Consider the following 51,615-nt stretch of genomic DNA (forward strand, 5'->3'; position numbering starts at 1 on the left):
CGGCAATGAAGCGTTCGATCAGGTGCAGCTGGATATTTATGGCGAGCTGATGGACGCCGTCTACCTCGTCAACAAATACGGCGAAGCCATTTCCCACGAAGGCTGGAAACACACCGTGGAAGTCGCCGATCAAGTCTGTGAAATCTGGAACACCAAAGACGTCGGCATCTGGGAAATGCGTGGCGAACAACATCACTTCCTGCACTCGCGCCTGATGTGCTGGGTGGCGCTGGACCGCGCGATCCGCCTGGCCTACAAGCGCTCGCTGCCCGCGCCATTTGCGCGCTGGGACCAGACGCGCCAGGCGATCTACGCCGACATCTGGAGCAACTTCTGGAACGAAGAGCGCGGGCACTTTGTGCAGCACATCGGCAGCACCGCACTGGATGGCTCGATGTTGCTGATGCCGCTGGTGCGCTTCGTCGCGGCCACCGACCCGCGCTGGTTGTCGACCCTTGAAGCAATCCAGAAAAGCCTGGTGCGCGACGGCATGGTCTACCGCTACCGCAACGACGACAGCCAGATCGACGGCCTGCAAGGCACCGAGGGTGCGTTTGCCGCCTGCTCGTTCTGGTACGTCGAATGCCTGGCCCGTGCCGGGCAAGTGGAAAAGGCCCACCTGGAATTCGAGCAACTGCTGCGCTACGCCAACCCGCTGGGCTTGTACGCCGAAGAGTTCGACAGCCAGGCCCGCCACTTGGGCAATACACCCCAGGCGTTGAGCCATCTGGCACTGATCAGCGCCGCGACGTTTCTGGACCGCAAACTCAGTGGGGAGAAGACCACCTGGCAACCCTGAGGCCGCCTGTGCACAATGGGCCGCCCCTCGACAGGAACGGCAAGCCCATGCGCCAGGTACTGCTGATCATCGACGTGCAACCCTGCTTCAACCCGCCCGCGTGGCTGGTCGACGGCATCAACGCCCTGCTCGGGCGCCTGCCGTCGGTGGCCACCGTGGAGCGTCACGACGAACACATCACCCCTTTCGCCCGTCAGCTCGGCTGGCAACCCGCACCGGATGACGACAGCCTGATCGAGGCGGATCGCATCTTTATCAAACACGGCTACGCACCCACGCCCGAGACGATCGAGTACCTCAAAAGCCTCGCACCCGAACGTGTGCTGGTGTGTGGAATTCAGACCGATACCTGCGTATTGGCGGCAGGCTTCGCCTTGTTTGATGCGGGGTTACAGCCGACGTTGATCAGCGATTTGACGCTGGGGTCGTCGCTGGACAGGACGGGGACGCTGGGAGTGGAGCTGTGGCGGCATCATTTTAGAAAGGTGATTGACCGGGAACAGGTAATCGCGACGACGGCTTCATGAATAGCTTCCCGATGCTGTACACCTCACGCTTGCGCCTGAGGGAATTACGCCCAGCTGACGCCCCCGCGGTGTTCGCCATCCACAGCGATAGCGCGAACATGCGCTGGTTTGGCGTCGACCCGATGGCCGACCTTGCCCAAGCACACGCGCTGATCGAAACCTTCGCCCAATGGCGCACCCAAGCCAATCCCGGCACTCGCTGGGGAATCGAACATAACGGCGAGTTGGTCGGCAGTTGTGGCCTGTTCAAGTGGAATCGCAGTTGGAACAGTTGTTCGCTGTCCTGTGAACTGGCGCCCGCCGCCCGAGGCCAAGGTTTAATGAGCGAAGCACTGCGGGCAATGCTCGACTGGGGTTTTGCGCACATGCAACTGCACCGAATCGAAGCCTTGGTGCATCCGAAAAACGCCGCGTCCCATGCGTTGCTAGAGCGCTTGAGTTTCAAAATCGAGGGTACATTGCGCGAGGCCGCTTTCTGGAATGGCGAGCGACATGACCTTAGGGTGTTGGGCTTGTTGGCGCGTGAGTGGCTGGACAAGAAATAAGAGCTGTTCATGGTCGATCGTTTATTGCGGGCCGATGGCGGTTGAGGGCGAGACCGGATTCGCCAGACGCAGGCCCCGTGGGAGATGGTATCGGGTGCGCCCGCCTTAAACCACTTCACTCCCCGTCATCGGTTTGAGCTAGAGTTCCAGCTTCTTCGGCTACCCCGTCAGAGCCATTCATGACCACAACCGCCCCGCTGCTGTATGCCCGCACGCCCATGCTGAATGTGGCGTATGAAACCCACGGCCCCGATGACGGTGAGCCGGTGATTCTGCTGCATGGTTTCCCCTATGACCCGCGCGGCTACGACGACATCGCCCCGGTGCTGGCCGAGCGTGGTTACCGGGTGCTGGTGCCGTATCTGCGCGGCTATGGCCCGACGCGGTTTATCAATGAGCAGGTGATGCGCTCCGGTCAACAGGCGGCGCTGGCCAAGGATTTGCTGGATTTCATGGATGCCTTGTCCATTTCCCGGGCCACGCTGGCGGGGTTCGACTGGGGCGGTCGGGCCGCGTGTATTGTTGCGGCATTGTGGCCGGAACGGGTACGGGGTTTGGTGACCGGGGATGGCTACAACATCCAGAACATTGCCAGGTCAGTCGAGCCCCAGGCGCCGGAAACGGAGCATCAGCTGTGGTATCAGTTTTACTTTCATTCCCAGCGTGGCGTGGACGGTTTGACCGCCAATCGCCGCGCGTTCTGTGAGCTGTTATGGCGGCAATGGTCGCCCACTTGGCCCGAAGGGCCGGGCCTGTACAGCAAGACTGCGCCGTCGTTTGATAACCCGGATTTCGTCGAGGTGGTGATTCACTCGTACCGCCATCGCTTCATGTACGCCCCCGGCGACCCGGCACTTGAATCGATCGAGCAGGCCCTGGCGCTGCAACCGCCGATTTCGGTGCCGAGCATTTCGTTGTGCGGTGCCGATGACGGCGTGGGCCCGGCACCAGTCGAAGATGACGATGTGGATTGCTTCAGCGGCGTGTATCGACGGCAGGTATTGGCTGGCGTCGGCCACAACGTTTTCCAGGAAGCGCCGCACATCGCCCTCGAGGCGCTATTTGAAGTGCTGGCCTACGACACCGGCGAAAAACGCTCGCGATAGGCTTGGGGCGTAACCGACAAGGCGCGCAAAAAACTGCGGCGCAGGGTTTCTTCACAGCCAAAACCGCATTGCACGGCAATGCGCTTGATCGACGCCGCGCTGTCCGCCAGTTGCCGGCGCGCGGTCTCGACGCGGATTAACTCCACGGCACGCGCAGGCGTCTGGCCGGTTTCGGCGCGATAGTGGCGCACGAAGCTGCGCTCGCTCATGCCGGCCTGGGCGGCGAGGGTTGGGATGTTCAGGTCCAGGGTGAGGTTTTCCGCCATCCATATGTGCAGGTCGGCAAAGCGGCTGTCGCCCTTTTGCAGGGACAACGCCACGCTGAATTGCGATTGCCCGCCCGGGCGCTTGAGAAACACCACCAGGTGCCGCGCCACTTCCAGGGCAACGGCGCGGCCCAAATCCTCCTCCACCAGCGCCAGGCACAGGTCAATGCCCGCCGTGACGCCAGCGGACGTCCACACCTTGCCTTGCTGAATGAAGATCGGGTTGGGTTCCACCGTCAGCGCAGGAAACTTGCGCGCCAGTTCTTCGCAGCGCGTCCAATGGGTAGCCACGCGGCAACCGTCGAGCAAACCGCTGGCGGCCAGCAGGAAAGCACCAGTGCAAACCGAGGTCATACGGCGGGTGTGCCTGGCTTTTTCGCGCACCCACTCCACCAGCGCCGGGTCTTCGGCGGCGCCGTACACGCCCCAACCGCCGGCGATCACCAGCGTGTCGCAGGCGCTATCGACAGCAGGCAGCGGCTCGGCCACCAGTGCCAGGCCGGCGGAGGTCATCACGGGCGCAGGCTGGGCCGCAATAACCGAGACGGCATAGGGCAGCGGCGCACCGCGCTGGCGATACAGGTCGTTGGTCGACGCAAAGACCTGCAATGGCCCGGTCACGTCGAGCACCTGAGCGTTTTCAAAAGCGAGTACGTGGATGATTCGCGGCATGATTGGCGTGATCTGTGGGCTCAATGGCGTATGCGCCAAAGCCTAGGCCTCTACAGTGAAGGCGTCCACCCCTTTATCGGAGCGCCATTCATGACTTTGCAGATCGGTTTTTTGTTGTTTCCCGGTATCCAGCAACTGGACCTCACCGGCCCTTATGACGTGCTGGGATCGCTACCGGATGTGAAGCTGCACCTGGTATGGAAGGACCTGGCGCCGGTCACATCCAGCACCGGGTTGGTGTTCACCCCCACCATGACCTACGCCGACTGCCCGACGCTGGATGTGATCTGCGTACCCGGCGGTTCGGGCGTCGGCGCGCTGATGGAAGACCCGCCTACCCTCGACTTTCTCAAGGCCCAGGCACATACCGCGCGTTACGTGACCTCGGTGTGCACCGGCTCGTTGGTACTCGGCGCGGCGGGTTTGCTGCAGGGGCGCAAAGCGACGACACACTGGGCCTACCACGACCTGCTCGCCCCACTCGGCGCGACTGCGGTGCAAGCGCGAGTGGTGCGTGACGGCAACCTGTTCACCGGTGGCGGCATCACTGCCGGGATCGATTTTGCCCTGACCCTGGCGGCCGAGTTGTACAGCGAAGCGGCGGCGCAGTTGGTGCAGTTGCAGATTGAGTACGCCCCGGCGCCGCCGTTCGATTCAGGCAGCCCGCAGACCGCGCCGAGCCACGTGCTGGAAGAAGCGCAAAAGCGCACAGCGGACTCACGTCGGGTACGCGGTGAGATCGTGGCACGCGCGGCTGCGCGGTTGGGCTGATGGCCATTCACTGCCCGTGATGCGTCGGGGTAGTTGTGGCGAGCAAGCTTGATGTGGCGAGCGAGCTCGCTCGCCACAACAGCTCTTTCATCACTTCAACCAGGCCGCGACATCAACGCCAACCGCCCAGCCAACACCATCAACACGCTCGCCAAGCCCCATTTCTGTAGCCTGGCACTGCGCGAGCGCCCGGCAAAGAACCGGCTGAGTGCGCCGCCAAATATTCCCAACACCGCGTGAAACACCCCGGCAATCAGGGTCAGGACGCCACCCAACACCAGCAGTTGCAGCGCAATCGATCCCGCTTGGGGCCTCACAAACTGTGGCAAAAACACCATGAAAAACAGCAACGCCTTGGGGTTGAGCAGGCTGTTGAACAGGGCCTGCACAAACACCTCGCTCACGCGCACCCGCTTGAACTGTGGGGGCTCAATGTGCGGGCTTTTCTGTAAGGTTTTGTACACCAGCCACAGCAGGTAAATCACGCCCGCGTAACGAATCACATCAAAGGACGGCGGCCAACTGGCGACCAATGCCGTGACACCGGTGGCCGTCAATACGGTCAGCATAATGTCCGCCGCACAAATCCCCAGGCTCGACGCGACGCCCCCGCGCCAGCCGTCACTTATGCCGTGGCTGATCACAAAAGCCATGTTCGGTCCGGGCGATAACAGCAACAACAGCACCGCACTGCAGAAAACTGCCAGGGTAGAGAAGTCGATCATGCTTAAGCATCCGTAGAATGATGCGTTTTACAATAATCGGCGGCCCTGGCACTGACAAAAAATTGTCCTGCATACATTTTCATTCAGAATTTAAAAATAACCTTCATCTGACGCAAAGCCCTATATATCGGGCACTTAACTGCGCTAACCACGCCCTATTTGTCCCCTATTCCTGCCTCGGTGTGAAAAAGGTTTTCCTATTGCACAGGAAAATTCTCACATTTGTTTCTACACTCAAAAACAAGCCCTAATGCCCAGTATATGAACAAGGAAAGTCAATAAAATGCCGAAGAAAAGACTGATTAACGTATCCAGCATGCCGCCTCCGCACCACCGTCAATTCATTGACTAAGCAACTAAGAAGGAACACTCCTTAAGTCACTACCCCCGCACATTTCATTCAGTTGGACCGCTGTTATTTGGATGAGTAGTTGCGTTTTACCCAGCGTAGCCGTTGTTCGGCGTGCCTTCTAACAAGCAGCGTATCTGCCGCTTGATTAAACAGCCGAACAGACAGCCTGGAGTGCAATGAGGGATGTTTGTATGCGAGAGAAGTCGTCAGTTGACAGCCTGTTTCTGACCCGCGCCGGTTTTGTTGAGTTCTTTGTTGTTTTCGTCAAGTTAATCCACGGCCTGACTGCCATCTTGCCGCCATTGGTGTTGGTGCTGTTTATCGACCCGATGGACCCTGAGCTGCGCTCGCACTTTCTCGGCCTGCTCCTGTTTTTTGGGGTATTGACCGTTATTTTGTTCCACGCCATGGGCATCTATTCCGAAGAGCTGTTCAGTAATCGCCTGCGCCTGCGCACTAAAACCGTGGCGTGGTCATCGGCGTTTTGCATCTTGCTGTTCATGTACCAGATCCTGCAGTTTTTCCCGCAACTGAACCCGCACAATCTGGTGGTGTGGTACATCGCCAGCCTCGGGCTGTTCTGCCTCGAACGCCTGTTGATGCTGCGCCTGTACCGCAACCTGATGCGCAAGGGCAAATACCTGCAACGCACGGTGATACTGGGCTTCACCGACACCGCTGTGCACGTCGCCGACCACCTGCAACGCAATGGCGATATCCGCTCCGGCCTGATCGGTTTTATCGATGACCGCACCGAGCGCATTCCCAAGGAACTGAGCCACCTGCCCTTGCTGGGCAATACCCGCGACCTGGAAAAACTGATCCGTGCCGAGCAGGTCAACCAAGTAATGATCTGCCTGCCCTGGGCGGCCGAACAACGCATTCACGGCTTGGTCAATCGCCTGCGCCAGCTGTCGGTAAACGTGATGCTGGTGCCCGACATGGCCGCCCTGCGTTACGGCCACAGCCGCATCACCGACGTGGGCGGAATTCTGATGTTCAACACGTCACAGCTGCCATTGCGCGGCTGGTCGCCGGTGATCAAGCGTTGTGAAGATGTGCTGCTCGCAAGCCTTGCGCTGGTATGCCTGTCCCCGCTGATGCTGGCGACGGCCATTGCGATCAAGCTCGACTCCAAGGGCCCGGTGCTGTTTCGCCAGAACCGTTACGGCTACAACGACAATGAAATTCGCGTGTTCAAGTTTCGTTCGATGTTCACTGACCAGAGTGACTTCACCGCCGAACAACAGACCACCCGCACAGACCCGCGCATCACCCGCGTGGGCCGGATCATTCGCAAGACCAGCATCGACGAGCTGCCGCAGTTGTTCAACGTGCTGCGGGGCAACATGTCGATGGTCGGGCCCCGTCCGCATGCCACGGCCACCAAGGCGGCGGGCATTCCCTTTGAAGTCGCGGTGAGCGAGTACAGCTCGCGCCACCGGGTCAAGCCGGGCATTACCGGTTGGGCGCAAATCAACGGTTACCGGGGTGAAACCGACACCCTGTTCAAAATCCAGAAACGTGTCGAGTACGACCTGGAATACATCTCCAAGTGGTCGGTGTGGTTTGACTTGTACATCGTCTTCATGACGGTCCCGGCCGTCCTTTCCACCAAGGAAGTCTATTGATGAATACCCTCAACGGATTAATTCCCTGCATCATTTCCGGTGGCTCGGGCACGCGGCTGTGGCCGGTGTCCCGGCAGAACATGCCCAAGCCCTTCATGCGCATGCGTGACGGCCAGAGCCTGCTGCAGAAAACCTTCCAGCGCGCCGCCAAACTGCCTGGCGTGGAAAGCGTGCTCACGGTGACCAACCGCGACCTGCTGTTTCGCACCCTCGATGACTATCGCGGGGTGAACAAGGCTCACCTGCCCCTGGACCTGTTGCTCGAGCCTTTCGGCCGCAACACCGCGGCGGCCATCGCCGTGGCGGCGCTGCACGTGCAAGAGCACTTCGGCGACGAGGCGCAGCTGCTGGTGATGCCTGCCGACCATTTGATCCTCAATGAAGTCGCGTTTGCCGAAGCCGTCACCCAGGCCCGCGACCTGGCCGAAGCCGGCTATCTGGTGACCTTCGGCATCCAGCCGGACCACCCGGAAACCGGCTTTGGCTACATCGAACAAGGTGAAAAACTCAGCCACGGCAACCGGGTCAAACGCTTTGTCGAGAAGCCCGACCTGGCCACCGCCCAGGGCTACCTCAACGGCGGCAAACACCTGTGGAACGCCGGCATGTTCTGCTTCAAGGCCAGCACGCTGGTGGACGAACTGGCCGCCCACGCGCCCGACGTGTTGACCGCCGCCAAAGCCGCGCTGGAGCACAGCCAAAGTCTGCAAAACAAAACATCGCGTCAGCGCGAACTGGACTCGGATGCCTTCGGCAGCGCGCCGGATATTTCCATCGACGTGGCCTTGATGGAAAAGTCCACCCAAGTCGCCGTGGTGCCTTGCGACATCGGCTGGAGCGACATCGGTTCCTGGGAAGCCCTGCGTCAACTGACGCCAAGCGACGCCCATGGCAACCAGGTCAACGGCGAAGCGATTTTGCATGACGTGCACAACTGCTACATCGACTCGCCCAAGCGCGTACTCGGCGCCGTGGGCGTGCGTGACCTGATCATTGTCGATACCCCCGACGCCCTGCTGATCGCCGACGCCCACCGCAGCCAGGATGTGCGCTACATCGTCGCCGAACTCAAGCGCCAGAACCATCCGGCGTTCAGCCTGCACCGTACCGTCACCCGGCCGTGGGGCACTTACACCGTGCTTGAGGAAAGCGCCCGGTTCAAGATCAAGCGCATCGTGGTCAAGCCACAAGCCTCGCTATCATTGCAGATGCACCACCACCGCAGCGAACACTGGGTGGTGGTCAGCGGCGCGGCGCAAATCACCAATGGCGAACGCGAATTCCTGATCAACGCCAACGAGTCCACCTACATCCCGGCCGGGCACAAACACCGGCTGACCAACCCCGGCATCATCGACCTGGTGATGATCGAGGTGCAGAGCGGCGAATACCTGGGCGAAGACGACATCGTGCGCTTCGACGACATCTACGGGCGTGCGCCCGCCGACGTGAAAAAATGATATGCGCACGTCGTTGATCATCCCGACCCGCAACGCGTCCAGTCACCTGGCGCGACTGCTGCCTGCGCTGAACATGCAGACTCTGCAACCGGACGAAACCCTGGTGGTTGACAGCGCCTCCAGCGATGACACGGTGGCGCGCTTTCGCGAATTCGGCGCCCGGGTCGAGGTGATCGACGCCCGCGATTTCAACCACGGCGGCACGCGGCGCTGGGCCAGCGAACAAGTGGGCGGTGATGCCCTGATCGTGATGACCCAGGACGCAATTCCGGCAGACCCCCAGACGTTCGCCAACCTGCTCAACGAATTGCAGCAAGACCCGCTGAACGGCGTGGCCTATGGTCGCCAACTGCCGCACCCCGGCGCCGGCGTGCTCGGCGCGCAGTCGCGGCACTTCAACTACCCGGAACAAAGCCGCAGCAAAAGCCTGGCGGATGCGCCGGAATTGGGGATCAAGACCTGCTTCAGCTCTGACTCCTTTTCCGTTTACCGACGCAGCGCGCTGCAAGCCGTCGGCGGTTTTCCCGCCGATGTGATCGGCAGCGAAGACGCCTACGTGGCCGCGCGCATGCTGATCGACGGCTACAAGGTGCGCTACGCCGCCTCTGCGCGGGTGTACCACTCCCACGATTACCGACTCATGGATGAATTTCACCGCTACTTCGACATTGGCGTGTTCTACGGTCGCGAGCCGTGGATTCGCCAAGCCTTTGGCGATGCCGGCGGTGAAGGTAAACGCTATGTACTGGCCGAGCTCGCAGCATTGCGCGCAGCCGGTGCATTGCACCGCGTACCCGAAGTACTGGTGCGAAGCGCGTTCAAATTGCTCGGCTATCGGCTGGGCCATCTGGAACGACGGCTCCCACTCGCCCTCAAGCGGCGCATCAGCATGTTCCCCGGTTATTGGAGGTGAGAGGCATGACCAAGAGGAAGTCGCCCTATATGAAAAAAACCATGCTCATCTTGGCCATGTTGGCCTTGGCCGCCTGCAATACGCCGGCACGCATCGTCCCGCCGGACGACAAGACGGTCGAGGAAGGCAAACGCGCCCTCGACCAGCTTGCGCAGTTGCCGCCAGCGGTAGAGCGTATCCGCGTCGGCGACCAGTTGCGTATCGTGCGCGATGCCGGCGAGATGCCAACGCTGTCGGCGTTCAACGTCAGCACCATCTACGAGCTGACGCTGTACACGGTGCAGACCGACGGCAAGATCAACTACCCGTTCCTGGGGCCGATCCAGGTTGCGGGGCGCCCGCCATCGGAGCTGGCGGCCGAGCTGAGCAACAAGCTCGCGCCGGTCTACCGCGAGCCGCGGGTGACGGTCAACATCAACCAGGCACCGGCCAATTCGGTGATCGTCGGCGGGGCCGTGAATAACCCGACGGCGGTGCAGATCGCCACGGCCAATACCCTGGAGCAAGCCATTGTCGGCGCCGGCGGGGTCAACCCTTCGGGCGATGCAAGCATGGTTGCGCTGCTGCGCGAAGATGCCCAGGGCACCTATCGCGCCTATTTTCTGGACTTCAGCCAATACCTCAAAACCGGTCCCAACGGGCGCAAAGCCGTGCGCCTGCAACGCGGCGACGTGGTGTTCGTGCCCAAATCCAATGTCGGAGAGCGCATCCAGGGAGTGGATACCTACTTGAACCAATTGATCCCGTTCACCAAGTCCATTGGCGTCGGCTACAACTACACCAGAACCAGCGGCGGCACTAACTAAAGGAGCGACATCCCATGATCGAGATCCGTTCTTTTCGTGATCTTCTGCGCCTGTTCTTCATCTTCCGGCACGAGTTCAAGCTGGCGGCCATTGCGGCGCTGGTGATCATTCTGCTGGGGGCCTTTTTATTGCCCGCCAAGTACGAGTCCACCGCGCGCCTGCTGGTAAAACCGGGGCGTGATTCGACGCTGCCGATCGAGATCAGCAACCGCCAGGCGCTGGTTATGCCCAGCACCCAGCGTGATCCGATTGTCGACGAGGAACGCCTGCTGACCGGTCGCCCGATCGTGCGCGCCGTAGCCGAGCATTACCTGGAAGTGATCGACAACGCGCCGCCGCCGGAAGGTTTCTTGAAGCGCACCAAGTACTACATCAAGGCAGGCATCGGGAGCGTGTTCGATGGCATTCGCGTGGTACTCGAAACCGTCGGCATCGTGGAAAAAACCACGCCGGTTGAGCGACTCGCCGCCAGCCTGGAAAAAAACTTTGAAGTGAGCCACGCCGTGGGTTCGACGGTCATGGATATCAGCTTCAAATGGGGCGACCCGGAAGTTGCCCAGGCGGTGGTCAAGCACTGGGTCGAAACCTACGTCGCCGAGCGCACCCAGGCCCTGGGCCGCAAAAGCCTGTATGCCTTTTATGAAGGCCAGGTGAGCAACAGCGCCACCGAAATCAAGAGCTATAAAGAACAGATCCTCACGCGCCTCAATGAGATCGGCGCGGCGAGCATCACCGACCGCCTGGAAGACTTGTCCGAGCGCATCAACGTACTGCGCGGCGAGACCTTCAATACCACCCGCTTGATCGCCTCTTCCGACAGCGCCATCGCGAGCACCCGCGCCCAGCTCAAGACCCAGCCCAAGGAAGTGACCACGGTGCGGCAGATCGCCTTGAACCCCCAGCAGCAGGATTTGCGTCGCCTGCTTAACCAGAAGCTGCTGGAAAAGGCCGACATGATGCGCACCTATACCGACAACGCGCCGCCAGTCAAAGCCCTGGATGCGTCGATTCGTGCGATGCAGGCCCATGTCGCCAGTGAAAGCAGTACGGTGCAAAGCTCGGAAAACCGCGCGCCCAACACCCTGGAAATTCACTTGCAGCGCGTGCTGCTGGATGAGTCGAGCAACAACCTGGCCCTGCGCACCCAGCTGGTTCAACAGGAAAAACAACTGGTCAACCTGGAAGCTCAACGCAAGCAAGCCCTGGAAGTCGAACCGGAGCTGGCCCGCCTCTCCCGCGAGCTGGGCACCACCGAGCGCAACTACGCGCTGTATGTGGACAACCTGGAAAAATCGCGCATCGACCGTGAGCTGGACAACAGCCAGATCAGCAACATCGCGGTGATCGAAGAAGCCACCCTGAACCCGGGCCGCATCTTCCCAAAAACCCTGGTGATGCTGGTGTTGGCGATCCCGTTTGCCATCGTCGTCGGCTTGCTGGTGATCTACCTGTGCTACCTGCTGGACCAGCGCATTCACGATGGCGGCCTGGTGGAACGCAAGTTTGGTCTGCCGCTGTGGACCACCCTTCCGGAACTGGACGCCAGCACCGCGCAAGGCACCAACGCGTTCAACGCAAGCATCTACCGGCTCTACAGCCTGCTGCAGCCGGACCGCATTGCCGAGCGGGGCCTGACGCTGGGGCTGACCTCGGCGCGCCACGGCGAAGGGGTCACCTTTGTGGTGGAGCAATTGCGCCTGTTGCTGCAAGAGAACGGCACCAATGTGCGCGTCGGCGGGCTGGCCACTGCCGAACCGGGCGAAGTGGTGCTGCTGGATGCCTCGGCGCTGCTGGACAACCGTGATGCATTCATCACCCTGCGCCGCGCCGACCTGATCGCGCTGGTGGTGGAAGCGCAGAAAAGCACGGTGCCGGTGGTGGAACACGCGCTGTCGATCCTCAACACGGCGTTTGGCAAAGTGGACGGCATCATCATCAACCGGCGCAAATTCGAAGTGCCGGCCAAGGTGCTTAGAAACATCGCCAAATACCGGGGGGCGTTCTGATGCACATCGCCCTGCTCGCCCCTTTGCCGCCGGAAAAAAACGGGATCGCCGATTACGCGAACCATTTCAAGTCGGCACTGGAGCAAGTGGGCGTGACGGTGGCGACACCGTTAACCGGCGTGGAAGGCACCAGCGTGGCGATCAAACAGGCCCTCAGCGGCTTCGACTGGCACAGCGTGGACCTGGTCCACGCCGAGCTGGGCGGCGGGCGCCTGGGGGAATTTTTGGCCCTGCGCGAATTGCGCAAGGCCTACCCCAACCTGCCGTTGACCGCCACCGTGCATGACCCGGAGCGCATCGTGTGGCGGCGCGAACACCTGCCGTTTCCGCTGAACCTGCTGGAGCGTCTGCCCAGCCCATTGCCCCAGGCGGCAGTGGTGCTGGCCGACCCGCTGACCTTGAGCGAAGAACGCCACCTCGCCAACCGCCTGACGCGGCTGATTACCCTCACCCGCCTGGGCGCTGATTGCCTCACCCAGCGTATGGATTTGCCAGCGGGCAAAGTGGCAGTGATCAACCACGCCAACCTGGCGATCGCACCGGCGCCGTTGCCGCCGCTGGACACCTTGCGCCTGCTGTATTTCGGTTTTATCTACCGTGGCAAAGGCATTGAAGACCTGTTGCAGGCCCTGGCCGCCGTCTTCAAGAATGCCCCCGAATTGCGTGACCGTGTGCGTCTGACCCTGGCCGGTGGCACGGCTGCCGAAATGGCGTTTGGCGCAGGCGGTAATTACCTGGAGCAGTTGAAAAGCCAGATCGCCGACCTTGGCCTGGAGGGCGCCATCGACTGGCGCCTGAACCTGCCCGCGGACGAGATCTCACAAACGATCCAGGCGCACCATGTGATGGTGTTGCCCTATCGCGAATCAAAAAAACTCGGCCTGCTGGGGCGCCAGCGTGGCACCAGTGGCGCACTGTCCTGGGCCACCGCCTGTGGCCGTGGCGCGATTACCTCCAATGCCCGAGCGTTTGCCGAAGAGGTCGCCAGCGGTAACGGCGCTATCTTTCCCGAAGGCGACGTGAACGCGCTCAGCGAGCAACTGTTGCGTCTGGCGCGCACGCCGTCACTGGCTCGCGACTGGGCCGAGCGCGCCGGGGAAATTGGCCGCGAACGCCTGTGGCCGCTGACCGCGCAGAAGTTCAAGCAGCTCTTTGAGCAGGCCATTGCAGGAGCCCCGTATGGCGCGTAAACGTACGTACTTCGCCACCCTCGCGGTGATCGCAGCGTTAGGCCTGAGCGCCTTTATGTGGGGCCGCCAGGCCGACGCCGAGAACCATGTGCTCAAGGGCAGCAAGGTGGTGGTGTGGAAAGACTTTCTCGGGGTGAATGCGCAGTTCCTGTGGTTCAGCCCCGAGCGCTATCAACTGCAGATCAACCGCCTCAAGGCGCTGGGCCTGGAGTGGGTGCGCCTGGATTTGCACTGGGACCAACTGGAGCCGGTGGAGAGTCAGTACCACATTGCGACCCTGGATCAGTTGGTCGGCAACCTGCAAACCAATCAACTCAAATCCGTGTTCTATCTGGTCGGTTCGGCGCCCTTCGCCACCACCGCGCCGGTGGGTGCGCCCTATCAGGACCAGTACCCGCCGAAAGACCCCAACGTGTTCGCCAACCGCATGGCGTTGCTGTCCCAACGCTACCCCAGCGTCGATGCGTGGCAAGTGTGGAACGAGCCCAACTTGCTTGGCTTCTGGCGCCCGGTGGCCGACCCCGCAGGTTACGCGGCCCTGTTGACCGCCACCGCCGGCGCCTTGCGCGCGGTGAACCCGAGCAAGCCAGTGGTGGCGGCCGGCATGGCGTTTTTCAGTGAAATGCCCAACGGCCAGTCCATGCTCGATGCGTTGGGCGCCCTCGGCGTGGCCAGCCTCAACACCACCATTTCCTACCACCCCTACACCCAATTGCCCGAAGGCAATGACCCGGCCAACCTCGACTTTATCGCCAAAACCACCGCGCTCAACCAGGCGTTGCGCCACGGCGGCGTGCACACCCTGTGGAGCACCGAGTGGGGCTGGTCAACCTACACCGGGCCCAAAGACGCCCAGGACATCATCACCCTGCAAGCCCAGGCCGATTACATCGTGCGTCGCGTAGCACTGATGAGCGCGATGGATTACGACAGGATTTTCCTCTTCACCCTGAGCGACCTCGACCAGCGCGCCAGCGTGCGTGACCAGTCTTACGGTTTGCTCGACATCGAGGCCAACCCCAAGCCGGCCTACACCGCGCTGAAGAACTTCCTCGACGTGAGTGGGCCGCAACTCACTCCGGGCGACCCGCCCGTCGCCGACCACTTGCCAGACGGCCTGTTCAGCATCGGCTGGACCCGCGCCGACGGCCACAAACTGTGGTTCTTCTGGTCGGCTCAGGGCGGCAACGCGCATTTGCCAAACCTGGCCAGTGCAACCCTGTACGACCCGCTGCGCGGCACCCAAACCCCGGTGAGCGGCACCGGCGGCCTGACCATACCGGTCAAGTCGAACCTGCAAATTCTGCTATGGGATTAGAGCCTGCCATGCGCATTTTATGGATCCTGCCCTACTCGCCCTGGCCCACCACCAGCGGTGGCAAGACGCGCCAGTTCCACTTGCTGCGCAGCCTGGCGGCGCGCGGGCATCGGATCACCTTGCTGCTGCATGACAAACACCCGGTGTCGCTGACCGATCGCCAGGTGCTGGAAAGCTTCCTCGAACACCTGATCATCCTGCCGCGCCGCCCGCTGCGCAGCCTGAAAACCCTGGTGGCCGGGCTGTTCGCGCCCTACCCGCTGCTGGCCAGCGTGAATGGCCTGTCGGGTGAGTTGCAGGACACTTTCAATACATTGCTCAACGAGCATTGGGACGTGGTGCAGATTGAGCACACCTACACCTTCCAGCCTTATGAAGATGCCCTGGCGCGTAACGCCCAGCCGTTCGTGCTGACCGAACACAACGTCGAATCGGCACTGGGCGCCGCCACGTACGACCGCCTGCCGGGTTGGGCGCTGCCGTTTATTCGCTACGATCAATGGCGCTACGCACGCTGGGAACGCCGCGTGATGCGCCAGGCTACACAGGTGGTGGCAGTCACCGACGGCGATGCGCAGGTGCTGGAAAATATCGCCGGCAAGCCGGTGCCGGTGGTGGTTAATGGGGTGGACTGCGATCATTTCGCTGCCGCTCGCCCCGATCCATCGACCCGCCGCGTGTTGTTTCTGGGTAACTATGAATACGCGCCCAACGTGGATGCCATCGAGTGGGCGCTGGATGAAATTCTGCCCAAAGTCTGGGAACGCTGCCCGGATGCCCGCATGAGCGTGTGCGGGTTCGGCATGCCCGGCAGTTGGCGTGAGCGCTGGAAGGACCCGCGCATAGAATGGCAAGGGTTCGTGCCAAACCTGCTGAATTTGCAATCGAGTTGTTCGGTGTTCCTGGCGCCCTTGCGCCATGGCGGTGGCTCCAAGCTCAAAGTGCTGGAAGCCCTGGCCGCCGGCCTGCCGCTGGCCAGTACCGAGCAAGGTGTGTCGGGGCTGGACCTGGTGGAAGGCCTGGACTATCTCGGAGGTCAAAGCGCCGCGGGCCTGGCGGATGCCGTGGTGCGCCTGCTGCAATTTCCCGAGGCGGCCGCGCCCATGGGCGAAGCCGGTCGCGCTTATGTGCGCCGCGCCCATGACTGGAGCGTCGCCGCCAGCCAGCTCGAGCAAGTGTATGCCACGCTCGCGCCGCTCAATCAAAAGGAGCCTGCATGCGTATAGGCCTGGATTACCGCACCGTCGGCACTTCGCCGCAATCGGGGATCAGCCGCCAGGTGTACGCGCTGGAACACGCCCTGCGCAGCCTGCCGGGCACCGAAATTGAGCGCTTTACCGTGGCGCCTCTGGGCGACGAAACCCGGTTTCAAGCGCATTGCCCGGCCTGGGGTTGCGCGAAGACGGCGATGCACCAGCCACACAATCGCCTGCGCTTTGAGGCCGGCTTTCTGCCCCGTGCCTTGCGCGAGGCCCATATCGACCTGTACATCAGCACGTTCAATATGGGCTTGCCGTTGCCGCCCAAACCCCAAGGCTTGCGCACGGTGGTGCTGCTGCATGACCTGTTCCAGATCACCTTGAATAACTACCACGCCAACCGCCTGAAAGCGCTGATCTACAAGACCAGCGATCGCCTGTCGATTGCTTGGGCGGTGCACAGCGCCGACCGGGTGTGGACGCCTTCGCAGTACAGCGCCGATGAAACCGCGCGGCTGTTTCCCAAGGCGGCGGGCAAGATTCGCGTGCTGCCCAATCAGGTCGACGGCTTTGTCGAGCTGGCGGCTGACCTCACGGCGCGGCAGTTGCCGGAGCGTTACTGGCTACTGGTAGGAACCCGCGAGTTACGCAAAAACGTGCCGTTCCTTGTGGATGCGTGGCAACAGGCGCGCCTGCAATCGCCCGATGTGCCGGCGCTGGTGCTGGTCGGCAGCCTTGAGCATTTGCCCGAGGCCCAGCGCAGCCTGCCGGGGATTCGCGCGTTGAGTGGTGTCTCGGACGCTGAACTGCACGCGCTCTACCGTCAGGCCTCGCGCCTGTGGCAGCCGTCGTATGCCGAAGGGTTTGGTTTGCCGGTCATCGAAGCGCTCAGTGTCGGCACGCCGGTCGCTGTGGCCAGCGGCTCCTCGCTGGATGAAATCACCCCGCCGTCGTCACCGCGCTTCTCGCCCACCGACGGCCCCGCGCTGGTGCAGTTGATGCTGAGCCTGGGCGAACGCTCGGAGTTGGAGTCCGCTGAACACTGCCGGCAGTGGGCGGAACGTTTTAACCGTCATGCCTATCGCCAACGCTTGGCTGAACTGATCGAGGAATTGACATGAGATTGTCCCTGACCAGCCTCGTCGCGATTCTCTTTGGCCTGCTGTTTGGTGCGCTGGCCTTGCTGCTGTCACCGACCAAGGCGTTCCTTGCCGTGATTGGCCTGGCGGCTGCGGTGACTATTCTGCGCTTCCCGCTGTGGGGCCTGCTGTTGTTCGCGTTGATTGCGACGTTCATGCCGTACTCAACCGTCAACCTGGGCATTCGCAGTACAGTCAGCGAAGCCATCCTGGCGCTGACTTGGGGCGCGGTGTTGTGGCACAACTTCCTGGCACGCCTGCCCGATGCACCGCGCCTGTCGCGCCGCCCAACCGACCAGATGCTGCTGTGGCTGATGATGTTCAGCGTGTTCCCGTTTATCGTCGGCCAGGTCATCATCCATGCCGAGACCAGTGGCGTGGCCAACTGGCTGCGCTGGTTGCTGAGCCTGTCGGCGGTGTTCCTCTGCGCCAAATTGCTGGCCGACTACAAGCACCGCGAATCCCTGGTGATTGCCCTGTTGCTCGGCACCCTGGCGATGCTGGTGCTGTCGATCGCGGTGTTTGTGCGCACGCGCTCAGGGGCGGGCATCGCGCCGATTCTGGCGGTGTTCAATTACGGCAACTTCGACACGCTGAAATTCGGCCTTGAGGCGATGTCTTCGCGCATGGGCTCGCCGTGGATGCACCCGAATGCCATCGGCGGGATCATGGCCCTGCTCCTGCCGTTGGCGTTCTGCTTCGGCATGACCGAACAAGGCTGGAAGCGCGGGCTGGGCCTGGGCGTGGCGTGCCTCGGCGCGGCGGCCTTGCTGTTGGCGAGTAGCCGGGGTGCGATGATCAGCCTGGCCCTGGTGCTGATGTGGATGGCCACGCGGCGCGTGCCGTACACCGGGCGTTTGTTGATGATCGGCGCGGCGCTGACCGTGGCCCTGGTGATGGCTTACCCACCGTTGCAGGACCGCCTGGCGACAATTTTCTCGACGAGTAACGCCAGTACCGAAGTGCGCTTTGACGAATACCGGATGTTCCCCCAAGCAATGGCGGCCTACCCCTTCGGCATCGGTTTCAAGGTCGACCCGCCGGTACCGGGCACCCAGTTCCTGGGGATTTCCAACCTGTGGCTGAACTTCATCTACAAAACCGGCCTAGTCGGCATGCTGCTGTTTGTGGCCGTGACCGTGCGCTGGTGGCGTGAAGCACGCCCGGAAAAAGGCCCGATCCGCCTGACAAAGGACAACGCCTTGTGGCTGGGCAGCACCGCCGGAATTCTCGCGGCGCTGGTGAGCGGTTTGTTCGACCACTACTTCAGCTTCGCGGTGGTGATGGTCGCGCTGTTCTGGCTGATGGTGGGCCTCAACGTGCTGGAGGCGCGGCGGCTGTTCCCGGCACGCTTGCCGCAGGTCAAGACGGTGGTTTTTAGCAAGCCGGTCCTTGACGGCGCGCGGCCTTAACCATGCTGGGCTCTGCCGTCTGGCTGACCCTGGCGACCCTGCTCGGCTTGTGCCTGGGGTTTGCCCGTGAGTGGTTGCTGGTGGCGGCGTGGGGCGCGGGAGAGCGCAGTGATGCCTTCCTGATTGCGCTGTTTTTGCCCGAAGCGTTGCGCATGTCTCTGGCCGGTGGCGTGCTGAGTGCCGCCGCGTTGCCGCTGTACCTGCAACGCCAGGGCGGCGAGCGCCAGGAATGGCTGGCGGTGCTGTTTCCGGCCTTGATGCTGATCGCTTTGGTGACGGGGCTGCTGCTGACCGTGTTGGCGCCGTGGCTGGTGCAGTTGCTCGGCCCGGGCCTGGCGGCAAGCGCCACGGCCCTGGCCGCGAGCAACCTGCAGATTGTGGCCTGGTGCGTACCGGGCTTGATGCTGCACGCGCTGTTCAGCATTCCGTTGCAGGCCAGCGAGCGCTTCGTGCTGGCGGGCCTGGGTTCGTTGTTGTTCAACCTGCCGCCGGTGACCTACCTCGCGCTGGCCGGCACCGCGACTCAGCCGCATTCGCTGGCACTGGCCTGCGTCGCGGGCAGCCTGTTGATGCCGTTGGCGCTGCTGCCGTCGATCTGGCGACAGGGCTGGCGGCCGTGGCGCTGGCAACTGAGCGTTGCGCCGCTGCGCGAACTCGGCCAGCGCATCGGCCCGCTGTTGCTCAGTAATGGCGCCAGCCAGGGGTTGGCCCTGATTGAGCGGCTGGTGGCCTCGCTGCTGGGTGAAGGCGCGGTGACGTGGGTCAACCTCGCCCGCAAGTTGATGAACCTGCCGCTGATTGCGCTGATGAGCCTTAATCAGGTGCTGCTGGGCATGATGAGCCGACGCCAGGGCGATGAGCGCCTGGCCCTGCTCAAGCGCGGCCTGGAAACCGCCAGCATGCTGACCCTGCCTGCCGGTGTCGGCCTGGTGGCGGCAGCGCCAAGCCTGGTGGCGTTGCTGCTGCCCAAACAATCGGCGGACTCGCCATTGCCGTTGCTGTTGGCGTGGTTTGCCGTGCCGCTGGTGTTTGGCGCCTGGAACGCGTTGCTCGCGCGTTATGCCTACGCCGCTGGCGACACGCGCCAGCCATTGCGCTGCGAGCTGCTGGGCAGCGCGGTCAACGTGGTGTTGCTTGGCGCCCTGCCCTTCATGTTCGGCCTGGCGGGCATCCCGCTGGCGGCACTGGCGGGAGTGATCTGCACCGCACTGCTGTTGATGCAACGCCAGTCGTTGCTCGGCGCTTTGCCCTGGGCGCGGCACTGGCTGCTCAGTGCGGGGGTGATGGGGTTTGCAGCGCTGGTGCTGTTTCACATTGACGGCGTGTGGCTGCAACTGGGGCTGAGTACCCTGGCAGGCGCTGTGGTGTTGCTGGGCATGGGGCTGTGGCTGAAGCCATGGCGCAAGGCATGAATAGGCAAGTGAGGGTGATCAGGTGAAACATCGCTGGATTCAAATGGACATCGCCAAAGGCATCGGCATCCTCGTGATCGTGTATGCACACAGCTGGTTTGTCGCCACGTCCCCGGACCTGATGTACCCGATTCTGGCGTCGTTCATCCTGCCGCTGTTCTTCTTTTTGTCCGGGGTATTTTTCAAACCCGAGCAGCCGTTTGTGGAGATGGCCATACGCAAGGCCGACGGCCTGCTCAAGCCGTTTTTCTTCACCATGCTGCTGTATGTGATCGTGCGCGCCGTGCTGCGTGGGCAACCGCTGCTGCCGGATATCGGCGGCGTGTTGTACGCCTCCGTGGACACCATTCCGTGGCAGGCCATGTGGTTTCTGCCGCACTTCTGGGTGGCGATTCTGTTCGGTTGGGTGATGCTGCGGTTGATCCAGCGCCTGAAGCTGGGGCTGTGGGCAAGTGGCGTGCTGATGACGGTGCAACTGTTGATCGGCATTTGGGTATTGCCGCTGTTCTGGCAATTGCCGGTGACGCTCGGCGAGCATACCTGGGTGCTGCCGGGGCTGCCCTTCAGCCTCGATATCACGTTGATCAGCAGCATGTATTTCGTGGTCGGTTACCTGCTGCGCGACTGGCTGCGCACGCACGCCGGCTCCTGGCTGACCCTGGTGATCTCGATCCTGTTGTTTGCCGCCCTGTTCATCGCGACCTGGGACACCATGGACCTGGCGCAACGGCGCTACGACCACTGGTTGTGGACCAGCTTGCTGGCGGTGATTGGTGTGTACGCCTGCTGGGCGCTGGCGAAAGTGCTGATGGCCTCGGCCATCCTGACGCGGGCGATGACGTATATCGGCCAGTCAACCCTGATTCTGTTGATCTTCCATGGCGAAATTCAGCACAAGACCTTCGACCTGATGGCGCGCCTGGGGCTGCACCCCTTCCTCGCAGCGTGTGTGGGCCTGGTAGCGGCAGTGGGTGTGCCGTTGCTGATCGGGGAAGTGATCAAGCGCGTGGCATTTCTGCGGTTTTTCTACTTTCCGTTTCCAGTGCGCAAAGCAACCGAACCGAAGGTCGCAGAGCACCGCTGACGCAATAGGGGCCGGTTCTGAAAAAGTGCAACCAGAGCCGGCCCTGCACCTACACACTTCATGAACAACCCCTCCACGCTTTCCCCCTTGCCCCAAACGCTGCGTGATTCCACGATGTAAACATTCATCACAAGGAGTCACTCCATGTTCGCCGGATTCCAAAAAGCCAGCTGCCACGTCAACGGCGTGGACATCAGCTACCGCAAAGGCGGTACAGGTCCCGGTCTGCTCCTGCTGCACGGGCACCCGCAAACCCACGTCATCTGGCACAAGGTTGCCGAACAACTGGCCGAACATTTCACCGTGGTTGCCGCCGACCTGCGCGGTTATGGCGACAGCAGCAAGCCACCTGCGAATGCCGAACACCTTAACTATTCAAAACGCGAGATGGCCCGCGACGGCGTCGAATTGATGAAAGCGTTGGGTTTGGACACGTTCTCGGTCCTCGCCCACGACCGTGGCGCCCGCGTCGCCCATCGCCTGGCGCTCGACCACCCCGACGCGGTGAAGCGCATGGTGCTGCTGGACATCGCACCAACGCTTGCGATGTACGCCCAGACCGACGAAGCCTTTGCCCGCGCCTACTGGCACTGGTTCTTCCTGATTCGCCCGGCGCCGTTGCCGGAAGCCCTGATCGAAAGCAACCCCGAGCTGTACCTGCGCAGCGTCATGGGCAGCCGCAGCGCCGGGCTCAAGCCGTTCACCGATGAAGCCTTCGCCGAATACCTGCGTTGCCTGTCATTGCCGGGCACCGCCACCGGCATCTGCGAGGATTACCGTGCTGCCGCCGGTATCGACCTTGAGCATGACAAAGCCGATATCGACGCGGGCCACCACCTGAGCCTGCCATTGCTGGTGATGTGGGGCGCAGAAGGCACCGTCGGCCGTTGTTTCGAACCCCTCAAGGAGTGGCAGAAAGTCGCCACCGACGTGCGTGGCCACGCCCTTCCAGCGGGCCACTACATTGCCGAAGAAGCCCCCGAGTTGTTGCTGGGCGAAGTCCTGAGCTTTCTGCGCTGAGCCGTATCACCCCGTGACCTGACGGACCCGCCTCGCAGGCTGCAAACGCCTGCGCCGGGTTCTCTATGCCTGAAAAAACGCACCGAGATAATAACAATGACAATCAGAAAACTGCTGGGAACCCTGTACGTGCAGGTGCTCATCGCGATCGCGCTGGGTGTGTTGATCGGCCATCAATGGCCGCAAGTCGGCATCGACCTCAAGCCCCTGGGCGACGGATTTATCAAGCTGATCAAGATGATCATCGGCCCGATCATCTTCTGCACGGTGGTCTCCGGCATCACCAGCATGCACGATGTAAAGCAGGTCGGCCGGGTGGGCGGCAAGGCGTTGCTGTACTTCGAAATCGTCTCCAGCGTTGCGCTGTTGATCGGCATCCTGGCCGCGCACCTGCTGCACCCGGGCGTGGGCTTCAATATCGACGTGAAGACCCTCGACAGTACGGCCATCGCCGGGTTTATCGGGCAGGCGCAGCACAGTGAAGGCGTGACCGGTTTCCTGCTGAATGTCATCCCGAGTACTTTTTTTGACGCGTTTGCCAAGGGTGAAATCCTGCCGGTGCTGTTTATCTCCGTGCTGTTCGGCCTTGGCCTGGTAATGGTCGGCGAAAAGGCGCGGCCGCTGGTGGGCGTGATCAACCAGGCCAGCGAGGTGTTCTTCCGTATCGTCGGCATGATCAGCCGCGTGGCGCCGATCGGGGCGTTCGGTGCGATTGCCTTCACCATAGGCAAGTATGGCGTGGGTTCGTTGTTGCCGCTGCTGAAACTGGTAGGCACCTTTTATATCACCGCGTTTTTCTTTGTGTCTGTGGTGCTGGGCAGCATCGCCCGCTATGCAGGCTTCAGCATTTTCAGATTGATGGGCTACATCAAGTCGGAACTGCTGATCGTGCTGGGCACCAGCTCGTCGGAATCGGCGCTGCCGCAACTGATCCAGAAACTTGAAAGCCTCGGCGCCTCCAAAGGCGTGGTGGGCATCGTGGTGCCGACCGGCTACACCTTCAACCTCGACGGCACCAACATTTATATGACTCTGGCGGTGCTGTTCCTGGCCCAGGCGACCAATACCCATTTGCCGCTGGAACAACAACTGACGCTGCTGGCGGTGGCTATGCTCACCTCCAAAGGCGCGGGTGCGGTGGTGGGCGCAGGGTTTGTGGCACTGGCCGCAAGCCTGGCGGTGGTGCCGACCGTGCCGGTGGCGGCAATGGTGTTGATCCTCGGCGTCGACCGTTTCATGGCGGAATGCCGTTCGCTGACCAACATCATCGGCAACGCGGTGGCGGCGCTGGTGGTGGCGGCCTGGGAAGGTGAACTGGACCGCGAAAAGATGGCGCCGATTGCGCTCAAGCATGGCCGTCATGCACGGGCCGCCGCCAGGGCAAAAATCGCCGCTGAATAAGTATGAACCTCCGTTGGAACGGGCTGCGCTGGGGTGCGGGGTGCTTGCGCGGTGTTGGGGCTGCTGCGCAGCCCGCCGCGAGCAAGCTCCCTCGGCACACGGGTGCTATTCTGGAGGCTCATGCCGCCACGTCTGTGTCTGATGACTAACAAGAAAGATAACGTGCCCCTACCCGAAGACCTGCGGGTGTTCCTGACCGTGATCCGCAAGGCCGGCTTCGCTGCCGCCGCCGATGAGCTGGGGTTGTCGCCGGCGTATGTCAGCAAGCGTATCCAGATCCTTGAAACCACCCTGGCCACCCGCTTGCTGCACCGCACCAGCCGCCGCATCGCCCTGACCGAAGACGGTGAACGCGTGCAGCGCTGGGCGGTGCGTATTCTGGAAGACTTCCAGCAACTCTGCGACGAACTCTCCGACGCCCACGACAGCCCGCGCGGCCACCTGCATTTGTGCAGCAGCTTCGGTTTTGGCCGCAACCATGTGGCGCCTGCCCTGTCGCTGCTGGCGGAACACTATCCGGACCTGGAAATCCGCCTGGACCTGTTCGACCGCGTGGTGGACATCGTCAGCGAAGGCTTCGACCTGGAGATTCGCGTGGGCGACGACATCCCCGGCCAGCACATCGGCCGACGGCTGGTGAGCAACCGCCGCGTGCTCTGCGCCGCGCCGGCGTATCTCGCGCGACGGGGCACGCCGCAACACTTGAGTGAGCTGGAACAGCACGACTGCCTGGTGCTCAAGGAACGCGACAACGCCTTTGGCATCTGGAACCTGGAACGCGACGGCGCCCCTGAAAGCGTGCGGGTACGCGGCCCGTTGTCCTCGAACAATGGCGAAATCGTGTTGCAGTGGGCACTCGATGGGCGCGGTGTGTTGCTGCGCTCGATGTGGGACGTGAAGCCCTTGCTGGAGCAAGGCAAGCTGGTACAGGTGCTGCATGACTACACCCAGAGCGCCAATGTGTGGGCGGTGTACCCCACACGGTTGGCGTACTCCGGGAAATTAAGGGCGTGTGTGGAGTTTTTGCAGGAGCACTTCAAGGGGTTGTCGATCTGACTTCCCGGTTGGCGCTGTAACCCATCCATGCCCCCATGATCAGCAACGCCGTCAAGGGCAGCCCATGGAACAACACAATCACCTGGGCCGGCGTCCATGTCAGGTAGAACGGCCCCACCACGAGCATGCCCACGCCAAAGCCAGCCATTTGAATCAGGGTCAATAGGCTGAAAAGCGGCAGGCGCAAACTGTCGGGCTCGCTTTGTGCCCGGGAGACCAGAGCCACCTCGGACACGCCGTCGCCCAGCCCCGCCCACACCACCAATAGCAGCGCCAGCCAGAGTTCGGTTTGCTGGAAGGTCAGGATAAAGCCGCTGGACATCAGCGCTACACCCGCCATAAACAGGCGCTCCATCGCGTGAGTGCCGCGGCCTTTCAACAACGCACTGGCCAGGCGCGCACCGACGAACTTGCCGCACGCCCACACCGCGAGCAGGTAACCCATGACGGTCTTGGCGGTGTCCGGCGAGATGTACTGCGACAGTACCGGCCAACCGACGTTATGCGCGGCGCTGCCGAGGGTGTCGAGCATGCTGATCAGCAACATGGCCGCCAGTATCGGCGCGCCTTTCAAGCCTTTTGTCAGTTCCCGCCACTCCGCCGCCAACCCGCGATGCACCGCAACGCTGGCTGCATACAGCGCACGCAACGGCAGGATCAGGCACGCAGCCACCACGTAGGTGCCGATATTGACGGCGAACACCGCCTCGAATCCGCCGGTGGCAATCAATAACCCGGAGAGCAAACTGCCGAAGACCGCACCGGTGGCGGCTGCGGACGTGATCCACGCATTGGTGCTCACCCGCTGTTCCAGCGCCACCCAGGTGGGTAACTGGCTGTTCAGGCCAATCGCAAACAACGAATTGCACAGGCCAATGCCAAACGCGATAAAGGGCAGGACACTCAACTGATGCGCCGGTATCAGCACCAGCAACGGCGTCAGCAACAGCGCCCGCGCCAGGTCCAGCCCGGCCAGGGTACTGCGGCCTGCAAAACGCCGAAAAAACGGGATACCGAACAGGCTGGCAGCAATGCCGCCGGTGACGCGGCACGCCAGGAAAATACTGACAAACACCACGCTTTGGCTGAGCCAATAAACATAAGTGGACAGCGCCACCATGTTGAGAAAGGCGCCGAAGTCCGACACACCCCGGGCGAATATGATCAGGCGCGCGTTGCGGGTCGACAGGGTCAATGACTGAGCGAGACTCATGCCGGCTGCGCCTGCGACTCGGCTGGCACGCTGCGCAGGCTCACCAGCAGCACGTCGCGCCACGCGGGGGCCGAATCGACCTGAGGCCGCACATCGCCGGCGCGGTGGTAGAGCCTGCGGTCGTTGATCACGATCGTTTCGAGAAACTGCTCCATTGGCAGCTTGAATACACGGCTGTCTTCGGCTTCATCGGCAAATACTTCCGACACCACCGGCACCGTGTTGCTCTGCCCGATAAAATGCATGAACACCCAGTCCAGGCCATCCTGGTGAATACCCGATGTCGTCGGGCTACTGGATTGCGCATCCGCCCTGACGCGAAACTGGTGGATATCAATGGTGTACGTCTGCTCAGTCAGGTGCGGGCCGATCACGGCAAGGTCCGTGGCCAGCAGCTTCTGCATGAGCGGATGCTCGACAAAGCCATCCTCGCAATAGCTCAAGTGATTCACTCCCTGTCGATACGTGACGGCATAGGTGACCGGCGACTTGAACGCGGCATTGCGGTCGATCTGCAACTGCCGCGAAGGCAATAAACGATAGCGCAGGATCCGGCGTTCGCGGTGGGTGTACGTCTGGAAGGCCTCATCGCGCACCAGGTTTGCCCAATACGCTCGAAAGCTTTGCTCTTCACCCGGCCCGACCGTGACCAACCGGCGAAAATCCCGCTGGTGACAATAGTGATGTTCGCGCAAATGCGACGACACTTGAGAGATGTCCATAGGGTTACCCTGCTTCCTGGTGATCGATGATGACCCGCAGGTGTTGCCTGATCGCATCATGCACTGCGTGAGCGTGGTCGGCACCGTCAACCCTGGCCCAGCATTTGAGCAAGTAATGCTCCTCGATGTCGGCATCGATGAAATGCCCGCCATCCTGTTGCGCATATTCCAGCACTGACGGGCTGTCATCCAGAAATGCCAGGCCTTCAATACCTTTGAAGTACCCGCTGTGCTCCGGATAAATCGCCAACATCGCATAGTGTTGCGCGGCGGCTTCAACCCGGCGCGCGCCGGCCTCCAAATGAGTATTGAGCCCCGGCTCGCCCAGCAACAACGCGAGGTACACCTGATAAGGGTCAATGGCGGCCAGATCGCGAAACGCTGCATTGACATACAGCCCGCCCACGCGCGGGTTGATTTCGATCACCACCGGGCCTTCATCCGTCATGCGAAACTCGAAATGCACCACGGCATTGGTCAGGCCGACCGCGCGCAGGCAATCTGCGGCATAGCGGCGAATCTGCTCGCACTGGGCGGGGGTAAAGGAGGTCGGCGGCGAAATCAGCAGGTTCTCGAGGACCGTGCCACTGCGCTCGGTCAGCAGCAGTTTTTCGTTGATCAGCAACGCATGAATGCGCTCGCCGGCAATCACACACTCCACACTGCCCTCAACCCCCGGGATATACCCTTCCAGCAGCAGGCTGCGCCCGGGAATGTAGTCGCGGCAGTGCCCGTCCTCTTCCGGCAGGGTATGCGCGCAGCCGTAAAAATCCGCGTAGGCGGCAGCGCCGTGGTCACTCAGAAAATGCGCATAGTGGCTGCGCAGCTGCGCCCAGTTGGAGCACTTCTTGATAAACGCCGACGCCCCGCCAAACGGCGGTTTGGCGATGAGCGGATAACCCACTCGCTCGGCGCCCGCTTGAAGTTCCTGCTCGTTATTGCACAACGCGAAGGGCACGGAACGCAGGCCATGCTGTTTGAGCGCCTTGCGCATCAAAAACTTGTTATTGCACGCGGCAATGGCATCGGGGCTGCTGTACACCAAACCCAGCCGCTGACAGGCCCGCGCAACGATACAGCCCACCTCCCCCAGCGCGGACGAATGCCCGGCCTGGCAGAAAATCCCGCGAATGTGATAGCGCCCATCCAGTTCGCCCACCAGCTCCACAATAGACTGCTCGCTTAGTGCATCGAGCAGGAACAGTTCATCACTGCTGTCCTGCAGCCGCTGCAGGTGCTTGCGCCCCCGAATACCCGCCGTCAAACAGGCCAGGCCTTGCGCGCGCGCTGCCGCAAAGTGCGGCTCGCGGTAGAGATAACGAACCGAACGGCTGTCATCCACATCAATAAAAAGAATCGCATCGTGTGTCATACGCCGTACCGCCTCATTCCGTGAGTTGATTCAGACATCCTGCCAACTGCACCATTGACCTTCCCAGTTGCGGAAACGGTAATGGCGTTGCCCCTCGCGAACTTCAAAGTGCGGCAAGTTTTCAGGCTGTTCGAAGTCCAGCAATGGCACCGTAAACTTACCCTGTGCGTGAGGTAATACATATTCGGGCATGGCAATATTGGAAACACGCCGTTTGAGGCGATCCATAATGGCAATGGCGTGACTGATCGATGCCTTGTATTGCGATGCGCCCGGTGAAAATGGCATGAAGTGATATAAGTAATACGGCTTTACACCGAGGCGATAAAGATCAATAAACAACTTATGCAGGGTGGCTTCATCATCATTCACGCCACGCAACAGGGGCATGTTGGAAAATACAATCGGCACCACACGTTGAATGCGTTTAACTGCCGCTGCAAAATCCGCGGTGAGTTCAAGTGGGTGGCATACATGCACACCAAATGCATTGACCTTGTACTTTTCCAGCATCGCCAGTAATTCGTCGGTGACGCGAAACGGGTTGAAACTTAACGCCCTTGAATGAATACGAATCAGCAAGTCGTCGCTGATTGAACGCAACGCCGCCAGATTTTCTTCCAACTTGCGATCCGCCAGCATCAGAGGGTCGCCACCGCTGAGGATCACCTCTTCAATGGCAGGGTTGTTGCGAATGTAATCCACCGAGTCCTTGAAGGAATCCGTGCTGGCGTTGGCTTTCTCGGTGCCGACTTGCAACGTGCGCAGCGCCTCGAAGCAAAACTGGCAATACGCATTGCAGGTGTTGGTCATGCGCAGGATCACGCGATTGTCGTACTTGTGCTGGCAGATCGGCGTCTTCATCTCATGGCTGAGCTCCCAGTTTTCGGACGCTCCGTCATAGTCACCCTGTACCTGCTCGCTCCAGTACGGCACCACCTGGCGCCACAGCGGATGGTCCTCTATGGAGCCGGAGGTGAGCGAGCGCTTGATCAGATCAATGTAATAAGGCGTGATCTGCATCTTGCGGTCTTTAAGGTTGTACTCAATGTGCGCCGTTGTTTCCTCGCTCCAGCCACCGCAGGCGGCGCGCAATGCGGGCTCATCACGAATGGCATTCTTCTGCTGCCAGCGCCAGTCTTGCCACTGTACCGAACGGTGTGTTGCTTGATCAAAAATCGACATGAGTATGCACTCTCTGTTTTTTCAACCTGTGTTCAGGCCTATACATGCGTGCTTTGCCACGACCGGGCAGGCACGGGTATGGGCAATGATGAAAACACTGACGGGCGCTGAGCCTTGATTAAGTAACCCACTTAACCACTGGCGCGAGAGAGGAATAACAAGTTGCTGATTGATCGACAGACACGGTCATTTTATTAACATCCCTTTATATAATCGGCTGACTTTCCAAGTCAGCCCCACTTAAGCCGATGCTTCACAATGTGTCAACACGTTGCCCCTGCATTCTTTCCGGGTTTGCCCCACTGCCGTGTCAATGCCCCCGTGTTCACTGATGGCCCGCCCCTTAAATTCAGTTATTTGAAAAGTAAATAACACAAACAACAGCCCCCTTGAGTTAATCGAGGGCGCTGTTTATCTACTTATATAACTGTGTCGTTTATGGGGCTCAGTTGAGCCAGGGGTTGGCGGCCACGTGGCGCTGCTCGAAGGCCTTGATTTCCAGACTGCGCTGCAAGGTACTGCCGATTGCATCAAGCCCCAGCAATAACGCGGTCTTGCGCAACGTGTCGATCTGGAACGGGATCACCTGCCCGTCCGCCAAACGGATCTCTTGCGCCTCCAGGTCCACCGTTATCTGCGCCTGCGCAGGCCTGCTGACGGTCTGCCCCAGTGCCTGCAGCACCGCCTCGTCCAAGGTGATCAGCAATACCCCATTGCGCTGGCAGTTGTCATAGAAAATCCCGGCAAAGCTGCTGCCGATCAGTGCGCGAATGCCGGTCTGTTTCAACCCCCACACGGCGTGTTCACGGCTGGAGCCACAGCCGAAGTTCGGGCCTACCACCATAAAACTCGCGCCCTGCCAGGCGGGTTGGTTCAGTACAAACTCAGGGTTGGGCGCGCCGGACGCCAAAAAGCGCAGGTCGAAGAACAACCCTCGGTCCAACCCGCTGCGGTCGATGCCCTTGAGAAATTGCTTGGGCATGATCACGTCGGTATCGATATTTGCCGCCAACATCGGCGCGGCCTTGCCGGTGACGCACGTGAAAGGTTGCAGGCTCATACGCGGTCTCCAAAGTGGCGAACATCGGTAAGTCGGCCGGTAATGGCGGCGGCGGCGACCATCGCCGGGCTCATCAGGTGGGTGCGTGCGCCGGCGCCCTGACGGCCTTCGAAGTTGCGGTTGGTGCTGGAGGCGCAGCGGTCACCGGGGGCCAGCACGTCGTCGTTCATCGCCAGGCACATCGAGCAGCCCGACTGACGCCATTCAAAACCGGCGTCGATAAAGATCGCCGCCAGCCCTTCAGCTTCGGCCCTATCGCGCACTTCGGTAGACCCCGGCACGATCATCGCCCGCACATGCTTGGCCACGTGTTTGCCGCGTACCACGCTGGCGGCGTCGCGCAAGTCTTCGATGCGCGCATTGGTGCAGGAACCGATAAACGCATGGCTGATGACGATGTCGCTCAGCGGCATGCCGGCTTCCAGCCCCATGTACTTGAGGGCGCGGTGCATGTCCTGGCGCAGAATCAGGTCGCTGACGGCTTGCGGGTCAGGCACGCAGGCGCCGATGGGCGCGGCCTGGTCCGGGCTGGTGCCCCAAGTCACCATGGGTTCCAGGCCGTTGGCATCCAGGTGCACTTCCTGGTCGAACACGGCGTCGACGTCGGAATGGAGTTGGCGCCAGCCCACCAGCGCCTGCTCCCACAGCTCGCCACTGGGCGCGCGCGGTTTGCCTTTGAGGTAGGTGAAAACTTTCTCGTCCGGCGCCATGAACGCGCCGCGTGCGCCGGCTTCCACCGCCATGTTGCAGATGGTCATGCGCGCTTCGACACTCAGCGCATCAATGGTCGACCCACGGAATTCGATGGCGTAACCGGTGGCACCGGACGCGCCGATCTTGCCGATCAACGCCATGATCACGTCCTTGGACGTCAGGCCCGGCGCCAACGCGCCCTCGACGGTCACGCGCATGCTTTTCAAGCGTTTGTAGACCAGCGTCTGCGAGGCCAGCAAATGCTCGATTTCCGAGGTGCCAATGCCGAACCCGAATGCACCGAGGGCGCCATAGGTGGTGGTGTGGCTGTCGCCGGCAGCAATCACCATGCCCGGCAGAATAAAGCCCTGCTCGGGGGCGATCACGTGTTCGATGCCCTGGCGCTTGTCGAGGATGTCCAGCAGCTCGATGCCGAAGTCCTGGCAGTTTTCCGCCAGGTACGACACCTGCCGCGCGCCGCCCGCATCCGGCATGGTCGCGGTACGCTTTGGCGTGGTCGGGTTAACGTGGTCGACCACCGCCAGCGCCGTGCCGGGGCGCCATACCGCGCGCCCGGCCTCACGCAGGCCACTGAACGCCTGGGGGCTGGTGTATTCATTGATCACTTGACGGTCGATATACAGCAGCACATGCCCCTGATCATCCAGTGCGCACACGGTGTGGGAATCGATGTGTTTGTCGTAGAGGGTTCTGGCAGTCATTTTTTCGGGCTCACTTTATTGGCGCTCACTCAACGGCATCAGCCCATCCTACGCAGCCGCCTGGCCCCATCAATGGCGCCTGGGTGATGGCTTGGAACATGTTTCGTGTTTGATCCGGGGCTTGAAGCCGCCCAAATGCGAAGCTGAAACATTTGCTTTCATATCCGGCTTAGGGATCTGTCGATCTCATCCGTCTTAACTTAGATACAGCCCGTCGCGTCAGCAAAAGCTACGACTGGCCTTTTCGGGCTTCCATCGCCCTCCTCCGATCAAGACCTGCATTCACATGTCGAAGAAGTCACGCTCCAAACTCTGGTTTCTCGTCCACAGCTGGCTGGCATTGCCCATCTGGTTTTTTGTACTGATCGTCTGCGTCACCGGCACCCTGGCAGTGGTCAGCCAGGAAATCGTCTGGCTGGCCAACCCGGATATCCGCGCAAGCAAACCCTCGGATGACGCCGAACCCCTGAGCTATGACCAGGTCATCAGCGCCATCAAGCGCGCCGAACCCCAGGTGATCGTGCAATCCTTCAGCCGACCGGACGAATCGCACTTTGCCCTGAGTGTCGACCTCAGCTACCCCGACGGCCGTTCGGTGGAGGTCTACGTCAACCCTTACACCGGCGCGATCCAGGGCATCAGCCCGGCGTTCGACTTTCGCCAGTTCACCCGCGCGCTGCACGGCTGGTGGCTGGTGCCGTTCACCAACGGTTTCAGCTGGGGCTGGTACCTGGTGTCGCTGCTTGGCTTGCCGCTGCTGGCCTCCCTGGTCACGGGGCTGGTGGTGTACAAGCGTTTCTGGAAAGGCTTTTTCAAGCCAACCCTGCGCATACGCCACGGCGCGCGGATCTTCTGGGGAGACTTCCACCGGTTGAGCGGTATCTGGTCGATCTGGTTTATCGCGGTAATTTCCATCACCGGCACCTGGTTCCTGATCCAGGCAATCCTGAGCGACAACCAGATTTCCATATCCAGCGCGCCTGTGGTCCCGGTGATTGCGCGGGAGAAAGTCCCCACGTCGGCGCCCGGCGTGCCGGCGCCGATGATTCCCGTGGACGAGGCCATCAAGATCGCCACCCAGCGCATCCCGGGGCTGGAAGCGAGTTTTGTGAGCCTGCCGTTCAATGCCTACAGCCACCTGCAAGTGGGCGGCCGGGGCTGGTACCCGCTGATGTTCCAGACCGCACAAATCAACCCGTACAACGGTGAAATCGCCTCCTCGCACCTGCTCTCCGACCGTTCCAGCCTGGAGTTCGTCACCGAATCCATGCGCCCCCTGCACACCGGCGATTTTGGCGGGATCTGGATCAAGCTGATCTGGGCCTTCTTCGGCCTGGTGCTGAGCATGATGGTGCTGAGCGGCCTGCTGATCTGGACCAAACGCACGGCACTGGCCACCCTCAATGCGCTCAAGCGCGAGGCCAAGGCACAGCGCCCACCGGTTTCCATCCAGGCGTTGCAGGCTGAAACCTCGGAGGGCAGCCGATGAATAAGGTCGCGGCTGTACCGCCTTCACCGCTGCGCGCCTTTTGGCTGAAATGGCGTTTCCATATCAATGTGCTGCTGTTGTTGATACCGCTGGGGTTCATGCCCAAATACTTTGCCGACGCCGCACTGTTTCGCGGCGACACCGGCCTCGGTGAGCGAATAGTCGGCGACGTGCAGGTCGGGCCCTGGAGCCTGACACTCGCCGAGTTCCGCAACGAAGGGCCGCTCCCGGACCCGGCCGGCCCGATGAAATTCTTCAACGCAGCCCTGTGCGATACCTGCGCCAAACAGGTCAAGGCGACCTACCTGCGCATCGGCAAGCCGCGCAGCCTGCGGGCTGCCGGGGTGATCTTCTTTGGTACGCCGTACCGCATGGGCGCTGCGCTACCCGTCCCGGAACGCACGCCTGCCGACGCCGAACTGTGGGTCACCATGGAAGGCTGGGACGGCAGCATGCATCAGGGTTCCATTGCGCTGAGCAAGGCCTCACCCGCCACCCTTGCCTGGCTGAAAGAGAGAGGTGCCAAACCATGACGTTGACCCAACTGACCCGCGCCAGTGTTGCGCTGTTGCTGGGTGCCGGTTTCAGTACCGTTGCCCTGGCCCATAACCCGATGTGCGAATGCAAGGAAATCCCCGGTGAGCAAATCCAGTGCACCGGCGGTTTCTCCGACGGCAGCGGCGCGCCGGGCGTAACCCTGGACGTGATCGGCTACGACGAAAGCATCATCCTGCCCGGCAAGCTCGGCGCGGATTCGACCCTGACCTTCAAGAAGCCGTCGGCTGAGTTCTACGTGCTGTTTGACGCAGGCCCGGGCCACGTGGTGGAAATCGACCAAGCGGATATCCAGCCTCAATGAGCACGACACAGGTTGTACGCCCCGCCGGTGCCGGGCACGAAACGCTCTACGTTCTGCTGCTGTGCCTGATCATTCTCGCGGTCGCGGGCACGGTGGTGGCCTTGCACGGTGAAACCCAGGAAGTGGTCGCCGTGCCCAGCCATCAACTGGATGCGCGCCGCGACTTGAGCGCCGCCGAGCAAGGCATCTATGCCGACCTGCGGGTGACCCTGGACGAAATACACCTGTTGCAGCAGGAGCAGAACGCCCTGCCGACGCCTGAACAACTGGCCGAAGAAGGCTTCGCGCCGTTTGCCCAGGACGCCAGTTCGGTCAGCCGTGGCGACCATCGCTGGCAAGTGCTGGCACCTTCGGCCTACCTGGGCGTGAGCCAGACGCCCGCCACCAGCGGCTCGCTGCTGATGCGCGTGCATGGCGCCGAGCCGGATATCTGGCTCAACCGTCAGGCCAACCTCGCCCCTCCTTCCGACCTGACTGACCCGGCGCTGATTGACGCCGGTTGGCAGCAGGTGGTCACGCAATTCGATGCCGGCGTGACCCGCCAGCACCGTCACTGAACGAGAAGACCGATTGCCCATGTTTACTTCATCTCCCCTGTTGCGCCTGTTGATGGTCAGCCTGCTCAGCGTGATGCTGGCTCCGTTGGCGAACGCCGAGGCGGCTAAACGCCTGAAGATCGGTATCACCCTGCATCCTTATTACAGCTACGTCGCCAATATCGTCGGCGACAAGGCCGATGTAGTGCCGCTGATACCCGCAGGCTTCAACCCCCACGCCTACGAGCCGCGGGCCGAAGACATCAAGCGCATCGGCACCCTGGATGTGATCGTGCTCAACGGCGTTGGCCATGACGACTTTGCCGACCGCATGATCGCCACCAGCGAGCGCCCGGACATTCCAGTGATCGAGGCCAACGCCAACGTGCCGCTGCTGGCCGCCACCGGCAATGCCGCGCGCGGTGCGGGCAAGGTGGTCAACCCGCACACGTTCCTGTCGATCAGTGCGTCGATTGCCCAGGTCAACAACATCGCCCGCGAGCTGGGCAAACTCGACCCGGACAACGCCAAGACCTACACCCAGAACGCCCGCGCCTACGGCAAACGCCTGCGTCAGATGCGCGCCGACGCCCTGGCCAAGCTGACAAGCGCGCCCAACCCGGACCTGCGCGTGGCCACAGTGCACGCCGCCTACGACTACCTGCTGCGCGAATTTGGCCTGGAAGTGACGGCCGTGGTCGAGCCCGCGCACGGCATCGAGCCCAGCCCGAGCCAGCTGAAAAAAACCATCGACGAACTGCGCGCCCTGGACGTGAAGGTGATCTTCTCGGAAATGGACTTCCCGTCCACTTATGTCGACACCATTCAGCGTGAGTCAGGGGTCAAGTTGTACCCGCTGTCGCATATTTCCTACGGCGCATACTCCCCTGAAAAATACGAAGTGGAAATGACCGGCAACCTCAACACCGTGGTACGGGCGATTCAGGAGTCTGGAGCATGACAGCGGCGGAACACTTGAAAGTGGCCAGCGTTGGCCCGACGCTCGATTTCGACAGGGTATCGCTGACCCTCGGCCGCACGCTGATCCTGGATAACGTGAGCTTCAACGTGCAACCGGGCAGCATCCATGCGCTGGTCGGCCCTAACGGCGGCGGCAAAAGCTCGTTGATCAAAACCCTGCTGGGGCAAACACCGCATCAAGGGCAATTGCGTTTGCACTGGCCGGCCGCCGTGGGCACCGTTGGTTATGTGCCCCAGGCTCTGGAGTTCGACCGGGGTTTGCCGATGACCGTCGACGATTTCATGGCCGCCATGTGTCAGCGGCGTCCGGCGTTTCTTGGCGTGTCCAGACATTACGCTACCGCGATTGGCGAGGCCCTTGAGCGGGTCGGCATGCAGGACAAACGCAAACGCCGCATGGGCGCGCTGTCTGGCGGCGAACGTCAGCGCGTGCTGCTCGCCCAAGGCCTGATCCCGACACCGCAATTGCTGGTGCTGGACGAACCCATGTCGGCCCTTGATGAAGCCGGTATCCAGGTCTTCGAGCGCTTGTTGAATGACTGGCGCCTGGCCGGGATCACCGTGCTGTGGATCGAGCACGACCTGGAAGCCGTCCGCCGTCTGGCAGATCGCGTCACCGGCCTGAACCGCCGCGTGTTATTCGACGCCACGCCTGAAGTGGCGCTGACGCCGGACCGCCTGCTGACCCTGTTCTCCACTCACCCACGGAGCCCGGCGCAATGAGTTATGAAGCGTTTCGCTTGATGGTCCAGGGCTGGGCCTCTTCGGGGTACCTGCCGCAAGCACTGGCCTATGGCTTTGTGGTCAACGCGCTGCTCGCCGGGCTGCTGATCGGCCCGGTACTGGGCGGCCTGGGCACGCTGGTGGTGGTCAAACGCTTCGCGTTTTTCTCCGAAGCCGTTGGCCATGCTGCGCTGACCGGCGTGGCCGTGGGCATTTTGCTCGGTGAACCCTACACCGGGCCTTACGGCGCACTGTTTGGTTACTGCCTGCTGTTCGGCATCCTGCTCAATTACCTGCGCAACCGCACCGGGTTGGCGCCGGATACCTTGATCGGCGTGTTCCTCTCGGTGTCGCTGGCATTGGGCGCGAGTTTGCTGCTGATTCTGGCGGGCAAGATCAACGTGCACATTCTGGAGAACGTGCTGTTCGGCTCGGTGCTGACGGTGAACGGCAACGACCTGCTGGTGCTGGCGATTGTCGGCTCGCTGGTGATGGCCCTGGCGCTGCCGCTGTACAACCGCATCATGCTCGCCAGCTTCAACCCGCAACTGGCGGCGGTGCGCGGGGTGGCGGTGAAGACTCTGGACTACTTGTTTGTGATCCTGGTGACGCTGATCACCGTGGCGGCGGTCAAGGTGATCGGCGCGATTCTGGTGGGTGCGTTGCTGGTAATTCCAGCCGCGGCGGCACGCCTGCTCAGCCAGTCGCTCAAAGGCTTCTTCTGGGTCTCGGTGGTGATCGCCACGGTCAGCACCCTGTGCGGCATTCTGCTGCCGATCATCTTCGACCTGCCCATCCCGTCCGGCGCCGCGATCATTCTGGTGGCCGGTATCGCCTTCGCCTTCGCCGCCATCGCGCGCGGCACTGTGCCCAGCCTCAAAGGGAATCTTGGATAATGCGCCCTGCCTTTCACCCACTGGCCATCATCATTGCGTGTTTGATCAGCACTTCGGCGCTGGCCACCGATGGTTTTGATCCCAAGGACTTCAAAGTCAATCAAGGCCTCGGCCATGCGGCCCTGACCAAGGCCAAAAAGCCGGTCACGGTCCTGGCCTCGCTGCCCATTACTTACGGGCTCGCCGAGGTGCTGCTCAAAGGCACCGATGTGCACCTTGAGCGCGCCGCGCCGGCCAACCTGCCCGGCTCGCGTCAGGTAGCCTACTTCACCGGCCGAGGTGCTCCGGCGCTGAATACACTCGCCCGGGAAGCCGACGCGGCCATCGGCTTGCGCTCGTTGTGGGCGGACGACCCGCTTTACCCGGTGGCGCGCCGCGCGAATATCCGCATTGTCGAGGTGGACGCCGCACGCCCGGTGGACGGCGGCTTGCCGGGTATCGCCGTGCAACCCGGCACTGTCGACGGCCTGAACAGCCAGCCCTGGCAGTCAAGCAACAACATGGGGCGTATGGCCGATGTGATGGCCGCCGACCTGAGCCGGTTGGCGCCCGCCGCCAAGCCGAAGATAGACGCCAACCTCACCGCCCTCAAACAGCGCCTGCTCAAGCTCAATGCCGACAGCGAAGCGCGGCTGGCCAAGGCGGACAACCTGAGTGTGGTCAGCTTGAGCGATCACTTCGCCTACCTGGTGAGCAGCTTGAACCTGGAAGTGGTCAGCACCGACGCGCGGCCAGATACCGACTGGACGCCCGAGGCCTTGCAGACGCTGAGTCGCGAGTTGAAAGACAGCGACGTGGCGCTGGTGCTGCATCATCGCCAGCCCAGTGAGGCCGTGAAAGCCGCAGTTGCGGCAGGCGGCGCAGAGCTGTTGGTGCTCAATGTCGACGGCGCCGACCCGGTAACAGAGCTGGAAACCAATGTGGGTCAGGTGATCAAGATACTCAGCCTGTAGGCAGCGTCGAACGCTGTTCACATGTGGGAGCTGGCTTGCCTGCGATAGCATCACCTCGAGGTCTCTGATAAACCGAGGTGACCGCATCGCAGGCAAGCCAGCTCCCACATTTGGATTGAGTTGCATCAGTTGAATATCAGCGAGCAGTCAGCTCAATCAGTACACACCCGCCTGTCAAATCACATCCACGCCCACATGAATCGCATCATGGCGCCAGAACTCCAGGTCGCAGTCGATCAGCCGTTGGTTCTGGTCATAGTTGACCCGAGCGATGCGCAGGCCCGGGCTGCCCACCGACACGCGCAACGCGGCGGCGGCTTCCACCGGCAATGACGTGGGCACAATTTCAAAACGCACTCGCCCGTAATGCAGGTCGTACTTGCGGGCATACAGTTCGGTCATCGACTGGTTCAAATCACACTCCAGAATCCCCGGAAAGTACTGCGGGTTCAGGTAGTGCTCCACATACAGCACCAGTCGCCCATCAATGCGCCGGCCCCGGCAGATCTGGATCACGCTCGACAATGCCGGCAACTGCAACCACGCACACACCGCCGCCGACGCCGGTTGCAGCCGCGCCGAAATCACCTCGGTCACCGCCACCCGCCCCTGCTCGCTGACCATTGCGTGAAAGTGGCTGCGTTGCATCAGGTTGTAGGCCAGCCGTGGCGGCGAGACAAACCAGCCACGACGCTCCTCGCGGTAAATCTGCCCTTGGGCCTCCAGTTGTAACAAGGCTTCCCGCACCGTAATGCGAGTGGTACCAAACAACTCGCTGAGCTTGCGCTCGGCGGGCAATTTACTCCCAGGCGGCAACAGGCCGTGGTCGATCTGCTCTTGCAGCGCCAGACCGATAGAGGTCACCGCCTTGATTGCCTCATCACGCATCAACGTTACCTATCTGGACTAGACCAGCACCGTTCAGGTGCACAAACCGCGCGCTCTTTGGGCGTCTGCTGCTACATGCCAGCCTAGGCATTACAGATGACCGACAGATGACAGTCCGTGTCCACCTCCCGCACCACACCCTGCAATACATCGGCCAAGTCCAGGGCCTGCGGGCACTTGGGCATGGTCTACGCTGAGTCTGAACTGAGCGACAAAAGCGCTTTAAAAACGACATCGACATGAAACTGTCATCCATCGAGCCTAAATTGGCTCAGGTATTGCTGACCTAGACCAACACCACCGCAATCGTTAATAAAAGCGCAGCGTTGAAAACGCCCAAAGGAGCTTCGGATGAAACAGCTTTTCCTGGCATCACTGTTAGGCTCGACCATTGCCATGTGCACCGCCGCCATGGCCGCTGATACCGATTTGAAAACCCTGGAAGCCGCCGCGAAAGCGGAAGGCGCCGTGAACAGCGTCGGCATGCCCGATGACTGGGCCAACTGGAAAGGCACTTGGGATGACCTGGCCAAAATCTACGGCCTCAAGCACATCGACACCGACATGAGCTCGGCCCAGGAAATCGCCAAGTTTGCCGCCGAGAAAGACAACGCCAGCGCCGACATCGGTGACGTCGGCGCTGCCTTCGGCCCGATTGCGGTGAAACAAGGTGTTGCCCAACCGTACAAACCGACCACTTGGGCACAAGTGCCGGATTGGGCGAAAGACAAGGACGGCAACTGGGCACTGGCCTACACCGGCACCATCGCCTTTATCGTGAACAAAAAGCTGCTGCACGGCTCCGAAGCGCCAAAAAGCTGGGCTGACCTGAAAACCGGTAAATACAAAGTCTCGATTGGTGACGTCAGCACCGCCGCCCAAGCCGCCAACGGCGTGCTGGCTGCTGCACTGGCCAATGGTGGTGACGAGAAAAACATCCAGCCTGCGCTGCTGATGTTTGCCGAGATCGCCAAGCAAGGTCGCCTGTCGCTGGCCAACCCGACCATCGCCACCATGGAAAAAGGCGAAGTCGAAGTGGGCGTGGTCTGGGACTTCAACGGCCTGAGCTACAAGGCCAAGATGGCCAACCCGGATGACTACGTGGTGCTGATCCCATCGGACGGTTCGGTGATTTCCGGCTACACCACCATCATCAACAAATACGCCAAGCACCCGAACGCCGCCAAGCTGACCCGTGAATACATCTTCAGCGACGCCGGCCAAACCAACCTGGCGCGCGGTAACGCACGTCCGATTCGTGCCGAGCACCTGACCCTGCCGGCGGATGTGCAGGCCAAGCTGCTGCCGAACGAGCAGTACAAAAAAGTAACGCCGATCAAAGATGCCGACGCATGGGAGAAAACCTCCAAGGCCCTGCCGCAGAAGTGGCAGGAAGAAGTCATCATCAATATGCAGTAATAGGTCAATGTGGGAGCTGGCTTGCCTGCGATAGCGGTCTGACATTCAACAGATATGTCGCCTGAAACACCGCTATCGCAGGCAAGCCAGCTCCCACATTTGATTCGTCTCACAGTTGATAGCGAGCCAAGATTAATCTGTCGCGGAGCCCCAGCCCCTATGAAGCACAACGTCATCCTTGTGGTGCTCGACGGCCTGAACTACGAGGTTGCCCGACATGCCATGGGCCATCTGCAGGCTTACATCGGCGCAGGACGCGCGGCGCTTTACAAACTGGACTGTGAACTGCCGTCTCTGTCGCGGCCGTTGTATGAATGCATCCTCACCGGCGTGCCACCGATCGACAGCGGCATCGTCCACAACAATGTCTCGCGCATGTCCAACGGGCGCAGCATTTTCCATTACGCCACCGACGCCGGTCTCACCACAGCGGCGGCGGCTTATCACTGGGTCAGCGAGTTATACAACCGCACGCCCTTTATGGCCGCGCGGGATCGTCATACCGACGACAAGGCGCTGCCGATCCAGCACGGGCATTTCTACTGGAATGACCATTACCCCGATTCCCACCTGTTCGCCGACGCCGAAAGCCTGCGCCGCAAACACGCGCCGAATTTTCTGGTGGTGCACCCGATGAACATTGATGACGCCGGCCACAAACATGGCCTCGACACGCCGCAATACCGCAACAGCGCGCGTTCGGCCGACATCATCCTCGCCGACTACCTGCAAGGCTGGCTCGACGCCGGCTACCAGGTGCTGGTGACCGCCGACCACGGCATGAACAACGACCGTTCGCACAACGGCGTACTGCCCGAAGAACGCGAAGTGCCGCTGTTCGTGCTCGGCTCGGCCTTCAGCTTCGACCCTTCTGCCAGACCTGAGCAAACCGAGCTATGCGGCACTGTCTGCGAACTGCTCGGCGTGCCCCACGACAAACCTGTATGCCGGGAGCTGTTGAAGTGAATTCCCTAACCCGTGGCAAATGGCTGGCGATCCTGTGCCTGGTGCCGTTTGCGCTGTTCTTTATCGTGTTCGAAATCGCCCCGCTGGTGTGGGTGTTGATCAACAGCCTGCAATCGGAAGAATTCGGCTGGGGCCTGGCCAACTTCAGCAAAATCTTCAGCTCGAAGTTCTACTTGCAGGCCATCCAGTACAGCCTGGAGATCAGCTTCTACTCCAGCGTGTTCGGCATCATCATCTCGGTGCTCGGCAGCTATTCGTTACGCCGCGTCGATGGGCGACTGCGCAACTTCGTGACCGCGTTTGCCAACATGACCAGCAACTTTGCAGGTGTGCCATTGGCCTTCGCCTTCATCATTTTGCTCGGCTTCAACGGCAGCATCACGATCATGCTCAAGCAGGCCGGGATCATTCAGGACTTCAACCTGTATTCCAAGACCGGCCTGATCATCCTCTACACCTACTTCCAGATTCCGTTGGGCGTGCTGTTGCTGTACCCGGCCTTCGACGCACTGCGTGAAGACTGGCGCGAATCGGCCTCGTTGCTCGGTGCCAACGGCTGGCAGTTCTGGCGGCACATCGGCCTGCCGGTACTGACCCCTGCCCTGCTCGGCACCTTTGTGATTCTGCTGGCCAACGCCCTCGGCGCCTATGCCACGGTGTACGCGCTGACCACCGGCAACTTTAACGTGCTGCCCATTCGTATCGCGGCGATGGTCTCCGGCGACATTTCCCTGGACCCGAACATGGCCAGCGCCCTGGCCGTGGTGCTGGTGGCACTGATGACCGTGGTCACCGTGGTCCATCAACTGCTGCTCAAGAGGAGCTACCATGTCTCGCGCTGAAGCCGGCTCGGCCTCCCTCTACCATCGGGTAGTGGTGTATGTGTTGTTTGCGATTTTGGTGCTGCCGCTGGTAGGCACTTTTGTCTACTCCATTGCGAGCAGTTGGTCGGCCACCGTGCTGCCGGCCGGTTTTACCGTGAAGTGGTATGTGCAGCTGTGGAGCGACCCGCGCTTCCTCGCGGCTTTCGGCCAATCGCTGCTGGTGTGCGTGGGTGCGCTGATCCTGTCGGTGGTGCTGATCTTGCCGCTGCTGTTCGTGGTGCATTACCACTTTCCACGGCTCGACGCGCTGATGAACATCCTGATTCTGCTGCCCTTTGCGGTGCCGCCCGTGGTGTCGTCGGTAGGTTTGCTGCAACTCTACGGCTCCGGGCCACTGGCGATGGTGGGCACGCCGTGGATTCTGATCGGCTGCTATTTCACCGTGGCGCTGCCGTTCATGTACCGCGCGATCACCAACAACCTGCAAGCCATCAACCTGCGTGACCTGATGGACGCCTCGCAACTGCTTGGCGCCAGCACCTGGCAGGCGGCAATCTTCGTGGTGCTGCCCAACCTGCGCAAAGGCCTGATGGTCGCATTGCTGCTGTCGTTCTCGTTCCTGTTCGGGGAGTTTGTGTTCGCCAACATCCTGGTGGGCACCCGCTACGAAACCCTGCAGGTGTACTTGAACAATATGCGCAACACGAGTGGCCACTTCACCAGTGCCATCGTGATTTCCTATTTCTTCTTCGTGCTGGTGCTGACCTGGGCCGCCAATATCTTGAACAAGGACAAAAGCCAATGAGCTTCGTCAGCGTCCAACACTTGCAAAAAGGCTACGCCGGCACCCCGGTGTTCAGTGACATCAACTGCGAGATCGCCAAGGGCGAATTCGTCACCCTGCTTGGCCCGTCGGGGTGTGGCAAGTCCACACTGCTGCGCTGCATCGCCGGCCTGACGCCGGTAGACAGTGGGCAAATTCTGCTGGATGGGCAGGACATCGTTCCGCTGAGCCCGCAGAAACGCCACATCGGCATGGTGTTCCAGAGCTACGCGCTGTTCCCCAACATGACCGTTGAACAAAACGTCGCCTTCGGCTTGCGCATGCAAAAGGTCAACGCCGACGACAGCCACAAGCGCGTTCAGGAAGTGCTGCAACTGGTGGAACTCAAGGACCTGGCCGGGCGCTACCCGCACCAGATGTCCGGTGGCCAGTGCCAACGCGTGGCCCTCGCCCGCTCGCTGGTGACCCGCCCGCGCCTGTTGCTGCTGGATGAGCCGCTGTCGGCGCTGGATGCACGGATTCGCAAGCACCTGCGCGAACAGATTCGCCAGATCCAGCGAGAGCTGGGGCTGACCACGATTTTCGTGACCCATGATCAGGAGGAAGCCCTGACCATGTCAGACCGCATCTTCCTGATGAACCAGGGCAAGATCGTGCAGAGCGGTGATGCCGAAACCCTCTACACCGCGCCGGTGGACGTGTTCGCCGCAGGCTTCATCGGCAACTACAACCTGCTCGATGCCGACAAGGCCAGCCAACTGCTGCAACGCCCAATCAGCGGGCGCATCGCGATTCGCCCGGAAGCCATCGAGCTGAGCCGCAGCGGCGAACTCGACGCGCTGGTGCGCAGCCACAGCTTGCTGGGCAACGTGATTCGTTACCGCATCGAAGCGCGCGGCGTGGAATTGGTGGTCGATGTGCTCAACCGCTCTGCCGACGATTTGCACCCCGACGGTCAGCGCCTGGCACTTTCCATCGATCCAAGCGCCTTGTGTGAGGTAGCCTGAGGCCGCTGTGTATATAGAGGACATATGACTGATGGCACTGGTAATTTTTGATCTGGACGAAACGCTCATTCATGGCGACTGCGCCACCCTGTGGAGCGAGCAAATGGGCCGCCTGGGCTGGGTCGACACTGAGTCGTTCATGCGCAAGAACGACGAACTGATGGCCGCCTACAGCCAGGGCAAGCTGGCCATGGAAGACTTCATGGACTTCAGCCTGGAGCCGATGATCGGCCGCACACCGGAAGAAATCGAGCATTTGGTAGAACCGTGGGTCGAGGACGTGATTGAGCCGCTGATCTACAGCGACGCCACCAAGACCATTGCCCGCCACCGTGCGAATGGCGACCGGATTCTGGTGATTTCTGCGTCGGGCACGCACCTGGTCGAACCGATTGCGGCGCGCATCGGTATCGATGAGGTGCTGGGGATTGATCTGGAGGTCAGCCATGGCGTGTACAGCGGCCATACCGTGGGTGTATTGACGTATCGCGAAGGCAAGATCACCCGCTTGCTGGCGTGGCTGGAGCAGGAAGGTGAGACGCTGGAAGGCGCCTATTTCTATTCGGATTCGCGCAATGACTTGCCGCTGCTGTTGAAGGTGGATCACCCGCAGGTGGTGAACCCGGATCCGGTGTTGCGTGAGCATGCGGAACAAGCTGGCTGGCCAATCCACCACTGGACCTGATTGCACGCTCTTGAATTGAAAACCCAATCAACTGTGGGAGCTGGCTTGCCTGCGATAGCGGCGTTTCAGATGAAACATTCTTCACTGATACACCGCTATCGCAGGCAAGCCAGCTCCCACAGTGACTGCATTTCAAGCTGAAATCAGCTCACGCTCTCGTCAATCACCAAAACAAGCTTCCCGGAAATCTGATTGGTCGCCAGCTCGGCAAATGCCGCTTCGGCATCCTTGATCGGGAACGTCTTGGCCAGTTGCGGGCTCAGTCGGCCCTCGGCAAACAGCGGCCACACCTGCTGACTCAAGTCACTGAACAGGTCTGCCTTGAACTGATCGCTGCGGCTACGCAAGGTCGAGCCGAGTAACTGGATGCGCTTGCCCAGCACCTGCGCCAGGTCCAGTTGCGCATCGCGCCCGCCCATCAAACCGATCAACACCCATCGACCATCCAGCGCCAACAGCTTGAGGTCCAGCGCCGCGTAGCTGCCACCCACCGGGTCGAGGATCACGTCGAACGGCCCAAAGTCGCGCAGCCCCTCAATGCCGTCAGTACGCACCACGCCGCCCTGTGCGCCCAGCGCCTCGCAGTACGCCAGACGTTCCGCCGAGCCGACGCTGACCCAGCACGGGCTGCCAAACGCCTTGCACAACTGGATCGCCGCTGAACCCACGCCGCTGGCGCCGGCATGCAGCAACACTTTTTCGCCGGGTTTGAGGCCCGCCAGTTGGAACAGGTTGAGCCATGCGGTGCTGTACACCTCAGGCAATGCTGCGGCTTCGATCAGCGACACACCGTCCGGCACTGGCAGCACATGGCGCGCGTCCACCACCACTTCTTCGGCCATGCCGCCACCGGCCAGCAGCGCGCAAACGCGATCGCCGACCTGCCAGGACGACCCCGCGCCGACCTCGCTGATCACTCCGGAGCACTCAAGCCCCAGCACATGGCTGGCGCCCGGCGGGGGCGGATAGAGCCCCGAACGTTGCAATAAATCGGCGCGATTGAGGCCCGCTGCCGCCACTCGAATGCGAACTTGGCCTACATCACAGGTAGGACGGGCTTCATCCAACCACTCCACGTGACCGTCAACGCCTTGCAATGCTTTCACAGTGCCTCCATAGTGACTCTGGACTGAGCCCGTAGCTGTAGCGCCGGGCTTTTTGCATTATGCGACCGGACCATATGGAACCGGCTCCCTCAAAGACGGCCTAATATGCGTTATCAATTGCCCCCGCGTCGAATCAGCATGAAGCATTTGTTCCCAAGCACCGCCCTCGCTCTTTTCATTGGTCTCGGCTTCGCGTCGACCTCGACCAATACGTTCGCAGCCAACAGCTGGGACAACCTTCAGCCTGATCGCGATGAGGTGATTGCCAGCCTTAACGTCGTCGAGTTGCTCAAGCGCCATCACTACAGCAAGCCGCCGCTGGACGACGCTCGCTCGGTGATCATCTATGACAGCTACCTCAAGCTGCTGGATCCGTCGCGCAGCTACTTTCTGGCCAGCGATATCGCTGAGTTCGACAAGTGGAAGACCCAGTTCGACGACTTCCTCAAAAGCGGCGACCTGCAGCCCGGCTTCACCATCTACAAGCGTTACCTGGACCGCGTGAAAGCGCGACTGGACTTCGCCTTGGCAGAGCTGGACAAGGGCGTCGACAAGCTCGACTTCACCCAGAAGGAAACCCTTCTGGTGGATCGCAAGGACGCGCCCTGGCTGACCAGTACCGCCGCACTCGACGACCTGTGGCGCAAACGCGTCAAGGACGAAGTGCTGCGCTTGAAGATCGCCGGCAAAGAGCCGAAGGCCATTCAAGAGCTGTTGACCAAGCGCTACAAGAATCAGCTGGCACGTCTGGATCAGACCCGTGCCGAAGATATCTTCCAGGCTTACATCAACACCTTCGCGATGTCCTACGACCCGCATACCAATTATCTGTCGCCGGATAACGCGGAAAACTTCGATATCAACATGAGTCTGTCGCTGGAAGGCATCGGTGCCGTCCTGCAAAGTGACAACGACCAGGTGAAGATCGTGCGTCTGGTGCCGGCAGGTCCGGCAGACAAGACCAAGCAGGTTGCCCCGGCTGACAAGATCATCGGCGTGGCCCAGGGCGACAAAGAGATGGTCGATGTGGTCGGCTGGCGCCTGGACGAAGTGGTCAAGCTGATCCGCGGGCCGAAAGGCAGCGTGGTGCGCCTGGAAGTGATTCCGCACACCAACGCGCCGAACGATCAGACCAGCAAAATCGTTTCGATTACTCGCGAAGCGGTGAAGCTCGAAGACCAGGCCGTGCAAAAGCAGATCCTCAACCTCAAGCAGGATGGCAAGGACTACAAGCTGGGCGTTGTTGTGATTCCAGCGTTCTATCTGGACTTCAAAGCGTTCCGTGCCGGTGACCCGGACTACAAGTCCACCACCCGTGACGTCAAGAAAATCCTGACTGAGCTCCAGAAAGACAAAGTTGACGGCGTGGTCATTGACCTGCGCAACAACGGCGGCGGTTCCCTGCAGGAAGCCACCGAGCTGACCAGCCTGTTTATCGACAAGGGCCCGACCGTATTGGTACGCAATGCTGACGGCCGTGTTGACGTGCTGGAAGACGAGAACCCGGGCGCTTTCTACAAAGGGCCAATGGCATTGCTGGTCAACCGCCTTTCGGCTTCGGCTTCGGAGATTTTCGCCGGCGCCATGCAGGACTACCACCGCGCGTTGATCATCGGTGGCCAGACCTTCGGTAAAGGCACTGTGCAGACCATTCAGCCGCTGAACCATGGCGAACTGAAACTGACCATTGCCAAGTTCTACCGGGTTTCCGGGCAGAGCACCCAGCACCAGGGCGTACTGCCGGATGTCGACTTCCCGTCGATCATCGACACCAAGGAAATCGGCGAGAGCGCTTTGCCGGAAGCCATGCCGTGGGACACCATCCGTCCTGCGATCAAGCCTGCATCGGACCCGTTCAAGCCGTACCTGGCCCAGTTGAAAGCGGACCATGATGCTCGCTCCGCCAAGGATGCCGAGTTCGTGTTTATCCGCGACAAGCTGGCCCTGGCCAAGAAGCTGATGGAAGAGAAAACCGTCAGCCTCAATGAAGCGGACCGCCGTAAGCAGCACGCCGACATCGAGAATCAGCAACTGGTGCTGGAGAATATTCGCCGCAAAGCCAAGGGCGAGGATCCACTCAAGGAACTGAAGAAAGAAGACGACGATGCACTGGCGGCCGAACCGGAAAAAGTTAAACCGGAAGACGACGCTTACCTGTCCGAAGCGGGCCGGACGCTGCTGGACTACTTGAAGATCAGCAAACAGGTGGCCAAGCAGTAAAGGATGGCAATTTAATGTGAGCGCTCCTCGGAGTGTCATCATATAGACATCATTCTGTCGTGAAATGAAGGACCGCAGGCTTATCGCCTGCGGTCCTTTTTTTTCGATCGAGATCACCATGACCATGAACGAACAGCTGAATGCATTGGGCTCAATCCTCGCTCAAGGCAGTTTGCACAGCCTGTTCCAACCGATCATCTGTTTATCCGAACGACGCATTCTCGGCTACGAAGCCCTCAGCCGTGGCCCGTCCAACAGCCCCCTGCACTCCCCCGTCGCCCTGTTCTCGGTGGCGAGCCACGCCGGGCGCCTGAGCGAACTGGAAATGGCCTGCCGCGAAAGCGCGTGCAGGCGTTTCAGCGAACAGAAGTTGCCGGGCAAGCTATTCCTGAATATCTCGCCGGAATCCCTGATGGAAACCGCGCACCAGCCAGGGCGCACGCTGCAACTGCTGCGCGACTTCGGCATTCCACCGAGCCAGGTGGTGATCGAACTCACCGAGCAAACCCCCACCGATGATTTCGACCTGCTGCAAACCGCCCTGCACCATTACCGCAACATGGGTTTTGCCATCGCACTGGATGACTTGGGCGCCGGTTACTCCAGCCTGCGTTTGTGGTCGGAGCTGCGGCCGGATTACGTGAAGATCGATCGGCATTTCATCGACGGCATCCACCAGGATGCGCTCAAGCGCGAATTCGTCGGCTCGATCCTGCAAATTGCCAAGGCATCTCGGGCGCAGGTGATTGCCGAAGGCATTGAGTTGCCGGAAGAGCTGGCGGTGCTGACGGAAATGGGCGTCGATCTGGTTCAGGGTTACCTGCTGTGCCGTCCGCAGGAACAGCCGCCACAAGAAGCGCGCCTGATGCTGCCCAAACCGGACACCTCCAACATCGCCCTCAGCGAAGAAGCCAGCGACCTCAGCGCCCTGCTCATCGAACAACCTGCGGTGGACCAGGACACCGCCACCGCCCAGGTGCTGGAATCGTTTCGCCGCCAGGCCAACCTCAATTCCCTGGCGGTGCTGAACGGGCGTGGTCACCCAATAGGCATCGTGCACCGGCATTCGTTGTCTGATGCACTGCTCAAGCCCTTCGCTACCGACTTGTTCGCACGCAAACCGATCAGCCGCCTGATGAGCGATGACTTCCTGGCCGTGGAGTTGAGCCAGTCCTTGCAACAGGTCAGCCGCCTGCTCACCAGCCGCGCGCGTCAACGCATTGAAGAAGACTTCATCATCACGCTCAACGGCGATTATTTGGGATTGGGTCGGGTGATCGATGTGCTCAAGCTGATCACTGAACTGAAAATCCAACAGGCGCGGTACGCCAACCCGCTGACGTTGCTACCGGGCAACGTGCCGATCCAGCAGTGCCTGACGCGGCTGTTGCAGCAGCAACGCGAGTCGGTGATCTGTTACGTGGACATCGACAGTTTCAAGCCGTTTAACGATATCTACGGCTACGGGCGTGGGGATGAAGTGTTGCTGTGCCTGGCGCAGTGCCTCAACGACCGGGTCGACCCCAGCCGCGACTTTGTCGGGCACATCGGCGGCGATGACTTTTTGCTGGTGCTGGGCCCGCAGGACTGGCGCAAACGGCTCAACCAGTTGCTGGACGAATTCCACACCCAATGTCGACGTTTCTACCGCGCTGAACACCTCGACGCCGGATGCTTCGTGGCGCTGAACCGCCAGGGTGTGCGTCAGGAGTTTGCGTTGTTGTCACTGTCGATTGGTGTGGTGCATCTCTATCCACAGGCGTGTGGACAACTTGATGCCAGCCAGTTGGCAGAGCTGGCGTCGCAGGCCAAGCACCATGCCAAGAACGTCGCCGGCTACAGCATCCATGTGATCGACAGCCTGGAGATGCTGCCCCAGACGCTCTAGGCCTCGGCCGATTCGGGATACTCATACTCGAACACGCGCACCACTTCCGAAGCGTGCCAGGACGCAGCGGCCACGCCATCGGATGGCCCGCTGAAACGCCCCAAGCGCTCCACGCACTCAAAGAAACCGGTACGCGGCAGACGACTCGCGCCCTGGCTGATCACCAGTGAACTGCGCAGCGGCTGCTCAGCCTTGGCGTCCAGCGCGGCCAGGTGTTCAAGGGCGGCGGCCAGGGTTTGCATCGCCGGAGTGGGGAATTGCAGGCGCTCCAGCAACGCGCGGTAGGTCAGCAGATGGCGCTGGCGGCGCGCCTGATCCAGTTCGTTGATTAACCCGTCCCAGTGTTGACGACTGATACGTAGGCTCAAGATTCATCCCTCCAACCTGCCACGCCCAATTCCCAGGCCAGGCTGCGGCGTATCGCGGCATCCGGCTGGCGTTCACCACTTTCGATCAATCCGAGATACGAGGGGCTGATGCCCACAGTGCGGGCCAGGGTTTCGACGGCCAGGCCTTTGGCTTCGCGCAGGCCGCGCAGGTCTGCGAGCGGTCGCAGTTCCTGTGCGGGGGCGGCCGTGGCAGAGGGAGAAGGAGCAAGCGTGGGTTGCTGCTGACCGGCTGCTTTTAGTAGCGCCTGGTACGTGTCCCATGGCAACACCGCGTACTCGGGTTCGCCATCGCGTGAAATGATCTGAATATCCATGTCTGCCCCGTAGGATAACAACACTTACTAAGTAAGTTCTTTCCTTAGAAGTGTAATCCTAACAGCCACAAAGGTCGCAGGGGTATATACGTGTCATCGGTTTTTTTGCGGGTTTTCCTCAGCCAGTAGTGCAGGCGTCGCTGGGAGGCGCTCAACCACCGCAAGCTTTTCCGGGCGCTGGGCGTCACGCCAGGCGCGAAAGGCGCTCAGTTCGCCGTCCAGGGTCTTCATGACCCAGGCCAGCACGGCGATGTCGTCGAGCATGCCAAACATGGGGATGAAGTCCGGGATCGCATCAATCGGGCTGAGAAAGTACATCAGCCCCGCCACGACCGAGATCAGCGCCTTGGGGCTGATCGCCCGGTACTCGCCGCGCCAGTAAGCCAGGCACAGGGCCTGGAGCAATTTGAGATCATCCTTGAGCTTGCCCAGGCGATTGCCCTGGTTTGAGCCCTTGGCAGCTACGGCAAACAGCAGCGTTGGCAAACGGCCACGACCGAGCAAGCGCGCGGCCATGGGCAAGAAACGGGTGAAATTGAAGGGTGGTTTCATTCGTCACTCCAGTTCCAGGCGACATAAAAGGTTATCCACACAAATTGTGGATAACCTTGTGAACAGAGCCTGTTTTTTTGGCTGAAAGCCACGGACTACAAGGCGTACAGTCAGATCGGGCGTTTTTTGCGCACATAAGAAAAACCCAAGATTTCATTGACTTGGCGGTGATGTGCGGCTACCCGTGCTCGAGTCTTATATCAGACTGTGGCAGGTTGAGGATGTTCGATTGGATTTGTGGGGGTACATATCCGTTGCTGCGGTGATGGCTGATAGGGGTTGCGCTCTTACAGCGGGTCACTTTTGGCAAACGCCCGGAAGCCGGCCCAGCCAAAAGTAACCAAAAGGTCTTCGCCCCA

The 51,615-nt window shown here is 61.1% G+C and carries 49 protein-coding genes (1 of these 49 running past the window's edge); 36 read left to right on the forward strand and 13 right to left on the reverse strand.

Features of this window, described 5'->3' with window-relative positions:
- The 4 genes from ACP7A2_RS13930 to ACP7A2_RS13945 all read left to right on the forward strand — a co-directional run.
- Positions 1-799, forward strand: partial view of a glycoside hydrolase family 15 protein gene (locus tag ACP7A2_RS13930; RefSeq protein WP_426134654.1) — the 3' portion only. 1,028 nt of this gene lie to the left of the window's left edge; 799 of the gene's 1,827 nt are visible here — the last part of the coding sequence; the start codon falls outside the window, past its left edge; the stop codon is at positions 797-799.
- Between the two features lie 47 nt (positions 800-846).
- A complete protein-coding gene (locus tag ACP7A2_RS13935) occupies positions 847-1,326 on the forward strand; it encodes an isochorismatase family protein (protein ID WP_426134655.1) in 480 nt (159 codons plus the stop codon).
- Positions 1,323-1,871 (forward strand): GNAT family N-acetyltransferase, encoded by a 549-nt coding sequence (locus tag ACP7A2_RS13940; protein WP_426134656.1) that lies wholly within the window; start codon positions 1,323-1,325, stop codon positions 1,869-1,871. The genes ACP7A2_RS13935 and ACP7A2_RS13940 overlap by 4 nt, the downstream gene beginning before the upstream one ends.
- A gap of 179 nt (positions 1,872-2,050) precedes the next feature.
- Positions 2,051-2,977: an alpha/beta fold hydrolase gene (locus tag ACP7A2_RS13945; RefSeq protein ID WP_426134657.1), complete on the forward strand. Its 927-nt coding sequence runs from the start codon at positions 2,051-2,053 to the stop codon at positions 2,975-2,977.
- On the opposite strand, the gene ACP7A2_RS13950 is transcribed toward ACP7A2_RS13945, so the two are convergent.
- Positions 2,947-3,915: a GlxA family transcriptional regulator gene (locus ACP7A2_RS13950; RefSeq protein ID WP_426134658.1), complete on the reverse strand. Its 969-nt coding sequence runs from the start codon at positions 3,913-3,915 to the stop codon at positions 2,947-2,949. The genes ACP7A2_RS13945 and ACP7A2_RS13950 overlap by 31 nt on opposite strands.
- A 90-nt stretch (positions 3,916-4,005) precedes the next feature.
- Here ACP7A2_RS13950 and inhA point away from each other — a divergent pair, with 90 nt between their 5' ends.
- Positions 4,006-4,686, forward strand: coding sequence for an isonitrile hydratase (gene inhA, locus ACP7A2_RS13955; RefSeq protein ID WP_426134659.1), 681 nt, complete (start codon positions 4,006-4,008; stop codon positions 4,684-4,686).
- Positions 4,687-4,781: 95 nt separating this feature from the next.
- Here inhA and ACP7A2_RS13960 read toward each other — a convergent pair whose 3' ends face one another.
- Positions 4,782-5,411 carry a LysE family translocator gene (locus ACP7A2_RS13960; RefSeq protein WP_426134660.1) on the reverse strand — a complete coding sequence of 210 codons (630 nt, stop codon included), beginning with the start codon at positions 5,409-5,411 and terminating at the stop codon, positions 4,782-4,784.
- 543 nt (positions 5,412-5,954) lie between these two features.
- Between ACP7A2_RS13960 and ACP7A2_RS13965 the strand changes: the two genes are divergently transcribed.
- From ACP7A2_RS13965 to ACP7A2_RS14035, 15 genes are all read left to right on the forward strand, one after another.
- Positions 5,955-7,394 carry an undecaprenyl-phosphate glucose phosphotransferase gene (locus ACP7A2_RS13965; protein WP_426134661.1) on the forward strand — a complete coding sequence of 480 codons (1,440 nt, stop codon included), beginning with the start codon at positions 5,955-5,957 and terminating at the stop codon, positions 7,392-7,394.
- Positions 7,394-8,854: a mannose-1-phosphate guanylyltransferase/mannose-6-phosphate isomerase gene (locus tag ACP7A2_RS13970; RefSeq protein ID WP_426134662.1), complete on the forward strand. Its 1,461-nt coding sequence runs from the start codon at positions 7,394-7,396 to the stop codon at positions 8,852-8,854. Before ACP7A2_RS13965 ends, ACP7A2_RS13970 begins: the two co-directional genes overlap by 1 nt.
- Before the next feature lies 1 nt (position 8,855).
- On the forward strand, positions 8,856-9,767 hold the full coding sequence (locus ACP7A2_RS13975; RefSeq protein WP_426134663.1) for a glycosyltransferase family 2 protein: 912 nt from the start codon (positions 8,856-8,858) through the stop codon (positions 9,765-9,767).
- 29 nt (positions 9,768-9,796) lie between these two features.
- Positions 9,797-10,573 (forward strand): polysaccharide biosynthesis/export family protein, encoded by a 777-nt coding sequence (locus ACP7A2_RS13980; RefSeq protein ID WP_348054839.1) that lies wholly within the window; start codon positions 9,797-9,799, stop codon positions 10,571-10,573.
- A gap of 14 nt (positions 10,574-10,587) precedes the next feature.
- Positions 10,588-12,579, forward strand: a complete 1,992-nt coding sequence (locus ACP7A2_RS13985; protein WP_426134664.1) for a GumC family protein — start codon at positions 10,588-10,590, stop codon at positions 12,577-12,579.
- Positions 12,579-13,769, forward strand: coding sequence for a glycosyltransferase (locus ACP7A2_RS13990; protein ID WP_426134665.1), 1,191 nt, complete (start codon positions 12,579-12,581; stop codon positions 13,767-13,769). Before ACP7A2_RS13985 ends, ACP7A2_RS13990 begins: the two co-directional genes overlap by 1 nt.
- Positions 13,759-15,087, forward strand: coding sequence for a GH39 family glycosyl hydrolase (locus tag ACP7A2_RS13995; RefSeq protein WP_426134666.1), 1,329 nt, complete (start codon positions 13,759-13,761; stop codon positions 15,085-15,087). The genes ACP7A2_RS13990 and ACP7A2_RS13995 overlap by 11 nt, the downstream gene beginning before the upstream one ends.
- A gap of 8 nt (positions 15,088-15,095) precedes the next feature.
- Positions 15,096-16,313, forward strand: a complete 1,218-nt coding sequence (locus tag ACP7A2_RS14000) for a glycosyltransferase family 4 protein (protein WP_426134667.1) — start codon at positions 15,096-15,098, stop codon at positions 16,311-16,313.
- Complete coding sequence (locus ACP7A2_RS14005; protein WP_426134668.1) at positions 16,304-17,407, forward strand: glycosyltransferase family 4 protein; 1,104 nt, start codon at positions 16,304-16,306, stop codon at positions 17,405-17,407. The genes ACP7A2_RS14000 and ACP7A2_RS14005 overlap by 10 nt, the downstream gene beginning before the upstream one ends.
- A gap of 2 nt (positions 17,408-17,409) precedes the next feature.
- Positions 17,410-18,837 (forward strand): O-antigen ligase family protein, encoded by a 1,428-nt coding sequence (locus tag ACP7A2_RS14010; RefSeq protein ID WP_426134698.1) that lies wholly within the window; start codon positions 17,410-17,412, stop codon positions 18,835-18,837.
- Positions 18,838-18,839: 2 nt separating this feature from the next.
- Positions 18,840-20,249: a murein biosynthesis integral membrane protein MurJ gene (gene murJ / locus ACP7A2_RS14015; RefSeq protein WP_426134669.1), complete on the forward strand. Its 1,410-nt coding sequence runs from the start codon at positions 18,840-18,842 to the stop codon at positions 20,247-20,249.
- Between the two features lie 43 nt (positions 20,250-20,292).
- A complete protein-coding gene (locus ACP7A2_RS14020) occupies positions 20,293-21,333 on the forward strand; it encodes an acyltransferase family protein (protein WP_426134670.1) in 1,041 nt (346 codons plus the stop codon).
- A 144-nt stretch (positions 21,334-21,477) separates the two neighbouring features.
- Positions 21,478-22,353, forward strand: a complete 876-nt coding sequence (locus ACP7A2_RS14025) for an alpha/beta fold hydrolase (RefSeq protein ID WP_426134671.1) — start codon at positions 21,478-21,480, stop codon at positions 22,351-22,353.
- Positions 22,354-22,449: 96 nt separating this feature from the next.
- Positions 22,450-23,754 (forward strand): dicarboxylate/amino acid:cation symporter, encoded by a 1,305-nt coding sequence (locus ACP7A2_RS14030; RefSeq protein WP_426134672.1) that lies wholly within the window; start codon positions 22,450-22,452, stop codon positions 23,752-23,754.
- 141 nt (positions 23,755-23,895) lie between these two features.
- Entirely contained in the window at positions 23,896-24,810 is a 915-nt protein-coding gene (locus ACP7A2_RS14035; protein ID WP_426134673.1) for a LysR substrate-binding domain-containing protein, read from the forward strand.
- Here the strand turns inward: ACP7A2_RS14035 and ACP7A2_RS14040 are convergent.
- The 6 genes from ACP7A2_RS14040 to leuC all read right to left on the reverse strand — a co-directional run bounded on the left by ACP7A2_RS14040 (position 24,791) and on the right by leuC (position 31,777).
- Positions 24,791-26,023, reverse strand: coding sequence for an MFS transporter (locus ACP7A2_RS14040; RefSeq protein ID WP_348054774.1), 1,233 nt, complete (start codon positions 26,021-26,023; stop codon positions 24,791-24,793). The two genes, ACP7A2_RS14035 and ACP7A2_RS14040, sit on opposite strands and share 20 nt — an antisense overlap.
- Positions 26,020-26,745 carry a 2OG-Fe dioxygenase family protein gene (locus tag ACP7A2_RS14045; protein ID WP_426134674.1) on the reverse strand — a complete coding sequence of 242 codons (726 nt, stop codon included), beginning with the start codon at positions 26,743-26,745 and terminating at the stop codon, positions 26,020-26,022. Before ACP7A2_RS14045 ends, ACP7A2_RS14040 begins: the two co-directional genes overlap by 4 nt.
- 4 nt (positions 26,746-26,749) lie before the next feature.
- Complete coding sequence (locus ACP7A2_RS14050) at positions 26,750-28,117, reverse strand: ATP-grasp domain-containing protein (RefSeq protein WP_426134675.1); 1,368 nt, start codon at positions 28,115-28,117, stop codon at positions 26,750-26,752.
- A gap of 30 nt (positions 28,118-28,147) precedes the next feature.
- The gene (locus tag ACP7A2_RS14055; RefSeq protein WP_426134676.1) at positions 28,148-29,302 is read right to left on the reverse strand and encodes a KamA family radical SAM protein; all 1,155 of its coding nucleotides are present in this window, start codon (positions 29,300-29,302) and stop codon (positions 28,148-28,150) included.
- Between the two features lie 445 nt (positions 29,303-29,747).
- Entirely contained in the window at positions 29,748-30,362 is a 615-nt protein-coding gene (gene leuD / locus ACP7A2_RS14060) for a 3-isopropylmalate dehydratase small subunit (RefSeq protein WP_426134677.1), read from the reverse strand.
- Positions 30,359-31,777, reverse strand: coding sequence for a 3-isopropylmalate dehydratase large subunit (gene leuC / locus ACP7A2_RS14065; RefSeq protein WP_426134678.1), 1,419 nt, complete (start codon positions 31,775-31,777; stop codon positions 30,359-30,361). Before leuC ends, leuD begins: the two co-directional genes overlap by 4 nt.
- A gap of 286 nt (positions 31,778-32,063) precedes the next feature.
- On the opposite strand from leuC, the gene ACP7A2_RS14070 reads away from it, so the two are divergent.
- Genes ACP7A2_RS14070 through ACP7A2_RS14105 form a run of 8 tightly spaced genes read left to right on the forward strand, consistent with a single transcriptional unit; the run spans position 32,064 to position 38,214 of the window.
- Positions 32,064-33,266, forward strand: a complete 1,203-nt coding sequence (locus tag ACP7A2_RS14070) for a PepSY-associated TM helix domain-containing protein (protein WP_426134679.1) — start codon at positions 32,064-32,066, stop codon at positions 33,264-33,266.
- Positions 33,263-33,799, forward strand: coding sequence for a thiamine pyrophosphate-binding protein (locus ACP7A2_RS14075; protein ID WP_426134680.1), 537 nt, complete (start codon positions 33,263-33,265; stop codon positions 33,797-33,799). The genes ACP7A2_RS14070 and ACP7A2_RS14075 overlap by 4 nt, the downstream gene beginning before the upstream one ends.
- Positions 33,796-34,125: a hypothetical protein gene (locus ACP7A2_RS14080; RefSeq protein ID WP_426134681.1), complete on the forward strand. Its 330-nt coding sequence runs from the start codon at positions 33,796-33,798 to the stop codon at positions 34,123-34,125. The genes ACP7A2_RS14075 and ACP7A2_RS14080 overlap by 4 nt, the downstream gene beginning before the upstream one ends.
- Positions 34,122-34,682: a DUF6162 family protein gene (locus tag ACP7A2_RS14085; RefSeq protein ID WP_426134682.1), complete on the forward strand. Its 561-nt coding sequence runs from the start codon at positions 34,122-34,124 to the stop codon at positions 34,680-34,682. The genes ACP7A2_RS14080 and ACP7A2_RS14085 overlap by 4 nt, the downstream gene beginning before the upstream one ends.
- Before the next feature lie 19 nt (positions 34,683-34,701).
- The gene (locus ACP7A2_RS14090; RefSeq protein ID WP_426134683.1) at positions 34,702-35,622 is read left to right on the forward strand and encodes a metal ABC transporter substrate-binding protein; all 921 of its coding nucleotides are present in this window, start codon (positions 34,702-34,704) and stop codon (positions 35,620-35,622) included.
- Positions 35,619-36,365: a metal ABC transporter ATP-binding protein gene (locus ACP7A2_RS14095; RefSeq protein WP_426134684.1), complete on the forward strand. Its 747-nt coding sequence runs from the start codon at positions 35,619-35,621 to the stop codon at positions 36,363-36,365. Before ACP7A2_RS14090 ends, ACP7A2_RS14095 begins: the two co-directional genes overlap by 4 nt.
- Positions 36,362-37,261 (forward strand): metal ABC transporter permease, encoded by a 900-nt coding sequence (locus ACP7A2_RS14100; RefSeq protein WP_426134685.1) that lies wholly within the window; start codon positions 36,362-36,364, stop codon positions 37,259-37,261. Before ACP7A2_RS14095 ends, ACP7A2_RS14100 begins: the two co-directional genes overlap by 4 nt.
- Positions 37,261-38,214, forward strand: coding sequence for a metal ABC transporter solute-binding protein, Zn/Mn family (locus ACP7A2_RS14105; RefSeq protein WP_426134686.1), 954 nt, complete (start codon positions 37,261-37,263; stop codon positions 38,212-38,214). Before ACP7A2_RS14100 ends, ACP7A2_RS14105 begins: the two co-directional genes overlap by 1 nt.
- A gap of 174 nt (positions 38,215-38,388) precedes the next feature.
- Here the strand turns inward: ACP7A2_RS14105 and ACP7A2_RS14110 are convergent, their stop codons facing one another.
- Positions 38,389-39,102, reverse strand: coding sequence for a UTRA domain-containing protein (locus ACP7A2_RS14110; protein ID WP_348054760.1), 714 nt, complete (start codon positions 39,100-39,102; stop codon positions 38,389-38,391).
- Between the two features lie 351 nt (positions 39,103-39,453).
- On the opposite strand from ACP7A2_RS14110, the gene ACP7A2_RS14115 reads away from it, so the two are divergent.
- The 6 genes from ACP7A2_RS14115 (at position 39,454) to ACP7A2_RS14140 (ending at position 44,787) form a co-directional block, all read left to right on the forward strand.
- The gene (locus ACP7A2_RS14115) at positions 39,454-40,521 is read left to right on the forward strand and encodes an ABC transporter substrate-binding protein (RefSeq protein WP_110625715.1); all 1,068 of its coding nucleotides are present in this window, start codon (positions 39,454-39,456) and stop codon (positions 40,519-40,521) included.
- A gap of 159 nt (positions 40,522-40,680) precedes the next feature.
- Positions 40,681-41,487 (forward strand): alkaline phosphatase family protein, encoded by an 807-nt coding sequence (locus tag ACP7A2_RS14120; protein WP_426134687.1) that lies wholly within the window; start codon positions 40,681-40,683, stop codon positions 41,485-41,487.
- A complete protein-coding gene (locus ACP7A2_RS14125; RefSeq protein ID WP_426134688.1) occupies positions 41,466-42,329 on the forward strand; it encodes an ABC transporter permease in 864 nt (287 codons plus the stop codon). Before ACP7A2_RS14120 ends, ACP7A2_RS14125 begins: the two co-directional genes overlap by 22 nt.
- Positions 42,316-43,116, forward strand: coding sequence for an ABC transporter permease (locus tag ACP7A2_RS14130; RefSeq protein ID WP_348054756.1), 801 nt, complete (start codon positions 42,316-42,318; stop codon positions 43,114-43,116). Before ACP7A2_RS14125 ends, ACP7A2_RS14130 begins: the two co-directional genes overlap by 14 nt.
- A complete protein-coding gene (locus ACP7A2_RS14135; protein WP_348054755.1) occupies positions 43,113-44,102 on the forward strand; it encodes an ABC transporter ATP-binding protein in 990 nt (329 codons plus the stop codon). The genes ACP7A2_RS14130 and ACP7A2_RS14135 overlap by 4 nt, the downstream gene beginning before the upstream one ends.
- 31 nt (positions 44,103-44,133) lie before the next feature.
- A complete protein-coding gene (locus ACP7A2_RS14140; RefSeq protein ID WP_426134689.1) occupies positions 44,134-44,787 on the forward strand; it encodes an HAD family hydrolase in 654 nt (217 codons plus the stop codon).
- Positions 44,788-44,930: 143 nt separating this feature from the next.
- Here ACP7A2_RS14140 and ACP7A2_RS14145 read toward each other — a convergent pair whose 3' ends face one another.
- Positions 44,931-45,893, reverse strand: a complete 963-nt coding sequence (locus ACP7A2_RS14145; protein ID WP_426134690.1) for a zinc-binding dehydrogenase — start codon at positions 45,891-45,893, stop codon at positions 44,931-44,933.
- A gap of 138 nt (positions 45,894-46,031) precedes the next feature.
- Here ACP7A2_RS14145 and ACP7A2_RS14150 point away from each other — a divergent pair, with 138 nt between their 5' ends.
- The gene (locus ACP7A2_RS14150) at positions 46,032-48,113 is read left to right on the forward strand and encodes a carboxy terminal-processing peptidase (protein ID WP_426134691.1); all 2,082 of its coding nucleotides are present in this window, start codon (positions 46,032-46,034) and stop codon (positions 48,111-48,113) included.
- Positions 48,114-48,231: 118 nt separating this feature from the next.
- Entirely contained in the window at positions 48,232-50,001 is a 1,770-nt protein-coding gene (locus ACP7A2_RS14155; protein WP_426134692.1) for a bifunctional diguanylate cyclase/phosphodiesterase, read from the forward strand.
- Here ACP7A2_RS14155 and ACP7A2_RS14160 read toward each other — a convergent pair.
- From ACP7A2_RS14160 to ACP7A2_RS14170, 3 genes are all read right to left on the reverse strand, one after another.
- Positions 49,998-50,369: a hypothetical protein gene (locus tag ACP7A2_RS14160; protein ID WP_003190138.1), complete on the reverse strand. Its 372-nt coding sequence runs from the start codon at positions 50,367-50,369 to the stop codon at positions 49,998-50,000. The two genes, ACP7A2_RS14155 and ACP7A2_RS14160, sit on opposite strands and share 4 nt — an antisense overlap.
- Positions 50,366-50,704 carry a helix-turn-helix domain-containing protein gene (locus tag ACP7A2_RS14165; protein WP_426134693.1) on the reverse strand — a complete coding sequence of 113 codons (339 nt, stop codon included), beginning with the start codon at positions 50,702-50,704 and terminating at the stop codon, positions 50,366-50,368. Before ACP7A2_RS14165 ends, ACP7A2_RS14160 begins: the two co-directional genes overlap by 4 nt.
- Before the next feature lie 93 nt (positions 50,705-50,797).
- Positions 50,798-51,256: a YkvA family protein gene (locus ACP7A2_RS14170; protein ID WP_426134694.1), complete on the reverse strand. Its 459-nt coding sequence runs from the start codon at positions 51,254-51,256 to the stop codon at positions 50,798-50,800.
- Positions 51,257-51,615: the final 359 nt, after the last annotated feature.

This window comes from Pseudomonas sp. PWP3-1b2 (assembly GCF_049896045.1).
Classification (GTDB): Bacteria; Pseudomonadota; Gammaproteobacteria; order Pseudomonadales; family Pseudomonadaceae; genus Aquipseudomonas; species Aquipseudomonas antarctica_B.

Coding starts and splice junctions, on each gene's coding strand:
- ACP7A2_RS13935 (WP_426134655.1), top strand. CDS start 847: ATGCGCCAGGTACTGCTGATCATCGACGTGCAACCCTGCTTCAACCCG.
- ACP7A2_RS13940 (WP_426134656.1), top strand. CDS start 1,323: ATGAATAGCTTCCCGATGCTGTACACCTCACGCTTGCGCCTGAGGGAA.
- ACP7A2_RS13945 (WP_426134657.1), top strand. CDS start 2,051: ATGACCACAACCGCCCCGCTGCTGTATGCCCGCACGCCCATGCTGAAT.
- ACP7A2_RS13950 (WP_426134658.1), bottom strand. CDS start 3,915: ATGCCGCGAATCATCCACGTACTCGCTTTTGAAAACGCTCAGGTGCTC.
- inhA (WP_426134659.1), top strand. CDS start 4,006: ATGACTTTGCAGATCGGTTTTTTGTTGTTTCCCGGTATCCAGCAACTG.
- ACP7A2_RS13960 (WP_426134660.1), bottom strand. CDS start 5,411: ATGATCGACTTCTCTACCCTGGCAGTTTTCTGCAGTGCGGTGCTGTTG.
- ACP7A2_RS13965 (WP_426134661.1), top strand. CDS start 5,955: ATGCGAGAGAAGTCGTCAGTTGACAGCCTGTTTCTGACCCGCGCCGGT.
- ACP7A2_RS13970 (WP_426134662.1), top strand. CDS start 7,394: ATGAATACCCTCAACGGATTAATTCCCTGCATCATTTCCGGTGGCTCG.
- ACP7A2_RS13975 (WP_426134663.1), top strand. CDS start 8,856: ATGCGCACGTCGTTGATCATCCCGACCCGCAACGCGTCCAGTCACCTG.
- ACP7A2_RS13980 (WP_348054839.1), top strand. CDS start 9,797: ATGAAAAAAACCATGCTCATCTTGGCCATGTTGGCCTTGGCCGCCTGC.
- ACP7A2_RS13985 (WP_426134664.1), top strand. CDS start 10,588: ATGATCGAGATCCGTTCTTTTCGTGATCTTCTGCGCCTGTTCTTCATC.
- ACP7A2_RS13990 (WP_426134665.1), top strand. CDS start 12,579: ATGCACATCGCCCTGCTCGCCCCTTTGCCGCCGGAAAAAAACGGGATC.
- ACP7A2_RS13995 (WP_426134666.1), top strand. CDS start 13,759: ATGGCGCGTAAACGTACGTACTTCGCCACCCTCGCGGTGATCGCAGCG.
- ACP7A2_RS14000 (WP_426134667.1), top strand. CDS start 15,096: ATGCGCATTTTATGGATCCTGCCCTACTCGCCCTGGCCCACCACCAGC.
- ACP7A2_RS14005 (WP_426134668.1), top strand. CDS start 16,304: ATGCGTATAGGCCTGGATTACCGCACCGTCGGCACTTCGCCGCAATCG.
- murJ (WP_426134669.1), top strand. CDS start 18,840: ATGCTGGGCTCTGCCGTCTGGCTGACCCTGGCGACCCTGCTCGGCTTG.
- ACP7A2_RS14020 (WP_426134670.1), top strand. CDS start 20,293: ATGGACATCGCCAAAGGCATCGGCATCCTCGTGATCGTGTATGCACAC.
- ACP7A2_RS14025 (WP_426134671.1), top strand. CDS start 21,478: ATGTTCGCCGGATTCCAAAAAGCCAGCTGCCACGTCAACGGCGTGGAC.
- ACP7A2_RS14030 (WP_426134672.1), top strand. CDS start 22,450: ATGACAATCAGAAAACTGCTGGGAACCCTGTACGTGCAGGTGCTCATC.
- ACP7A2_RS14035 (WP_426134673.1), top strand. CDS start 23,896: ATGACTAACAAGAAAGATAACGTGCCCCTACCCGAAGACCTGCGGGTG.
- ACP7A2_RS14040 (WP_348054774.1), bottom strand. CDS start 26,023: ATGAGTCTCGCTCAGTCATTGACCCTGTCGACCCGCAACGCGCGCCTG.
- ACP7A2_RS14045 (WP_426134674.1), bottom strand. CDS start 26,745: ATGGACATCTCTCAAGTGTCGTCGCATTTGCGCGAACATCACTATTGT.
- ACP7A2_RS14050 (WP_426134675.1), bottom strand. CDS start 28,117: ATGACACACGATGCGATTCTTTTTATTGATGTGGATGACAGCCGTTCG.
- ACP7A2_RS14055 (WP_426134676.1), bottom strand. CDS start 29,302: ATGTCGATTTTTGATCAAGCAACACACCGTTCGGTACAGTGGCAAGAC.
- leuD (WP_426134677.1), bottom strand. CDS start 30,362: ATGAGCCTGCAACCTTTCACGTGCGTCACCGGCAAGGCCGCGCCGATG.
- leuC (WP_426134678.1), bottom strand. CDS start 31,777: ATGACTGCCAGAACCCTCTACGACAAACACATCGATTCCCACACCGTG.
- ACP7A2_RS14070 (WP_426134679.1), top strand. CDS start 32,064: ATGTCGAAGAAGTCACGCTCCAAACTCTGGTTTCTCGTCCACAGCTGG.
- ACP7A2_RS14075 (WP_426134680.1), top strand. CDS start 33,263: ATGAATAAGGTCGCGGCTGTACCGCCTTCACCGCTGCGCGCCTTTTGG.
- ACP7A2_RS14080 (WP_426134681.1), top strand. CDS start 33,796: ATGACGTTGACCCAACTGACCCGCGCCAGTGTTGCGCTGTTGCTGGGT.
- ACP7A2_RS14085 (WP_426134682.1), top strand. CDS start 34,122: ATGAGCACGACACAGGTTGTACGCCCCGCCGGTGCCGGGCACGAAACG.
- ACP7A2_RS14090 (WP_426134683.1), top strand. CDS start 34,702: ATGTTTACTTCATCTCCCCTGTTGCGCCTGTTGATGGTCAGCCTGCTC.
- ACP7A2_RS14095 (WP_426134684.1), top strand. CDS start 35,619: ATGACAGCGGCGGAACACTTGAAAGTGGCCAGCGTTGGCCCGACGCTC.
- ACP7A2_RS14100 (WP_426134685.1), top strand. CDS start 36,362: ATGAGTTATGAAGCGTTTCGCTTGATGGTCCAGGGCTGGGCCTCTTCG.
- ACP7A2_RS14105 (WP_426134686.1), top strand. CDS start 37,261: ATGCGCCCTGCCTTTCACCCACTGGCCATCATCATTGCGTGTTTGATC.
- ACP7A2_RS14110 (WP_348054760.1), bottom strand. CDS start 39,102: ATGCGTGATGAGGCAATCAAGGCGGTGACCTCTATCGGTCTGGCGCTG.
- ACP7A2_RS14115 (WP_110625715.1), top strand. CDS start 39,454: ATGAAACAGCTTTTCCTGGCATCACTGTTAGGCTCGACCATTGCCATG.
- ACP7A2_RS14120 (WP_426134687.1), top strand. CDS start 40,681: ATGAAGCACAACGTCATCCTTGTGGTGCTCGACGGCCTGAACTACGAG.
- ACP7A2_RS14125 (WP_426134688.1), top strand. CDS start 41,466: ATGCCGGGAGCTGTTGAAGTGAATTCCCTAACCCGTGGCAAATGGCTG.
- ACP7A2_RS14130 (WP_348054756.1), top strand. CDS start 42,316: ATGTCTCGCGCTGAAGCCGGCTCGGCCTCCCTCTACCATCGGGTAGTG.
- ACP7A2_RS14135 (WP_348054755.1), top strand. CDS start 43,113: ATGAGCTTCGTCAGCGTCCAACACTTGCAAAAAGGCTACGCCGGCACC.
- ACP7A2_RS14140 (WP_426134689.1), top strand. CDS start 44,134: ATGGCACTGGTAATTTTTGATCTGGACGAAACGCTCATTCATGGCGAC.
- ACP7A2_RS14150 (WP_426134691.1), top strand. CDS start 46,032: ATGAAGCATTTGTTCCCAAGCACCGCCCTCGCTCTTTTCATTGGTCTC.
- ACP7A2_RS14155 (WP_426134692.1), top strand. CDS start 48,232: ATGACCATGAACGAACAGCTGAATGCATTGGGCTCAATCCTCGCTCAA.
- ACP7A2_RS14165 (WP_426134693.1), bottom strand. CDS start 50,704: ATGGATATTCAGATCATTTCACGCGATGGCGAACCCGAGTACGCGGTG.
- ACP7A2_RS14170 (WP_426134694.1), bottom strand. CDS start 51,256: ATGAAACCACCCTTCAATTTCACCCGTTTCTTGCCCATGGCCGCGCGC.